Origin of the sequence: Arthrobacter ulcerisalmonis, assembly GCF_900609065.1 — a bacterium.
In the GTDB taxonomy this organism is placed as follows: domain Bacteria; phylum Actinomycetota; class Actinomycetes; order Actinomycetales; family Micrococcaceae; genus Arthrobacter; species Arthrobacter ulcerisalmonis.
On the sequence record NZ_UXAU01000019.1, the window covers coordinates 112,183 to 169,191 of the forward strand.

A 57,009-nucleotide genomic window follows, 5' to 3' on the forward strand; every position below is an offset into this window, starting at 1 on the left:
AGCTCGCCCGGTATCCGAAGCCGGCGGCGGCCGATGCCACCAACGATTGTGCGGGCACGGGACTTGGCTACCTCGGCGGAGTTGCCCTCCTGACACCGACAGCAGCCACGTACGGTGAGTGCAGGTCAGGTGTGACGCAGATGGAAGCCACCTACGGCCCCGGCGGTTCGAAGGCTGGCCCGCTGACCCAGTTGCCGGTTTTGGCTGAGGGCGCAAACCTTGAGCGGAACGGGCTGCGCTGCTCGGCCTACAACGGCGGGGTGGCATGCGGAAACGTCTCCGCCGGCGTCGGATTCTTCATTGCTGCCGATCGTTACGAACTGATCCAGGCACCTGCCCCAAGCCCGTCCGCAACGCCGTCGAAACCGTAGAAAATCCGCGTCATTCCGGGGTTTTTCTACACTGCATAGAATAGTGTCGTTTGTCACATAAGGGCTAGTCTGGGAAGGGCTGTCCGCTCAAAGGGCTAGAGTTCCCCATGGAGCATTACGCCGTGTGGCTTGTTTCGAGACAGGTCGCAGGTGGGTGCAGAACCGCAGCCAGGCAGTGTTAGAAGATGCTGCCCGGTTGGACAGAAACTACTTCGACGTAGAAGGACACTAAACCGTGGACCTGTTTGAATACCAGGCGCGCGACACGTTCGAGGCGCACGGAGTACCCGTGCTCGCCGGCATCGTGGCGTACACCCCAGAAGAAGCAAAGGCAGCTGCCGAGAAAATCGGCGGCGTAACTGTCGTTAAAGCACAGGTCAAGGTTGGCGGCCGTGGCAAGGCTGGCGGCGTCAAGGTCGCAAAAACTGCCGACGAGGCGTTTGAACACGCCACCAACATCCTGGGCATGGACATCAAGGGTCACACCGTCAACAAGGTGATGATTGCCCAGGGTGCCGATATCGCCGAGGAATTCTACTTCTCGGTCCTGCTGGACCGAGCCAACCGCAACTACCTGGCCATGTGCTCGGTGGAGGGCGGCATGGAGATCGAGCAGCTCGCCGTCGAACGCCCTGACGCGTTGGCCAAGGTTGCCATCGATCCCGCCGTGGGCATCGACCAGGCCAAGGCCGACGAGATCGTCGCGGCCGCTGGCTTCGCTGAGGAACTGCGCGGCAAAGTCGCCGCTGTAATCCTCAAGCTGTGGGACGTCTTCAAGAAGGAAGATGCCACCCTCGTTGAGGTCAACCCGCTGGTCCGCACCGGCGCAGGCGACATCGTGGCACTGGACGGCAAGGTCTCGCTGGACGAGAACGCCGACTTCCGGCACCCGAAGCACGCTGCCCTGGAAGACGCTGACGCAGCTGACCCGCTCGAGGCCAAGGCCAAGGCGCAGGACCTGAACTACGTCAAGCTGGACGGCGAAGTCGGCATCATCGGTAACGGTGCAGGCCTGGTCATGTCCACGCTGGACGTTGTTGCGTACGCCGGTGAAAACCACGGCAACGTCAAGCCCGCCAACTTCCTGGACATTGGCGGTGGAGCCTCTGCAGAGGTCATGGCCGCTGGTCTTGACGTCATTTTGGGTGACGAGCAGGTCAAGTCCGTGTTCGTGAACGTCTTCGGCGGCATCACTGCCTGTGACGCTGTTGCCAAGGGCATCGTTGGAGCACTCGCCGAACTCGGCTCCGCGGCCAACAAGCCGCTGGTCGTTCGCCTCGATGGCAACAACGTCGAAGAAGGCCGCCGCATCCTCAACGAGGCCAACCACCCGCTGGTGACCCTGGCCGCCACCATGGACGAGGGCGCCGACAAGGCCGCCGAGCTCGCCAACGCAGCGAAGTAAGGGACGCGACATGTCTATCTACCTCAACAAGGACTCCAAGGTCATCGTCCAGGGCATCACCGGCGGCGAAGGCACCAAGCACACCGCGCTGATGCTCAAGGCTGGCACCAACGTTGTGGGTGGCGTTAACGCCCGCAAGGCTGGCACCACCGTGGTCAACGGCGATAACGAAATCACCGTCTTTGGCACCGTCAAGGAAGCCATTGCTGAAACCGGCGCCGACGTCTCCATCGTGTTCGTCCCGCCGGCCTTCACCAAGGACGCTGTCGTGGAAGCCATCGAAGCCGGTATCGGCCTCGTCGTGGTCATCACCGAGGGCGTGCCGGTTCAGGACTCCGCTGAGTTCTGGGCTTTGGCCCAGTCCAAGGTCGACTCCGAAGGCAACCAGGTCACCCGCATTATCGGCCCGAACTGCCCCGGCATCATCACCCCCGGCGAGGCTCTGGTGGGCATCACGCCGGCCAACATCACCGGCAAGGGCCCCATCGGCTTGGTCTCCAAGTCCGGTACCTTGACCTACCAGATGATGTACGAGCTGCGCGACCTCGGCTTCTCCACCGCGATCGGCATTGGTGGCGACCCCGTCATCGGTACCACCCACATCGACGCCCTGGCTGCGTTCGAGGCGGACCCGGAAACCAAGGCAATCGTGATGATCGGTGAAATCGGTGGCGACGCTGAAGAGCGTGCCGCTGACTACATCAAGGCCCACGTCACCAAGCCGGTGGTCGGTTACGTTGCCGGCTTCACCGCACCTGAGGGCAAGACCATGGGCCACGCTGGCGCCATCGTCTCCGGCTCGGCTGGCACCGCCCAGGCGAAGCAGGAAGCCCTTGAAGCTGCAGGCGTCAAGGTCGGCAAAACGCCGTCCGAGACCGCCAAGCTGCTGCGCGAAGTGTACGCAGCGCTCTAAAGCTACGCACAAAGCGGGGCCCTTTTCCTGCACCTGCCGGTGCTGGAAAGGGCCCCGCTTTCGTTTAATCTCTGCTCTGGACACCCGAACCCAAGAGTTCCTCGAGCCGTTCGTAGCCCTCGGTTATGCCACCTTCCATCCCTGACTGCAGCATGCTGTCGCGGGCTTCCTGGCTGGGGTACACCGAGTGCCCCTTGAGTCGGGTTCGGCCATTGCCCAGGTCCTCGAACGTCATGAATTCGAGGCTGACCACATCGGGGTAGCCGCCGAATTCGAAGGTCTGAAGGGCGAACTCGTTCTCGCGGACGGTGTGGAAGACGCCGCTGAATTCGTAGGGAACACCGTCGGGGCCGGTGTGCAGGTAGCTGTAGCTGCCACCGCTGCGAAAGTCGTAGTGGCCCATCTGCATTGTCATCCCGCGGGGCCCCAACCACTGGACCACCAGGTCCGGGTCCTTGTGGGCGCGGAAGACGTCGGCTACCGGGAAATCGAACTCGCGCTCGGTGTCGATGAAAGGGATGCCCTCGGGCGCGGTGATCTTCAGTTCGTTGGACATGATCATTCCTCTTGCTGGGTGCCGGTCAGTCCGGCGTTGGCGGAAAGTACTGCCTCGAGGCTGCGGAACTGGCCCTCTCGGACCAACCGGTACTGGTCGATCCAGGCGGTGAGTGCCTCCAGCTGTACGGGGTTCAGGTGGACGGGCCTGCGTTGGGCGTCCCGGGTACGGGTCACCAGCTGTGCCTGCTCTAGGACCTGGATGTGTTTCGAAACGGCCTGCTTGGAGATGTCGAACGGCTCTGCGAGTTCGTTGACGGTCGCTGGGCCGCGGCTCAGCCGGGCGATGATGCTCCGTCGGATGGGATCGGCCAAGGCCATAAAGGCCAGGTCCAGCGCCCCGTCGTTGGAGGCCATCTCGAACCGCTTTCTAATCAACTACTTTATTTATCAACCTATTGGTTGATTACGAAGATACGCCTGTCCGTCTTGAATGACAAGGGAAATTATCGTCCGCGGTGTCTCCGCCCCGGCCCCGGGCCGTGGAGATGCTCCGGGACGGTGCCCAACTCACCGAGACCGAGTTGCGGAAGTATCTTGAAGGGAAGTTGGCGCGCTACAAGATCCCCAAGTCCGTGCTGTTCATGGACGAAATGCCGCGCAATGCCAGCGGCAAGATCAAGAAGGCGGATCTCCGGAAGCAGAGCACTACCCAGCTGTGACGGTCGCCGTCGGCTCTGGTGAGCGGACGACGGCGGCCATCGGACTTTCCGAGGCCCCGACCCGGGTGCGTGGTGGGGGCTGCCAGGTGCGCCGTCGTCAGCCGCCGTCGTTGCGGCAAGAACTCCGGGAGGGTTGGCGGCTCGGCCGTAAGAACTCCGGGAGGGTTGGCGGCTCGGCCGTAAGAACTCCGGGAGGGTTGCTAGCCCACCACCGTGCCGAAGACGAGGCCGAGCACGTAGGTGACTGCCGCCGCGCCCAGGCCGATTCCCAGCTGCCGCAGGCCGCGGGTCACCGGTGAGGTGCCAGACAGGAGCCCCACCACGCCGCCGGTACCCAACAGGGCCAGGCCCACCAGTCCGCCGGCAACCAGCAATGCGGGCAGGCCGGTCATGCCGAAGAGGAACGGCAGGATAGGAATGATGGCACCCGAGGCGAAGAAGCAGAAGCTGGACAGCGCTGCTCCCCATGCGGTGCCTACGGTTTCGTGCTGGTCTTCCTCGGCTGCTTCCTCCGGGTGGAGTGACAGGCTGGGATCGCAGTCGCAGGAGAGCAGCCCCAATCGCTCTGAGACTCGGTGCTGGGCAGCTTCTTGGGTCATGCCCCGGGCAAGGTACACCAGGAGCAGTTCGTTATGCTCCAGGTCGAGTTTTGGTGCTGCCGCCAGGGTGACCTGGGTGGGGCGGGTGGCGTCCAGGAGTTCACGCTGGGAGCGGACGGAGATGAATTCGCCGGCACCCATGGACATGGCGCCTGCCAGCAGGCCGGCAATGCCGCTGAGCAGCACCACGCTGCTGGCTACGCCTGACGCGGCCATGCCCATCACCAGCGAGAGGTTGCTGACCAGGCCATCGTTGGCGCCGAACACGGCTGCCCGGAACGTGCCGGCGAGACGGTTGCGGCCGCGCGTTGCCAGACCGCGGACCACCTCTTCGTGGATTTGTTCGTCAGCGGCCATCGCCTCAGTGGCGTTCGGGTCCTTGATGTAGGGGGAGCGGCTCTCGGCCCGCTGGGCGAGGGCCAGTACGAAGACGGAGCCAAAATGCCGCGCCAGGAAGTTCAGGAACTGGCTGCGGAGCGACGCCGATCGTGGCTTGCCGGCATGCTCGCCCAGGAGCGCCAGCCAGTGTGCCTCGTGCCGGCCTTCGGCCTCGGCTAAGGCGAGCAGGATCTCGCGTTCTTCACCGTCGCGGTTCTCAGCCAGGTCGCGGTAGACGGCGGCTTCGGCCCGCTCATCGGCAAGGTATTGCCGCCAACGCTTGATCTCAGCGGCTGACGGCGGTGCTGCCGCGGCCGCTGCGGGCGATCCCGGCGAGGTGGCGGAAGGATTGGGTTGAACGTGCGGTGACACAGGAACTCCTGGGTGGATGGGGCGAGGGTTTCGGCTCCATTGCCACGTCAGTTTACTGCGAATTTCCGCGGTTTTTCGGCTGGCAATCCTCCCTTCGAAGTTTCGGCGCACCTCACTTTTCGCTGCCCGGAAGCCGTCAAAGGTGCTGCCGGTATGAGTGCCTTTCGGCCACCGCCTGACCGACAAAAACGACGGCGGCACCCCGGTTCGCGAATCCGCGAAGGAGGTGCCGCCGTCGTCCGTTCCGGCAGTGCCGGACCTACTGCGGTGGTGAAGGCCGCGCTGGTGCTGCAGCAGCCGGAGCAGTGCCGGTGCGGTTGACCTAGGAGTTGGCTGCCGCGTCGGCGGTGGCGTCCAGGCTGTCCTGGCCGGCCACGCGGCGCTGCCAGTTCCGCATCACGTGCGGGTCGGTGGGCTTGGTCAGGAGTGAGACCACAATGAAGACTGCTGCGGATGCGAGCAGGCCATAATAGATCGGTTCGTTGGCGTAGACGCCGTCCAGCGGCGCCTTGGCGTTGATTTCGAGCACGATCATGGTCCCCAGGGTGACCACTGTGCCCACCCCCATCGAGGCCGCTGCGGCAATTCCGGAACCACGCCTCCAGACCAGTCCACCCAGGATGGCAACGAGGAGGCCGCCCACCAGGATGTCGTAGGCGATGGTGAGGGCTGCCACCACGTCCTTGGTGATGATGGCGATGACAATGGCAATGACCCCCAGGCTGAGCACCCAGATTCGGTTGGCCTTGACGTCATGCTCCGGGTTCTCCGAGTCGTCGGTGTTGATGGTCTTGCCGAACCAGCTGGCCACGAAGGGCAGGACGTCGGCGCGGGCAACGGTAGCTGCTGCGATCAGGGCGCCCGAAGCGGTGGACATCATGGCGGCCACTGCCGCGGCGAGGACCAAGCCGCCAATGCCGACGGGCAGCAGGTTTTGGGCCACCTCGGCGTAGACGTCATCCTTTGCAGCGATCTCGATGTTGCTCAATGCCACGCTGGCTGCCATGCCGATCAGGGCACCGGCCACGCCATACAGGATGCAGTAGATACCGGCGGTGGCGCCGCCCCACCGGGCCACGGTGGGGTTCTTGGCGGTGAAGACGCGCTGCCAGATGTCCTGGCCGATCAGGAGGCCCAGGGTGTAGACCACGAAGTAGGTGATGATGGTCTGCACGCCGATGCCGTCGATCTGGAAGAAGCTGGCGTCGACGCGGCTGCGGATGCCATCCAGGCCGCCGGCAGCGTTCAGGGTAAACGGCAGCATCAGGAAGAAAATGCCGATGGTTTTGATGACGAACTGGACCTGGTCTGCCAGCGTGATGGACCACATGCCGCCAATGGTGGAATAGATCAGAACGATCGCACCGCCAATGGCGATGGCCAAGGCGCGGTCCCAGCCGAACAGGACCACGAAGATGGTGGCGTAGGCGCCGGTGGACGTTGCACAGAGCATCAAGGTGTAGGCGAGCATGACAATGCCTGAAGCTTGCGTTGCCTTGCTCCCGTACCGCAGGGTCAGCATCTGCGAGACAGTGTAGATCTTCAACTTCTGAATGGTGGGAGCGAACAGCAGGCTCAGGAGCAGTACGCCGGCGCCAATGGCCACCACCAACCACATGCCGGAAATGCCGAACTTGTAGCCGAGGCCCACGCCGCCCACTGTCGAGGCGCCACCGAGGACCACCGCAGCCATGGTGCCGGTGTACAGGAACGGACCCAGGCGACGGCCGGCCACCAGGAAGTCGCTGTTGTTCTTGGTGCGGGATTTGCCCCACCAGCCGAAGGCCAGCATGGCGATGAGGTACACCACCACAATGGCGATGTTGACGAATGATGCGTCCATGTTGGCTCCTCAGAGCAGAGTATGGGCGGCTCGCGGAGGGAGAATCCGGCGGCCGCGTCTGTCGATGCGGATGAGAGCAAAGTCTCAAATATTGCCCTATAGGCAACAAGTGTTGTCAAAAGGTTAGGCTGTGATGCCCGTAACAGTCAAGGCTGGTTGGCCGCAATGGGGCGCGGTCGCCACGGACACGTCACACTCGATGCTGACTACTAGTATTGCTGCAGAGCGGGGCCGGGTGGCCGGTGATGAAAGGTTTCGTAGATGAAAGCACTGCCAGTTGAGCCGAGCAACGTGCCCGTGGCGATCGGTTCGCGCATTCGGGCGGCCAGGCAGTCGCAACGGTTGACCATCGAACAGGTAGCCGACGCCACCGGCCTGACCAAGGGATTCCTGAGCCGGGTGGAGCGCGACCTTACCTCTCCTTCCGTGGCCTCACTGGTGACGCTTTGCCAGGTGCTGTCCATTTCCATCGGCGAACTCTTTGCCGCGCCGGAGACGCACCTGACCAAGCGCAATGACGGCCCGCGCATTTCCCTGGGTGGGCAGGGGATCGTGGAGCGGCTCCTGACGGCCCGGTCGGAGCGGCGGCTGCAGATCATCCAGGCCGTCATCGAGCCGCGCGGCCGTGGCGAGTCCGAACTCTATGCAGTGGATTGCGACGTCGATGTGCTGCACGTCCTCAGTGGCAGCATCCGCCTCATCCTCACCAATGAGGAGTATGACCTGGACGAGGGGGACACCGTCACCTTCCCCGGCCGGGAGCCGCACACCTGGGTGAACCTCACGGATGAACCGGTAGAAGTGCTCTGGGTCCTGGTCCCGGCGGCAAGCCGCTGAGCTGCGCCGGGATTACGTCGCCGGCAAAGTAATGCGGTCCTGATTAAGCCTAAGGGTAGGCTACCCTTAGGTTGTGAATCCCGAGCCAAGCACCACGATCCCTCAGGCAGCCGCCACGTTGGCACTGGTCAGCCTGGTCATCGTGCTGACCGACCCCTTCAACGCCACTAAGGCACTGACGTGGTTGGCGGGTTCCACCTATGGCAGGACCTTTGTGGATGTTCTGCCGCTAGCCATCGGCCTGCTGCTGATCGCCCCCATGCTGGCGTTCCGGCACCGCGAACTGGATATCCTCAGCCTCGACGACGACACCCCACGCCTCCTCGGCGTTCCGCTCGCCCGGGCGCGGCTGACGTTCCTGGTGGTCAGCGTGATTCTTACGGCGCTGTCCATCGCCGCCGTGGGTGCGGTGGGCTTCGTGGGGCTGATCGCTCCGCATGCAGCCCGTGCACTGGTGGGGCGCCGGCATTCCCGGGTGCTGCCCACAGCCCTGCTGCTGGGTGCCATCTTGGTCGGTGCCGCAGACGTCCTGGGCCGGACCGTGATTGCTCCTGCCCAGCTGGGTGCCGGGTTGTTGACGGCCGTGCTGGGTACCCCATACTTCATCTGGCTTTTGTGGCGCTCAAGGGTGCAGCGGCCCGGATAGGCTCCGATTCTTGTAAACAGCTGATGCCCATAAGGAAACTTGTCTGTATGATGGCAATCACATCAGTCCCGTTTTGCAGAGGAGAGCCGTCCATGGAAGAGCTGCGCATCGAAGCCAATGGCAACCTTGGTCCCATCGATTCATCCCGAATTCCCCGCTACGCAGGCGCCGCCACCTATGCCCGCCTGCCACGGCTGGACCAAGTGGCCAAGGCCGACGTCACGGTGGTGGGCGTGCCCTTCGACTCCGGCGTTTCCTACCGGCCGGGCGCGCGGTTTGGCGCCAATCACGTGCGTGAGGCCAGCCGCCTATTGCGCCCGTACAACCCGGCGTGGGACGTCAGCCCGTTTGAGAACATCCAGGTGGCGGATGCTGGCGACATGGCCGTTAACCCTTTCAATATCAACGACGCCATCGAGACCATCCAGCACAACGCGCTCGATCTCACCGCTTCGGGCAGCAAACTCCTAACCCTGGGCGGGGACCACACCATCGCCCTGCCGCTGCTCCGCGCTGCTGCCGAACGCGCCGGTGGGCCCATTGCCATGCTGCACTTCGACGCGCATTTGGACACCTGGGACACCTACTTCGGCGCTGAATACACGCACGGCACCCCCTTCCGCCGGGCTGTGGAGGAAGGGATCCTGGATACCGAGGCGATCAGCCATATTGGTACCCGCGGCCCGCTCTATGGCAAAAAAGACCTGGACGACGATCACCGCTTCGGCTTCGGCATTGTCACTTCCGCAGACGTCTACTACCAGGGCGTGCTGGAGACCGTGGCAAAGGTCCGCGACCGGATCGGCAACCGTCCGCTCTACATCTCCGTGGACATCGACGTACTGGATCCCGCGCACGCTCCCGGCACCGGCACCCCCGAAGCCGGCGGCATCACCAGCCGCGAACTCCTTGAGATCATCCGCGGCTTCCGCGGCATGAACCTGGTGGGGGCCGACGTCGTGGAGGTGGCGCCCGCCTACGACCATGCCGAAATCACCGGTGTGGCCGCCAGCCATGTAGCCTTCGAATTGGTGACGCTCATGGCGGACAACGCCGTCCCGGGCGACCGGTTCGGCGCTGCTTCCGGGTACGCGCCGCAGGCCTTGGGCCAGACCAGCCACCAGCCCGCAGGCTTCGCTGCGGCAGAGAAGGAGTAGGCAATGTCCGACGCCGATCCCCGCCTGATTCCCGAAGCCGGCACGCACGTGGTTCCCGACGCCAGCCCCCGCAACGGTGGCGACCTGGTGGTGGAGACCCTCGAAGCCCTCGGCGCCAAGACGGTCTTCGGGATCCCGGGCCAGCACGCCTTGGGCCTCTTCGACGCCATGGGCCGCGGCAACCTGCACTTCGTCTCCTCACGGGTGGAAAACAACTCGGCCTTCGCCGCCGACGGATATTCCCGGGCCACCGGCGAAGTGGGTGTGCTGTTCCTGTCCACCGGTCCCGGAGCGCTGACTTCCTTGGCTGGGCTGCAGGAGGCCTATGCCACCGGCGTACCCATGGTGGTGGTGGCGAGCCAGATTCCCCTCGATGGGTTGGGCGCCCGGCGCAAGGGCATGCTGCACCAGCTCGATGACCAGAAGGCGTCTGCCGCGAACGTCACCAAGAGCCAACGCCTGATCCAGCACGCATCTGGCATCCCGTCGGCCATCCAGGACGCCTGGACCGAGGCCATCTCCTCCCCGCAAGGTCCGGTCTGGCTCGAGATTCCGCAGAACGTGCTGCTGGACCCCATCATGGTGCCGCCGGTGGAAGATGCCCTTGCCGAGGCCGCGGACAACCCGCCCCGGGTGGAGCTCATCCGCGAAGCCGTGAAATGGCTCGAGTCGGCTAAGCGGCCGGCCATCATCGCCGGTGGCGGCACCAGGCGCGGCCGGGCCGAGGCTAGTTTGCTCTCCCTCGCCGAGAAACTCCGCGCCCCCGTCATCTGCACCCCGGGTGGCAATGGCGCGTTCCCCTGGAATCACGAGTTGTCCCTGCAGTCCTGGATTGAGGACCGCTACATGACGGACGTCCTTGAGGACGCCGATGTCTTGGTGGTCATCGGTTCGTCCCTGGGCGAAGTCACCTCCAACTACTTCACCTTCGAACCGCGCGGCCGGATCATCCAGATCGACGCAGAGCCCCGGGTCCTCGAATCCAACCGGCCCGGGCTGGGAATCCGTGCCGACGCTGGCCAGGCGTTGGCGGCGCTGGATACTGCCATCACTGGCACTGGCACTGGCACTGGCACTGGCCCGTCCTGGCATGGCGCCGCTCCGGAGGATGTAGTCAAGGAGGCTTTGGCCAAGGTCACCGCCCGCGTGGAGGGCCAAGACCTCGCGAAGGAGTTGGCCTTCATGGCAGACATTCGCGAAGCGGTCCCCGCGAGCATGCAGACCTTCTGGGACATGACCATCTCCGCCTACTGGGGCTGGAGCTGCTGGGATTCCCGCGGCGGCCAGTTCCACTCGGCGCAGGGCGCCGGTGGCCTGGGCTACGGTTTTCCGGCCGCAATCGGTGGTGCTGTGGGCCTCGAGACGACAGGTCAGCCGAGTCGGGTGCTGGCAGTGTCCGGTGACGGCTCGGCGATGTACTCCATCGCTGAATTGGCCACTGCCAAGCAGCACAATGTGCCGGTCACGTGGTTGATCGTCGACGACGGCGGTTACGGGATCTTGCGCGAATACATGGTGGGTGCGTTTGGCCAGGCCACGGCCACCGAGCTTGCCCGGCCAGACTTCGTCAAGCTCGCCGAATCCTTCGGCGTGCCTGCCCGCCGGGTTTCCCCGGGCGACGTGGGGGAGGCGCTGTCGGCGTCCTTCGCCGCCGACGGGCCCAACGTCGTCGTGGTGGAAACACTGCTGAAGATGTTTGGTCCCACGCACCTGGCCGACTGAACGCGATTTCGGGCCTGCGCGGCAGCCCTTTCGTTTCCGCATCGGACCCTCGCCACATGGCGGGGGTCCGATGCGTTTAAGCCCGCTCACTAGGCCACGGGAACCGCCCAGCCTCGCGTGTTTCGCACCACGTCACTTTGATAGTTTCCCAAAGCAACCAATAATCGGTATAGTTGCTTGAGGCAAACAATTGAGGAGTGGGGCAGGCATGGCGGTAGCACCGGATACAGCAGCGAACCTGGTGTACCAGATCTTCGACCTTCAGCGCGCCGTACGCTGCATTTCAGCTGCCAATATTCGCGGCCAGGAAGCCGGCGTCGCGGTGCAGGGCGTTCTGCGATTTGTGGGGGAGGGCGAGTCGCGGGCTACCCGACTCGCTGAACGATTGGGCGTCAGCGCCCCGGTCCTCAGCCGGCACATTGCAGAGCTCGAAGAGCTGGGATATGTCGGCCGGAGGCCGGATCCCGACGACGGCCGCGCCCAACTGGTCGCCCTGACACCACGTGGCCAAGACTTCCTCCGACGCATGGAGGACCAACGCGCCGGAGTGCTTCAGGAACTCCTCAGCGAGTGGAGCGAAGCGGATGCCGACGCAACGGCCGCCACCCTGCGCAAGCTCACCGCTTCCTTGAAGCATTCGGCCGGCAAACCGGCCAGCACAGCACCCACCACTTTTTAGGAGCAGATTCATGGCAAGCCAAACGGCCGCCCCCAGGCATTCCACCGGAGAGCCGCCCTTGCGGGACAAGAACGTTCCCGCCGCAGCAACCGAGATGTCCCACCGGCAGATCATGGAAGCCCTGACCGGACTCCTTGCCGCGTTCTTCACCGCAATCCTCAGCAGCACCATTGTGGCCAACGCGCTACCCACCATCATGTCCGACCTGCACGGCACCCAGACGGACTTCGCCTGGGTCATCACTGCCGCGCTGCTGGCCAACGCCGCCACCACGCCCATCTGGGGCAAACTGGCCGACCTTTACAACAAAAAAGTCCTGGTCCAACTCAGCATCATCATCTTCGTGGCCGGTTCCGTCATGGCCGGGCTATCCCAAACCATCCCGCTGCTCTTGGGCGCCCGCGTCATCCAAGGTATCGCCATGGGTGGCCTCACCGCGCTGGCCCAGGCCATCATCGGCACCATGATCCCGCCGCGCAACCGCGGTAAGTACTCCGGCTACATGGGTGCCGTGATGGCAGTCGGCACCGCCGGCGGTCCGCTCCTGGGTGGATTTATCGTGGATAGCCCGTTGGGCTGGCGCTGGACCTTCTTCGTCTGTGTGCCGCTCGCCGTCGTCGCCCTGATCCTGCTGCAGGTCACTCTGAAGATCAGCCATATCCGCCGGCCGGCCAAGATCGACTGGCTCGGCTCCATTCTCCTGACCTCAGGCGTGAGCCTGCTCCTCATCTGGGTTTCCTTTGCCGGCAAGGCCGACTACTACGACTGGGTTTCATGGCAGTCAGCACTCATGGTGGGCGGCGGCGTCCTGCTCCTGGCACTGCTGGTCTTCGTTGAATCCAAGGTGGAGCAGCCCATCATCCCGCTGAAGATCATCTCCGAGCGCACCACCGCGCTGGCCATTGTGGCCTCCGTGGCCGTGGGCGTGGCCATGTTTGGTTCCTCCACCTTCCTGGGCCAGTACTTCCAGGTGGCCCGTGGCGCCACCCCCACCGAAGCTGGCCTGCTGACCTTGCCCATGATTGCCGGCAACCTCATCGGTTCCGTAGCATCAGGCCTCCTCATCAGCCGGTTCGGTAAGTGGAAGGGCTTCCTGATTGCTGGAACGGTGCTCCTGACGGGTGGCCTGGGGCTGGCCGGCACCATGGACCACACCACCGAACTCTGGCACGCTGGCGTGTTCACCGCGATCCTCGGCCTCGGCCTGGGCATGCTGATGCAGAACCTGGTGCTGGCAGTGCAGAACACCGTGCGGGCCTCTGACATTGGGACGGCCAGCGCCTCTGTGGCGTTCTTCCGTTCCGTAGGCGGCGCCATTGGCGTCTCAGTGCTCGGTGCTGTGCTGGCCAACCGGGTCAGTGAACTCGCCACCCAAGGCCTGGCCGCAGCAGGCATCCCGGTCACGGGCGGGGGAGCGGGCAGCAGCCTGGACCTCACCCACATGCCGGAGCCGGTCCGCGAGATCATGCGGGCAGCTTACGGTGACGCTACGGCCGAGGTCTTCCTGATTTCCGCAGTGGTCACGGTGGTGGCGTTCATCTCTGTGATGTTCATCAAGGAGAAGCCCCTGCGCCGCACCGTGGATATCCAGGCCGAACCAGCTGTGCCTGGTTCCGCTGAGGCTGCGACGGCAGGTCGCTGAACAGGCGGCATACTCCACACGGATGATCTTCCCCGGGGGCAGTTCCGCCCCGGGGAAGAGTCTCGTACAGTGAGAAGGCTTGGATTGTCGGACCTACCTGTTACTCCTTAAGCCTCCTGTTCTGCACATACATTCGAAGGATCTGTGGGCATGCTTCTCACCCTCATACGGCGCTTCTCCAAGCCGTATATGCCATACCTTGTGGCCGTTATCATCTTTCAGTTGGCCTCGACCATGGCGGCCCTCTATCTCCCCAGCCTGAACGCCCAGATCATCGATGAAGGCGTCTCCCGCGGGGACACCGACTTCATCTGGCGGACCGGCGCCGTCATGCTCGCCGTTGCCTTCGTGCAGGTAGGTACCGCCATAGCTGGCGTCTACTTCGGCTCCAAGGTGGCCATGGCGTTGGGACGCGACCTGCGCCGGGCGGTGTTCCGCAAGGTCACCAGCTTCTCGGCCAAGGACGTTGGCGTGTTCGGTGCGCCCACCCTGATCACCCGTGGCACCAACGATGTCCAGCAGGTCCAGATGCTCATGTTGATGGGCCTGAACTTCATGGTGGCAACGCCCATCATGTGCATCGGCGGCATCATCATGGCCCTGCGCGAGGACATCAACCTGTCCTGGCTGGTGTGGGTTTCGGTGCCCCTATTGACGGTGGTGGTGGGCTACCTGGTGGTCAGGCTCATGCCCCTGTTCCGCTCCATGCAGGTCAAGATCGACCGGATCAACGCCGTCCTGCGTGAGCAGATCATCGGCATCCGGGTGGTCCGCGCCTTTGTCCGCGAGCCCTACGAAACCGATCGCTTTGGGACGGCCAACAAGGAACTCACCGACGTTTCGCTAAAGATCGGCGCGTTGTTCGTCCTGATGTTCCCGGCGATCAGCATGATCCTGCACCTTTCCACGGCGGCGGTGCTGTGGTTCGGCGGGCAACGGGTGGACTCGGGGGACATGCAGGTGGGAGCCCTCACGGCCTTCCTGCAGTACCTGCTGCAGATCCTCGTGGCCGTCATGATGGGCACGTTCATGGCCATGATGATCCCGCGGGCCGCCGTCTGCGCGGACCGCATCGGTGAAGTGCTCGACGTCGAGCCCTCCATCCACGATCCAGAAGCCCCGGAGGCGCCATCGGCCCTGTCCGGTGTGGTGGAGTACCGCAATGTCACCTTCTCCTACCCCGGCGCCGAGTCTCCGGTCCTGAGTAACGTCAGCTTCACGGCCCGCCCCGGCCAGACCATCGCCATCATCGGCTCCACCGGTGCCGGCAAGACCTCATTGCTCTCACTCCTGCCCCGTCTCTATGACGCCGTGGACGGCGAAATCCTGCTCGACGGCGTCCCCGTCAACAAGCTGGACCGGTCCGAAATCACCCGGCGGGTGGCAATGGTTCCGCAGCGGCCCTACCTGTTCTCGGGATCGATCGAGCACAACCTTCGCTTCGGCAAATCGGACGCAACAGAGGAAGAGCTCTGGGACGCGCTGCGCGTGGCCCAAGGTGAATCATTTGTCCGGGATAAGAAGAACGGGCTGGACTCACGGATCGCCCAGGGTGGTACCAACGTCTCCGGCGGCCAGCGGCAACGGCTCTGCATTGCCCGAGCTCTCGTCACCAAACCCCGCGTCTACCTCTTTGACGATTCGTTCTCTGCCCTGGACGTGGCCACCGACGCGCGTTTGCGGGCGGCGCTGAAGCGCACCACCGCTGACGCAACGGTGATTATCGTGGCGCAACGAATCTCCACCATCACCGAAGCCGACCAGATCCTGGTGCTGGACAACGGCCGGATCGTTGATCGTGGAACCCACCAGGAACTCTTGGAAACCTCACCCACGTACCAGGAAATCGTTGAATCCCAACTGAGCGTGGAGGAGATGGCATGAGTCCCCGTAAGAAAGATTCCGCGGCAGCCGATCAGTCGCTCTCCGAACCGGTCATCACCGATCCCACCCAACTCGACGACGACGATTTCATTGAGGAGGATTACGTTCCTTCTGAGTCCGACGGCGACATGTTTGGTGGGGTGCCCGCCAAGAAGGCACAGCACTTCTGGCCCTCAGCGAAACGGCTGATCGGCCTGCTGAAGCCGGAAACCCTGGGCATCAACATTGTGGTGGCCCTGGTGGTGGTTGCCGTGGTGCTGAATGTGATTGCGCCCAAGATCCTGGGCCAGGCCATGGACGTCATCTTCGCCGGAGTGGTGGGCAAACAGCTGCCCGCTGGCGCCAGCAAGGATCAATTCGTTGAGGGCCTGCGCCAGCAAGGCCAAGACAACTTCGCGGACATGGTCTCGCGGATGGAGTTGGTGCCCGGATCGGGAATCAACTTTGACAAGCTGACTATGCTGATTGCCATCGTGCTCCTGATGTACTTTGTGTCCAACATTTTCCTGTGGTTGCAGGGCTACGTGCTGAACATCATCGTCATGAAGGTGATCCGGAAGCTTCGTGACGATACCGAGAAGAAGCTGAACCGGCTGCCGCTGAACTACTTCGACACCCGTCAGCGCGGCGACGTCCTCTCCCGGGTGACGAACGACGTCGACAACGTCCAGCAGGCCCTGCAGCAGGCCTTCGCGCAGCTCATCAACTCCCTGCTCACTGTGGTGGGCATCGTCATCATGATGTTCATCGTCTCCTGGCAGTTGGCGCTCATCGCCCTGATCGCGCTGCCGCTGTCAGGCGTTGCCGCAGGCATGATCGGCGTGCGCAGCCAGAAGCTGTTTGCAGCGCAGTGGAAGAACACCGGTCAGCTGAACGGGCAGATCGAGGAATCGTTCTCCGGCCACGACCTGGTCCGCGTTTTCGGCCGCGACGCCGACATGATGGCCCGGTTCGACGAACGCAACGATGCCCTGTACAAGGCCAGCTTCGGGGCCCAGTTCGTCTCCGGCATCATCTTCCCGGTCATGCAGTTCGTGTCCTACCTCAGCTACGTCGGCATCGCCGTGGTGGGTGGCCTGCGTGTTGCCTCCGGATCGATGTCGTTGGGCGACGCTACCGCCTTCATCCAGTACTCCCGCGAGTTCACCCAGCCGCTGGGCCAGATGGCGGGTATGGCCAACATGCTCCAGTCCGGTGTGGCCTCCGCCGAACGCGTCTTCGAGTTCCTGGACGCCGACGAGCAGGACTCCGAAACCGCCACCAAGCACCTGCCTGCCAAGACGGACGGGCACGTGGACTTCAAGGACGTCACCTTCAGCTACACCGAGGACAAGAAGCTCATTGAGGACTTGTCCTTTACGGCGGAACCCGGAAACACCGTAGCGATTGTTGGGCCAACGGGTGCCGGCAAGACCACCCTGGTGAATCTGGTGATGCGGTTCTACGAACTGAACTCCGGCACCATCACCCTGGATGGGGTGGACATCACCCAGCTCAGCCGCGCCGAGCTCCGGTCCAAGGTGGGGATGGTCCTCCAGGACGCGTGGCTGTTTGGCGGATCCATCTATGACAACATCCGGTACGGCAACCTTGAAGCCACGGAAGAGCAGGTCATGGCAGCCGCCAAGGCCACGTTCGTGGACCGGTTTGTCCGGGCCCTGCCTGACGGCTACGAAACCATCATCGACGAGGAAGGCAACAACGTCAGTGCCGGTGAGAAGCAGTTGATCACCATTGCGCGCGCGTTCGTGGCCAACCCCTCGTTGTTGATTCTGGACGAAGCGACCAGTTCCGTGGACACCCGCACCGAGTTGCTGGTCCAGAAGGCCATGGCAGCGTTGCGGACGGACCGGACCAGCTTCGTGATCGCCCACCGGCTCTCCACAATTCGGGATGCCGACACCATCCTGGTGATGGAAAACGGCCAGATCGTGGAGCAGGGCAACCACAAGGTGTTGCTCGCCGCCCAGGGCGCGTACTACCGGCTGTACCAGTCGCAGTTCGCGGGCTCGGACGCCGAGGACGTGCCGGTTGATGATTCGACGGCGGTGCACAGCTGAGTACCAACACCGCTGATCCCCAGCGCATCGAGGTTGCCGTGCCAATGCGCTGGGGCGACATGGACGCGTACGGCCACATCAACAATGTCCAGATCGTCAGGATCCTTGAGGAAGCCCGGATCGCTGCTTTCGGGCCGCCTCGCGGAGCCGGGCAGCCCGGCGTCGAACCCGTCGTATCTCTCTTCAACGATCTGCCGGAGGGCACCATGGCCTTGGTGGTGGATCACAAGATCCGCTACGTCCGGACGTTGGAATACCGCAACGTTCCGGCCAAGGTCCAGGTGTGGATTGGTGCGGTCAAGGGCGCCAGTTTCGACATCCACTACCGGATTAAAGATCCCGTCACCGGGGAGGACTGCGTGAAAGCGAGCAGCCACCTGGCGTTCGTGGACAACTCCACCGGGCAGGTGCGGCGGTTAACGCCGCTGCAGAAAGAACGGTTGGGGCCCTACGTCCAGTGATGCTTTGAGGGTTACACCGGCACCCGGAACGTGAACACGGTGCCCTCACCCAGGACGCTGTCCACCTCGATGGTGCCGCCGTGGGCCTCAACGATCGCCTTACTGATCGGTAGGCCCAGGCCGACCCCCGGGATGGCCGAGCGGCGGGCTGTGCTGGCCCGGAAAAACTTAGCGAAGACCTCGCTGGCGTCTTCAGGGGACATCCCCATGCCGGTGTCAGTCACGCGGCAGGCCAGGTGACCGTTGGAACGGGACAGCGTCACCTGGACCTCGCCGCCGTCGGGCGAATACTTGATGGCGTTGGAGACCAAGTTGTCCAACACCTGGGAGATTCTCGCGCCATCGACATGGGCCTCAAGTTGCGTCGGAACATCAGCCGTCAGGCTGATGCCTGCGACGGTTGCCTTAGGGAGGGCTGAGGAGACGCTGGCGCGGACCAGGTCCGCAACATCCACGGCGTTGGGAGTGACGATCAACTGGCCGTGCCGGCTTGCCAGCAGGTCTGAGACCAAGGTCAGCAGCCGCTCGGAGTTCCGCTGGATGATCTCCAACATTTCCAGCTGCGAGTCCTTCGGGTCGTCGAACTGAAGCAGTTCCACGTAACCCAGGATGGACGTCAGGGGTGTCCGGAATTCGTGCGAAACACTGGAGACAAACTCATCCTTGGCGGTCAGTGCGTTGACCAGTTCGGTCACGTCGCTGAAGGCAACCACCGAGCCGTTGAAATTGCCTCCTGCATCCTTCATGGCGCGGGCCGTGGTGACCATGGCACGCTGTTCGTTCCCTTCGCCGAGCCAGACTAAGTGGTCGGTGAACGTTTCACCCATGACCGCGCGGCGGACCGGCCGGTCTTCCACAGGCACCGGGGTCATGCGGTCAGGGCCGAAAACCAGCAGCTGGGACTCGTTGGGATCCGGATTGTTCTTGGGCGCGGCCAGGAGATGGTTGGCGCGTTGCTTGCGGTTCATCAGGATGTCGTGGCCATCCGCGTCAACGGCGAGAACGCCCAGGTGCACGGTGTCCAGGACGGTGTTGAGGAGTGCTTCCTGGCGTTGGCTGCTCTTGAGGCTGGCTTCGAGTTGTGCGTCCTTCTCTTCGAGTTCCCGCTGCTGACGCATGGCGCTGCTGGTCAGGACATTGACGGAGACTCCGATACCCAGGGAGATGACCGGCATGAGGAGTGCGCGGGTGAGGCTTTGGGCCGAGACGGCGTCCCGAACAAATAGCGGCACCCAAATGATGGCCAAAGGTGCCAGGAAGGACAATACGACGGCGGTTTTGGGGTAGAAGCTAGACGCGCAGAGCCAGATTACAGGGAAGATAGCCAACAGGCTGATGCCTGTGAGGCTGTCCTGGCTGCCTTCCCGCCCCATCGAGATCGAGATGAAATCCAACAGCGGGATGATCAAGAAACTCGTGTACGGCAGCCTGTCCCACGGCATCAAATAGCACAGCGCCATCAGCGCCACTTGAGAGAGCACGAAGACCTGGAAAAGGACGTTCTCGATAGTCCCGGGAAAATAAGCCCACACTAGGAAGACCACCAAGAGCGTGGTGATGAACAACGGCAGCTGACTCATGGCCACGCGATCGGTCAGGCGTAACTCGTGAAACGAGCGTCGGAAGAGCCGAAAATGCCCGAAGTGCCCCAGTGGCCGCGATTTGGGCTCAGTCATGGGAAGCAGACATGCGGGGCGCGAAGTGGGAGACCATACCAGCAGGATATCCGCAGCCAGCTATACTTCAGACGTGGCTGTGGAGGGGACAATATGAGTGACGCACGAGTTGGCCTCGTCATCGAGGATGATCACGACATCCGGGAACTGGTCCGCACCGTGCTGACCCAAGCCGGTTTCGACGTGACGGTAGCAAGCACCGGAGCCGAGGGTGTGCTCATCGCCAAGACACTGAGCCCCGATGTCATCACCTTGGACCTCGGTCTACCGGATATTGACGGTTTCGAAGTGTCCCGCCAGATCCGCGAGTTCTCCAACGCCTACATTGTGATGCTCACGGCCCGGACTGAAGAACTCGATACCTTGATCGGACTCGAGTCCGGCGCGGATGACTACCTCACCAAACCGTTCCGACCCCGGGAACTGCGCGCCCGCGTTGCCGCCATGATGCGGAGACCTCGAACGGCAGCAGAAGCTACGGAGACCGCAGCGCCAGCCGCATCGGCCAACGGCAACGGTAAGCACGAACGCGGCAACTTCAGCCACAATGGACTGGACCTCAGCTACTCGTCCAGGACCGTCACCGTGGACGGTGAGGAAATGAACCTCACCCGTACTGAATTTGAACTGTTGCACGCGCTGCTCGAGGCGGGCAGGACTGTCCGGACCAAATCCGATCTGGTGCGCCGACTACGCGACGAGGATTACGACGTCGGAAGTTACATCAGCGAGTCTGACGAGCGGTCCGTCGAGGTCCACATGGGCAACCTCCGCAAGAAGCTCGGTGACTCACCGCAGAGCCCGCGGTGGCTGCAGACCGTTCGCGGCGTGGGCTACCGTTTGGCGCCAGGCGGCCACTGAGCTTCCAGCCGGTGAACCGTCTGCTGGCCGCAATGGTCGATGGCGCGCAGGTACGTGGCAGCGAGTTGCGGGAGGACGACGGCGACGTCTGCCTTCCGGACCCCATTGCGGATTTCGCATTCCAGGTCGAGTGACATCTCGGCCAGCCGCTCAGCACCGACCATCTGACTGGACGTTTTCAGGCTGAGGATTGCGTCGACGGCGCCCTCCAGATCGCCGGTGGTCAGGGCCAGGCGGAGCCGATTCATCCGGTGCGGCAGGTAGCCGATGAAGTTGCCGACAAAGACCCGCGTGTAGCCGCCGTCCTCCGCAAGTTCTTCCCGCAAGCGATCCAACACCGACTGGTCGACCAAGGGCCGCGGCGTGTCGTCTGGGGTGCTCACTGCGGTCCTTCCGGGGATCAGTTTCGGTGGGGGGAACAAGGTGATTGTCCGTGGCATTCGTTCCTCTTCAGGTTAGGTGCGTCGCCGCGGCGGATCGGTCGTTTTGGCCCAAGATTGTGGTTTTCCGGAGAAGACTGCGGGTTTTTTCAGGTTGGTGGATGAGGGGCTCGCGGTGCTTCGACGTGGCAGCTGCCGAGGGCGGGATGACGGTCCAGGGCGCCCGATGGCTGCCATTCGCTGACGGTGCCGGTGGCTCATCACACTGCTCCGGACTTTTGAGAGCGACCCTCATCAGGGCCACATCTCAGTCTCGCCGGGATGACTCAAGAACCGTGTTCGGGTGGACCCAAGATTGGCTCAAGATGGCCAGGTCTGCGGCTTTTGGGCCGTGAATGTGGGTGCCGTCCCTCGGATTCTTTTACGCGGTGGAAACAGGACCGTGACCGACTCGTCGCCAGCGGTCGATAGCGTCGCAGCAGACCCATTCGGAGACGAAAGCGACGCTCACCATGACCAACGACAGTCCCAACACGCAACTACTGGAACCGGCCTCCGCGCCTGGACCAGCCGGCGTCGTACCCTTACCGCCCTCCGCCGGAGACGCTGGCAACTCGGCAGCTTTGAACGCCACCAAGGAAAGCCTGGAGGACTATACGCTGCGATTCGCTCCACGGTCGTACCGCAAATGGGGTGCGGGGGTGGTGGCTACCAGTGCCCTGGGCGGGATCGCGTACTTGGCCGACTTCTCGATCGGCGCCAACATTGGGATTGCGTACGGCACCACCAATGCAATCATCGGGATCGTGTTGGCTGCGCTGGTCATTTTCGCTACGGGATTCCCGTTGGCCTACTACGCGGCGCGGTACAACATCGACCTGGACCTGATCACCCGCGGCTCCGGCTTTGGCTACTACGGTTCGGTAGTCACCAACGTTATCTTTGCGACGTTCACCTTCATCTTCTTCGCTCTGGAGGGGTCCATCATGGCGCAGGGCCTCGAACTGGGCCTTGGGATTCCGCAGTGGCTTGGCTATGCGGCGTCGACCATTATTGTGATTCCGCTGGTGATTTATGGGATGAACGTGTTGGCGAAGCTGCAGGTGTGGACCACCCCGTTGTGGCTGCTGTTGATGGTGATTCCTGTGGGTTATCTGGTCATTTCACATCCCAGCAGCATTGACACGTTTTTCGCCTACACCGGTGAATCGGGCGACGGCGGACCGAACCTTGCGTCGGTGATGCTGGCGGCGGGCGTATGTCTCTCGCTGATGGCGCAGATTGCCGAGCAGATCGACTATCTCCGCTTCATGCCACCTAAGACTGCCGAGAACAAGGGCGCCTGGTGGCGTGCGGTGATCCTGGCCGGTCCGGGCTGGGTGATTTTCGGGGCGATCAAGCAGATCGTGGGTATGTTCATCGCCGTCTACCTGATCGCATCGCTGGATCCCGCAGCGTCCGCCACTGCCAACGAACCGGTGCACCAATTCCTTGGCGTCTACCAAGAGATGATGCCTGCCTGGCTGGCCATGACGTTAGCCGTGATCCTGGTGGTCATTTCGCAGATCAAGATCAACGTGACCAACGCCTACTCCGGCTCGCTGGCGTGGACCAACAGCTTTACTCGGGTGACCAAGACGTACCCCGGCCGCATGGTGTTCGTGATGGTCAACCTGCTGATCGCGCTGGTGCTGATGGAAGCCAACATGTTCGACTTCCTCAATACCATTCTTGGCTTTTACGCCAACTGCGCCATGGCCTGGGTAGTCACCGTGGCGTCCGATATCGCCATCAACAAGTATCTGCTGAAGATCTCGCCGAAGGTACCGGAGTTCCGCCGCGGCATGCTGTACGCGGTTAACCCGGTGGGGTTCGTCTCGATGCTAGTCTCGGCTGCCGTGTCGATTGCGGTCTTCTTTGGGGCGTTTGGGTCAGCGATCCAGCCGTACTCGCCGATCTTCGCCGTAGGTCTTGCCTTGGTGCTGCCGCCCGTGTTGGCTGTGGCCACCCGCGGGCGCTACTACCTGCGCCGCACCGACGACGGGATCGACCTGCCCATGTTCGACGCCGACGGGAATCCCAGCGACGCCAAGCTGCTGTGCCACGTCACCGGTATCGAGTTTGAACGGCCGGACATGGTCCGGTCCGCCCAAGACGCGCCCGATGGCAGCCCGCAGTACATCTCCTCGCTGGCACTCTCGACGGACAAGACGGGGAAGTTGGTGCTCCCGGCGCAGAAATAGTGGGGCGCTCGCCGCGTATTGCCCGTGGTAATCGATGACGGGCTCAAGTTAGCTCGGGAGGCGGGCGGCCAGCAGGCCGCCCGCCTCCCGTTGCCAGGTGAGGCTATTCTCAGCGGCAGCCAATTCGCGCAGATTTTGTACGGATGCGAATGGCGGGCGCCCCGATCTGTCCGGCTCAATGCGAGCTGAGCGTGAATGAAGCCGCGGGCGATCACGTAACCTGTGGATAACTTCTGCGGCTCAATGTGATGTGCGTTACCCTTAGTGCACCGTCCGGGGGGATGAGACCTTTCACGATTCGGGGTACTGGCTTCCATGAGTTCACGTAGTAGGTTCCGCTCTCGGCACGAGCGCGCTGCAACGCTAGCCTTGGTCGTCTCTGCAGCTTTTCTGTTTGCGGGATGTGAATCTGGCGCCGATCCCGGTGCCAGTCCGTCGCCGACCGCTTCTGCAACGTCTTCTCCCATCACCACCACCAGTTCCAGCGCTACGCCGACGATTTCCGCCGCCTACAAACCTGCGGACGCATCCGGCCCGGCCCAGAACGTCCCTGTTCCGGTGCTGCCCGACGTTGCGAAGACCGAGACCAAAGAGGGGCTAGAGGCGTTCACTAGGTATTGGTTCGAGCTCTTGAGCTACGGGTACGAGACAGGAGAGACTACTCAATTGGCGGCCGTGACGAGCGCGGGGTGCACTATGTGTGAGCAAGCCAAGCAAGTGCAGACTGGGTGGCATGAATCTGGTCGCTGGCTGGTGGGAGGGAAAATATCAACGCCTGCAGTTAGCACGAACTTCAGGCTAGTGAACGGCCAATACCAAGTCGCGGCCCAAGTTTCACAGGAGGGGATCAGCTACTACAACGCCGATGGATCCTTGGATACTTCGGAGCCAAAGGCCCCAGATTCCGGGAACCTTGTACTGGCGCGCTTTCAAGACGGAGCGTGGTTCGTCGACTCAGTCGATCCGATCGTGGGATGAAAAATCTCAAGCGACTGCTCTTTTCTGGTGGCGTAGTCCTTCTATTGATGCTTGTTCTCAGCCTGGTTCGAGCATCGGGAGACAGCGGAGCAGGTAGTTCTCCGCCCAAGGGTCACTGGGGCGCGGCAGGAGCCGAGGTTGTCGGGTGGGTACTCAATCCGGACACTGGCCAGTTCGTGTCGGCGGAGACCAGTGGTGCCATCGCTTCTGCGGATCCGAATGAGTATAAGTACGAGTTGCAGTGTCACCTCGGTGGTGGTGATTTTGATACCCGGTGTCTGGGATATCAATTGAAGTGTGAGGATCGGCCGGGTGGTGTGGTGGGTATTCCGGTGGTGTGGTTGTCGCGTCCGCGGGGTGTTCCGGGTGCTGTGTGGTCAAATTTCTCGGGTCCTACATGCCTCTATGATGCGAAGCCAGCGGATGTGCTGCCCTTGATTGCGGCGGGAATCCAGCGGGAGTTTGAGAGCTTGCCCGTAAGCGCCGGTGCTGTTGTGGCTCAGCCGAGTCCGAACACTTTGCGTGGTGCTGCGACGAATTTCTACGCGGAGGCGGGGGTGCAGGAGTTTGACGTAGTGATGTTCGGGCAGCAGGTGCATGTGGTCGCGACGCCGGTTTTGTACACGTGGAATTATGGTGATGGCTCGGTGTTTGGGCCGCAGGCTTCAATGGGTGGCCCGCTTCCTCAGGCACGGTGGGGTGAAGAGACTAGGACGAGTCATGTGTTTGGTGCGACGGGGGATTTCCAGGTGGTGATGACGACGTCATTCTCGGGGACGTACTCGGTGAATTCGGGCCCTCCGCTGCCGATTCCTGGCCAGGGGAGATTTAGTGCTCCGCCGCAGACGATCAGTGTGTGGCGGTCGTTGACCAGGAACTATGCCGACGATTGTCTGGCGAATCCGCAAGGCCAGGGCTGCCCGGGGGCGGCGCCTCAACGCTGACCGCAGTCCCGGAAGCAGCCGGGGAGTCGCTGTGATTCCTGCCATTCCCGGAATACCGTCACGCGTTTGTTCGTTGCCACAAGCAGAACCTCCCCTGGTCTTCGAAAGGAACTGCGCATGCTGTTTTCCCCACTCACCCTTGGCGAAATGGAACTTTCCAACCGTCTCGTCATGGCGCCGCTGACCCGTGTTCGCTCGGGCAAGGAGGGCGTTCCTGGCGCCCTCGTCGCAGAGTACTACCGGCAGCGCGCTTCACTGGGGCTGATCGTGAGCGAAGGCATTTGGCCTGCTGCGGCGGGTCGGTCATATCCAGGTCAGCCTGGCCTCGTCACTGACGAGCAGATTGCCGGGTGGAAAGTCGTGACGGACGCGGTCCACGCGGAAGGCGGCCGGATGTTCGCCCAGATTATGCATGGTGGTCGGGTCTCGCACGAGTCAATCACAGGTGGCCTGGAATTGGTAGCGCCAAGTGCCGTGGCCATCGACGGTGATGTCCGCACGCCCGCAGGGCCGCTGCCGTATCCAGTACCGCATGCGCTGACCACTGACGAACTCCAGGTCGTGATTCAGGAATTCGTCGCCGCCGCACTGAATGCCATCGAAGCTGGCTTCGACGGCGTAGAACTGCACTCGGCCAACGGATACTTGCTGCACGAGTTCCTTGCTCCCAACTCCAACGTCCGCACGGACAGCTACGGCGGGTCTCCAGAGAACAGGGCGCGGTTCGTCATTGAGACGGTCAACGCCGTAGTAGCTGCCGTGGGTGCCAACCGGGTTGGTATCCGTATCTCGCCTGCCAACAGTGCTCAAGGCACGCTTGAAAGTGATCCAGCCGATGTGCGGGCAACCTACGAAGTCCTCCTCAATAGCATCGCTCCGCTCAATCTTGCGTACCTGAGCGTCCTCCACCAAGATCCGGCAGGAGAGTTGGTGCAGGGCCTGCGGAGCCGATTCAAGGGAACATTCCTGGTGAACTCCGGTTTCGGCGAGGTCACGTCACAGGAGGAGGCGGTCCGTTTGATCGCGGACGGCTACGCGGACGCCGTGGTGGTGGGCAGGCCGGCCATTGCAAATCCCGATTTGGCCAGGCGGTGGCGGGAAGGCCTGCCCCTGAATGAGCCCAACCCGGCAACGTTCTACACGGATGGCGCCGAAGGCTACACAGATTACCCGGCCTACTCGGCCTAGAACCCTCCGCACGGCGACGGCGGCACCCAGGCTGGGTGCCGCCGTCGTGCGCTCCCGGTGTGCTGGCGCCGGCAACCGGTTCTAAGGCCATCCGACGACCTTGAAACCCCTGTTTCGAAGAACCGCCAGGACCCCTCAGTAGTGGCGGTGATGTAAGGCTACTACCCAGGAGCAGGTTAATCCAGCGATTTTATAAATGATGCTGGACTACTACATAACCGCCTCGCGACCGGTGCCCTCCGACATGACCAAGCGGTCACCGTCAATGGAAACGAGGACACTTTTGGGCCGCCCACTGACCTTGGTGATTGCCTTCAGCCCGCGGTTGGTGACTTCCACGCCGACCTGGGCGCCCTTGGCCGGCAGCTCGATGGATACCTCTGCCGCAATACCCAGAATCGGGTTGGTGGAAACGCCCAAATCCCGATGCACTTCTTTCCCGTTCACCATCACGGTGACGTTGGCCTCCTCGAACCCATCCTTGAAGACGATGAGCAGTTCGCGCATGGTGGCCTCTTCCTCGAGCAGTGACTGCCGGTGACGGCATCTCCCCACTACAGCACTTCGCGGCCGGGAGCGGAATACCCCGCAGTGCCGGCGGCGTCGCGCCGGCCAGGTGCGGTGGAGTGCGCGGACGAGGTAAGGCAAGATGTTCAGGGTGAATCAACAGCCGCGCCCGTCAACTGCCTCCCAGCCCAACGCGACCTCGCCGGATGCCGCTATCCATGGCCAGATCGCCGCCGAGCTGAACGTGAAGACCTGGCAGGTTGCTGCCGCGGTAGCACTCCTCGACGGCGGCGCAACGGTGCCGTTCGTCGCCCGGTACCGCAAGGAAGCGACCGGCACCCTGGACGACACCCAGCTCCGGGAGCTCGACGAAAGGCTCCGCTACCTGCGGGAGCTGGCAGACCGCCGTCGGACGATTCTTGACGCGGTCGAGGCCCAAGGCCAGCTGACTCCCGAGTTGACCCACGCAATTGCGGCGGCGGACACCAAGTCCCGGCTCGAAGACATTTACCTACCCTTCAAGTCCAAACGGCGCACCAAGGCGCAAATTGCGCGCGAAGCGGGGCTGGAACCACTGGCGGACCGGCTCCTGGCCCGTCCTGACCTGAATCCAGAGCGTGAGGCCACGCGGTTCCTGAGCGCTGAGCACGCCATTGATGACGCCGCGGCCGCCTTGGCGGGTGCTAGGGCAATCCTGGTGGAGCGGGTTGCTCAAGACCCGGACCTGGCGGCGACGCTGCGGGAGCGGTTGTGGACGCAGGGGCGGATGGTGTCGCGCGTGCGTAAGGGTAAGGAAGCTGACGGCCAGAAGTTTGCCGACTACTTCGAGTTTGCCCAGGCGCCGTCTGGTATGCCTTCGCACCGGGTTCTCGCGTTGTTGCGTGGCGAAAAGGATGGCGTCCTCGATCTGGATCTCGCCGAAGCGGATCCCACGGACGACGACGGCCTCGCCGCCGCGCGCGCACGCTACGAGTCAGCGGTGGCCAGGTTCCTCGGGGTCGCCGATCGGGGCCGGCCAGCCGATGCCTGGCTCCTCCAGACCGCCCAAATCGCGTGGAAGTCAAGAGTCCTTGCGCGGCTGACAGCTGACCTTCGAAGCCGCATGTTTGCTGCCGCCGAGGACGAAGCGGTGAGGGTATTTGCTGCCAATCTCCGCGACGTGCTGCTGGCTGCGCCTGCCGGAAACCGTGCAACCCTGGGCCTGGACCCGGGCCTCCGCACCGGCGTCAAGGTGGCAGTGGTGGACGGGACAGGCAAGGTTGTTGCCACCGACACCGTGTATCCGCATGCACCCGCGCGGAAGTGGGATGCGGCGATCACGGCCTTGACCAAGCTTGCCCGCGAGCACGCCGTCGAACTCATCGCCATCGGCAACGGAACCGCCTCGCGCGAAACCGACAAACTAGCAGCCGAGCTGATCAAGCAGTTGCCGTCTGTGGAACGAAAGACGCAAAAATTGGTGGTATCGGAGGCTGGGGCATCGGTTTACTCAGCATCGGCGCTGGCCGCAGCGGAATTACCCGGCATGGACGTCTCGCTGCGCGGCGCTGTCTCCATTGCCCGCCGCCTGCAGGACCCGTTGGCGGAACTAGTCAAAATCGACCCCAAATCAATTGGCGTGGGCCAATACCAGCACGATGTCACGGCTTCGAAGTTGGACCGCAGCCTGGATGCCGTAGTGGAGGACTGCGTCAACGCGGTGGGGGTGGACGTCAATACCGCGTCACCAGCTCTGCTGAGCAGAGTCGCCGGAGTTGGTCCGCTGCTGAGTGAGAACATCGTGGCCTATCGAAATGAGTTCGGCCCCTTCGCCAAGCGTTCCGACCTGAAGAAAGTGCCCCGGCTTGGCGCTAAAGCGTTTGAGCAATGCGCCGGATTCCTGCGGATCGTTGGCGGCAAGGAACCCTTGGATGCCTCCAGCGTGCACCCGGAAGCGTACTCGGTTGCCCGTCGCATGGTGGCCGCAGCGGGAACTGGCCCCGCCTCTGCCTTGGATCCGAGCTCGTATGTAGATGAGACTTTTGGCCTCCCCACGGTCCAAGACATTCTGGCCGAAATCGACAAGCCCGGCCGTGACCCTCGTCCTGCCTTCGCGGCGGCAACCTTTTCCGAAGGTGTTGAGAAGATCTCGGACCTCAAGCCCGGAATGATTCTTGAAGGAACCGTGACCAATGTGGCCGCTTTCGGTGCGTTCGTGGACGTTGGCGTGCATCAGGATGGATTGGTGCACGTGTCCGCCCTTGCCAACAGGTTCGTCGCCGATCCACGCGAGGTGGTCAAATCCGGACAGGTGGTCCGGGTCAAAGTTTTGGAGGCGGATCCGGACCGCAAGCGGATATCGCTCACCCTGAGGCTCGACGACGAACCTACTGCCGGCGGTCAGCGGCAGGGCCGCGCTGCTGGTTCGGCCCCCTCCGACAAAAGTCGCGCTGTCCCGGCGGGCGCCGATCGTGGGCGAGGTGGCCAGAACCGTGGCGACCGTCAGCGTAGCTTGGCCAAGGAGGGTGCCCAGAATGCTGGGAACGCTCCTGTCGGAAATCCGACCGGCCAACCCCGGGCTGGTTCAAAACCTCCCCCGGCCAGCCCCGCGAATACTGCCATGGCGGAAGCCCTTCGCGAAGCTGGACTGGCCAAGTAACACCGACCCGGTATAGGCCTTTCGCAAAGCCGGACTGGGCAACTAAATCCACCCATGGCGGAAGACAACGGGACCTTCGAGCTTAGGCCTGCGGCTCCTTGCCGGGCTGAAGGGTGATCCGCCGCGGCCGCCCGAACTGGGTCCGCACGCCGGGGGAGTAAAGCACCGATTCGGGTGGTCCAGTCACGGTGAGGCCGGCCGCGGAGACTAAACCGTCACTGAGTGAACCGGCGGTGGCGTGATACAAGGGCCAGGGAGCATGGGTGTTCGGAACGTAGATGGGCCGCCCCAAGAAGGTGCTATGCATACCGAATCGAGCGGTGAGGTGAATGGATAGCGGGTCGTCGGCAAGCTCCTCCCGGCGCGGGATGACGTCGAACGAGCTGGACGCGCTGCCTGCGCCGAACCGTCGCACGGTGTAGCCCGTTGTTCCGGTTTTATCGTCACCGCCCCTGAACCCGATCCTTGACCAGACATAGGGCACCCCCGCTGATCTGGCAGCCACAACCACGGCCAGCCGGTCGGCGTCGAGGCTGAGGAAGACAACGCCCCGGGTGCCGTCCGGCTCGCGGGAGTAGAGCCGCACATTCACTTCGTTGAAGCTTCCGAAATAGGGAATCCCGGGACCGCGGCCGATTCCCGCATTTCGCATTCTGAAGCCGATCAGGCCTAGCCATGCGCTCCCATCGAACATGTCCGGCTGCACCCCAACCGGCATATGCCGTGCAGCCTCCGCCTCAGTTATGCGCCAGTGCAGGAAGACAGCCTCTTCCCACCTTTGGTCCATGATGACGGGACGGGGCAACGGAGGAGGGACAGGCCACCCAGGCTCAGGATTTGGATTCATACTCACGCGTGGTCCGGAACGTGTTTGTGCCGGACTAGTTCAAGGGCCGGGTGCCAGCCGGCAACTGTCCATTGGCAAGCAGGTCCGCCGCGGCGTCCGCCAGCGCGGTCAAGGCGACCCGCTGAGTCCACGGGCCGTACGAGATCCGGGAAACTCCCAGTTCTTGCAGCTTGGCAGGAGCCAGGGACCCGGGCACGTTGATCACGGAGATCTTGTTCCAGCCAATGCCTTCAACGAGCGCTGCCACCGTTGATTCGTCGAGGAGGCCGGGGACAAAGACGTTGACGGCACCCGCCTCCAGGTACGCCTTGCCACGGGCGATGGCGTCGGCCAAGACGTCAGCCGGTTCACGATCGGCGGCCTTGAGGAAGGCATCAGTGCGGGCGTTGAGCACGAAGCCGATGCCCTCAGCCTCACCCGCGTCGACAACGGCCTTCATTTGCCGAACTGCGTCGGCCAGCGGTCGCATTTGGTCCTCGATATTGGCGCCGACGATGCCGACTCCGATGGCCTTCCGCGCGGTCTCGCCGGGGTTGCCGTAGCCGGATTCGAGGTCCGCAGAAACAGGCAACCGGGTGGATGCAGCGATCCGCCCGACGGCCGAGATCATTTCGTCAACAGGGATTTTCTCGCCGTCCTCGTATCCCAAGGATGCAGCAATAGAGTGGCTGGCAGTTGCCAACGCCAAGGTGCCAGGGACATCCGCAATGACTTTGGCGCTGATGACATCCCAGACGTTGATCACCTGGAGGATTTCAGCCGACTGGTGGAGTCGAAGGAGTTCTGAGGCCTTTGCGGCGGTTGAAGCAGTCATGGGGGAAGCCTAATAGATCCGTCTGGACTCCAGTTGAAGTGCGGCCATTCGATCTCAGGTGGCCGGTTGTCAGAAAGCGGGCACCACGAAGTCAGAGCGGGGGAGATGGTGGCTTGAAGTAGCGGTTTTGCCGTGGACGCTGGGCGGGATCGATGTGTCGGGGTGGGATAAAGGTGGGGATGCCGTCCGAGACAGCGATCTTCCAAAGTTCTTTGTGGATGATGTGGTGATGATAGGAGCAAAGCAAAACCCCGTTTGTGGTTGCCGTGGATCCGCCCTGCGACCAGTACGTGATGTGGTGAGCTTCGCACCACGGCGCCGGAATGGTGCAGTCGGGGAACGCGCATCCTTTATCGCGGGCAGTAAGTGCGAGCCGCTGGGCTTGGGTGAACAATCGAGCCTTACGGCCGATATCGATGATCTCGCCCTTGCTGCCCAGGACCACGGGGATGATGTCCGCATCGCAGGCGATCTTTCGCAGGGTGGCCGCTGCAACGGGGCCGGTGAACACCAACGCGCCAGCCCCCGCCCCGGCGCCGGCCTTGGCGCCAGCCCCAGCCCATGCGCTGCTGCCGTGGGCGTGCGCGTGCGCGTGGGTGTCAAAAAGATCGCGGTGGTCGATGGTGGCGATGATTTGCGGTCGGTTCCCGCCTGTGGTGGGCAGCAGACTGGTGGCCAGACCCGCTTTGAGGCCGCTGATGATCCCATCCAACTGTTGTTGGGGACGGGTGCGCCGTTCCAGATTCACGCCGTCCTGTACCTCGGGGTTGACCTCGGTCTTCCCCTGTGAGCCTGCAGTCGGATCAGCGTCGGCGTCCACGCTCGGCGTTGTGCTTCGCGGATTGGTGGCAACGTTCATCACGGTAAGGAAGTGCTCGTATTGATCGGAGGTGGCGAAAATCTCAAGATGGTGGAGCCCATTGCGAGGCTTTCGGATGAAGGCGCCCTGGGTGTGGCGCAGGGCTTCTTCCGTGGGTTCGGCGCCGTCTGCGTCGATGGTCTCGGCCCAGCGCTGGGCAACGCGGACCAGGATATCCGGATCGGACGTTGTGGCGATGGCTGACAACTGCTGCTCCATGGTGCAGAGGTTCTCTGCGCTGGTACTGTGCCGGAGCCGGTCCACTGTGGATGAAATAACGGTCGCGGCGTACGAGGACACCAACGGCGATACAGCTAGCCCAGCCGAGTCGTCCACAGGGCCATCTCCCGAGTCGGGAAGTAGGGCCGGGGTGCTGACAGCCGCGAGGTGACCTAGCGGTGCCGGCAGCGATCGCCCGGTCATGGTCGTTCCAGGCAAGATCTGTTCCGCGAGGGTGAGCCGGCGGCGGGCTTCCCGAATGGGAATGCGAAGCTTGAGTCGAAGGAACTCTGCAGTATTGCGGGTGCCGTCATCGGCAGGGTTTTGCCGTAAGTCCGATGGATTGCCCGGGCCATCGTGACATCCGGCATCCGGTTCGTTCACGGCCTCGACAACCTGGCCATTCGCGCCATTGAGCCAGGTTGTCTTGCCTGACTTGGCTGGTCGGTCCCTGGCATCAGCTATGGCAGAGGTACGCGTCCGGTCCACAGTGGCGGCCGCAAGGAGTTGGAGGTACTCAACAGTCCGGGAGAAGCCTTCGATGAGCGCAGCGGCTTCCGCCGATGCAACAAAATCAGAGGACCCAAAGTCTTCTAGCGCCGCAGCCGCAAGCCGGTCGCCAACCGCAGCCAGCGTTTGGAGCAGGTTTGGAGTACCACGATCTGTAGTGACAGCACCGGAATCAGGGCCCACGGAACCCCTGGCCCCGGGCCTAAAGCCCACAGTCTCCGTGAGGCCGGAGTCCATACTGCGGGCGTCATGGTGGAGGGGGCGGGAATCCTCGCTACGGGGCGCACCAGGGAGAGACTCAGCGGTACCGCCTGTCTCTGCTGGCCATTCGCCCGGGACTTCCATGGCTCAATTTTCCCAAAGATGGCCCCACGATTCCGCTGGGAAAGTTGCTATGTGGACAACGTCGGCCGCGAGTAGCCAGCTGGCATTTCGGGGCCAGCACAGGGCATGGTTGCGCCCGGAGTTGGCAGCGGAACGATTACGGGTGCCGGACGCCAGTTCCGGACAGAACGGCTCTGTACCCTTCACGGAATGACGGAAACTCGAGCGCAAGCCCGCTGGCACGGAGGAGACGATTGCTGCAGCGCTTATTACCCCCACGTGCGGTGCCGGCGTCGCCCACTGCAGGTTCCGGCAAGTCCAGCTCGGCAGCCAGGAACCGCAGAACGGCACCAAGGTCGGCAGGGTCATCATCCACGCCCACGTAAACCGGCGCAGGGGAGTCGGCCAAGGACGCCAGGTGGACGATCGCGGCCGCGGCGTCATCTCGGTGGATGCGGTTCGTGTACCGGACATCGGCAGGCACAACGGCCGCACCAGTCCTGACCTGTTCAATCAAACGGTTTCGTCCCGGCCCGTATATACCGCCCAGCCGCAGTGAAATGGCCTTGGACTCGGTCCCGGCAAGGCGGGTTCGCAGGATGTCCTCGGCCTCCAGGAGGATCGTCCCGGAAAATCCGCCGGGCTCGGGCGGCGTGGCTTCGTCCACCCAACCACCGTCGGCGTCACCGTACACCGCTGTGGAGGAGACGAAAATTACCCGACCCGGCCGGACGCCGTCGCGCTCCAACGCATCCAGGACGTGCGTCACCCCACCCACGTACGCGGCGCGGTAGGCCGCCTCCGTGGGCGCGTCGGCAGCCACAGCAATCACGACGGCGGTAGTCCGGGCAGGCACAGGTGGCAGGTCGGAACTGGCCAGGTCAGCCGCTACGCCTTCAATACTGGCTGGCAGTTTGCCCGGAGTCCGGCGCCAACCCACCACGCGGTGGCCCAGTGCGGCAAAGCGCAGCCCAGCTTCGGTACCAAGATCGCCGCAACCGGCCAGCAGAACGGTCACAGCCTACGGAGCCTCAACGGGGAAGAAGACCCGGGGATCCTGCAGGATGGCAGGGTTGGCGAACGCGGACCGCTCGATGATCTCGGTGACCACAAAGTTCCGACCGTAGCGACCATCAGGCAGTGTGATGGGACGGCCCTCAACATGGCCCACCGCGAACTTTTCGCCGTTCTCGAAGGCAACTGCCACCGCCGTCTTCCCGGGCAGCGTCGAAAAGGCCTGTTCCTGCTCGGCGCGTTTGCGGGTGGGCTTCTTAGGCTTGAGTTTGGGGGTAGCCTTGCGCGGCTGCATGGACGGACGGCGCGACCCGTCCTCCACAAACACCGGCGCATAGTCATCGCCTGCGACAGCAGCAGCGGCGGCCGCGGCAGCAGCGCTTCCCCGGACCAGCGGCAGGGCCACGGTGGTCAGTGTCTTCGGATCGACGTCGTCGTGCGGGTCACGGAGGATCCAGAGAATTTCGCCTTCCGGTTCCTGCGGCAGGAACTCGTGCCGCGGCTCCGGCCAGAGGTAGTCCATCTCGGGGTGCGCGTCCGGGAACACGTTTTCGTAGAACTTCGGATCCTTGCGCACCAGTTTGGAGCGGTGGCTGAGGTGCAAAGCCTCGTCGCCGAGCCAGTGCGGCATGGCGATTTTTGCCGTGTAATCAGGGTGCGCGGCCTGCGGGGCGAACTCCATGATGCTGGCGCGAGTGTTGTCCGGGTGCCCGCGCTTGGTCCACTCGTCCACCATGGCCAGGCCGTAGAGGGTGAGAGCGGGGACGTGCCCCATCCACATGCGGACCGCCGGGTGAGTCTGCCAGCCGTACCCCGGAACTACCAGGGCGCGGAGGATCTGGAGCGCTTCCACCCGCTGTTTTCCAAGCCGGGCGGTGTCCAGCGCGGCAGCGCTCTGTTGAAAATCGGGGTACGGGAGGAAGGTTTGCATCTATTCAGTCTGACGGCAGCGGGCGGATGTGCCAATTGCAGTGCCGGGCGACACACCAGCGGGTCAGTCGCGTCCGGCATGTGGACGCATGAATACCGGGGCACCCTAAAACCACTAAGATACCCGAAACCAACGACCTCCCCGGAAGCCTCACCATGACTCTATCGCTCGTTGTCCCCGTCGCGTCACAGCCGACCATCCAGCCGCGCTATGGCCAGATGCTGCCGCCCGAGGCGAACGGAATCCTGGTCCTGGATGAGTTCACCCTTGATCCCGCCGCGGCACGCAGCGAGCAACACGGTTTCCTGGCGGGGATGGCGGCGGTTGCGCGGATGGTTCGCCGAATCGCTGCGCTCCGCGTGGTCATCGCCGTGGTGGCCATCGCCAACCTCCCGCTCTTCCTGCTCTCCAGCGGTTGGTGGATCTATGCCGTTTCGCTCGCGCTGGTGGTGGCTGTGCACGCTGCCGTCACGCTGTTGAACCGCCACGAGCCCCGGCTTCGGCGCCAGGCTGCACTCGGCTTGGATCAGCACCGTGAGCGGAGCGCCAATTATCGCAAGGTGCGCGAGGCCGTGAAGTACATGATTGACACGCCCGCCCGCATGAATGAACAGCTCTACCTCGATCTCCTTGCCGCCAAACGCGTGGGGTTGCACCTAGCCCACGGCACCGTGGCCCTCCTGGACACCACCGACGACACCGCCTGGAAGGTGCGGATCGTCCGCGAGCTTCCGGTCGCCTAGCCGCGCTCATTTACTGTCGCTTTAACGTACGACGCCGGCGCGCCCCTGGTGGGGGTGCGCCGGCGTCGTTCGTGGTCAACGGAATTTGTCTATCGCCGACCTGCTGAGGGAGCCTATTCAGGCTGGTGCGCTGCTGATTGCTGCGCGGGGTGCAACTATGCGGGCAGCTGCAGGACCTGGCCCGCGAACACCATGTTCGGATCGTTGATCACGTCTGCGTTCGCATCAGCCAGCTGCTGCCAGCCGCCCTGGATGCCGAGCTTGTCGGCCACCAAGCTCAGGGTGTCGCCCGGAACGAGGGTGTACGTTTCGCCACTGAGTGCAACGGGAGCCGCATGCGTGGGAGCCTCTGCCGCGGCCGACGGTACCTCTGCGGGCGCCAGCTGCTGCGGGAGGTTTTCGACCGGAGCTGCCTGAGGCTGGACCTGGGCTGGCGCGGCCTGCTCCTGCACGGGGGCAGGTTGTGCGGGAACAGCCTGGGCGGGTGCCGCCTGAGCCGGCGCACTGCCGCTGATTCCCAGCTGGGCGGAGCAGGACGGCCAAGCATTCCAGCCCTGGGCGGCCTGGACGCGCTCGGCCACGGCGATTTGCTGCTCCCTGCTGGCATCGGCAGCGTTACCCGAGCCGCCATATGCTGCCCAGGTGCTTGAGCTGAATTGCAATCCGCCGGTGTAGCCGTTGCCGGTGTTGGTTGCCCAGTTGCCGCCGCTTTCGCATTGCGCCAAGGAATCCCAGGTGGATTCAGGTACGGCAGCGTTGGCCGCAGTGGTGGACAGTGCCAGGCCGGCAATGGAGATGGCGGCAACGGTGAGCCCGCGGCGCGCAGAAGTACGGAAAGTGGTGTTGGTCATGGTGATGATGCTCCTGAAGGCCACCAGCGCTGACTCCGTCCCCGGAGATTTTCGCGCCACTGCCCGCCCTTGACGAATAGAGGTCAATTGTTGGCTGCTGCCGCTGGGCAGTTCGGGTGTTGGCAGCGCCGGGCATGTTGTGTGTCCGCCGTGCGGGCACTCATTTCACGCTAAGACATCACCTGGGGCTTATCAAATCGACGCGGGCACTGGGGGGCTGCTGGTGAGCTCCAGATCAGGGCGCCACGGCGCAGGCCAGTGCAATATCCTGTCAAGATGGAATCACTTGCCGCAGGCATCCCCGAACATGATGAAACCGCACCCGACCACGGTGAGGACCTTCCGCTTGATTCGGACGGGATGGCCGGGGTCCTCTTCGAGCTCCTGCCGATTGCCGAATTGCACCTGCATATTGAGGGAACCCTCCAGCCCGAACTGATTTTCGCCTTGGCTGCCCGGAACGGCATGGACCTGCCGTATACGGACCTGGACGAGCTGCGCGCGCTGTACCAGTTCACTGACCTCCAGTCCTTCCTCGACCTGTACTACGCCAACATGGCGGTGCTGCAAACCGAGGAAGACTTTGCCGACATGACCCGCGCGTATCTGGAACGTGCGGCGGCCGCTGGCGTGCGACACGCAGAAATCATGTTTGATCCGCAGGCGCATCTGTCCCGGGGGGTGGCCCTGGAAACGTGCGTCAACGGTGTGGCGTCTGTCTTGGCCACGTCAATGGAGGACTTCGGGGTATCCACCATGCTTATCGCGGCTTTCCTCCGGGATCTTTCCGAAGAGTCTGCGCTGGAGGTCTTCGACAACCTGATGGCGATGAACGCTCCCCTTGGTGCCATCGGCCTCGATTCGGCAGAGGTGGGAAACCCGCCCGCGAAGTTTGAACGACTCTTTGCCAAAGCCCGCGACGCCGGACTGCGATTGACCGCCCACGCCGGCGAGGAAGGCCCCGCTGCCTACATCATTGAGGCGCTGGATATTTTGGGCGTCGAGCGGATTGATCACGGCATCCGCTGCATGGACGATCCCGACCTGGTGGAACGCCTCGTTGACGAACGGATCCCGCTGACGGTCTGCCCGCTCTCCAATGTCCGGCTCCGCGCTGTGGACACCCTCGCGGATCACCCGCTGCCAGCCATGCTTGCGGCTGGACTGAACGTTTCCGTCCACTCGGATGACCCGGCATACTTCGGCGGCTACGTCGACGATAATTTCGCCCACCTGAGGGCCGCCGTCGGGCTTTCCGAATTTGATGCTGCGCGCCTGGCAGCGAATTCCATCCACTCGTCGTTCGCGTCAGAAGAACGCAAAGCCGAGCTGCTTGCCGAACTCAACGGCCGCGAAATCCAGCACCAGTAGCGAGCCACCAACGGTCATAATTCGTGCTTGGCGGGAAAGAAGTACAGCGCTGGGGCTGATGTGACAGGCAACTCTGGAGACGGACGTCCTCCCGGTAAACTGGTGCGCAGGCGTGTCTGGGAGTGCGAGGCGGCACCATGCCGGCGCTCCTTGGGAAGTCCGTACGGTCCTCACCCGATAGCGCCGCCTCATTTTGGGGCTGGATGTCACTTAAAACTCGGTCACGACACGCAGAGTTAACCAATTCGAGTCGCAACACGTAACGGGCTGTTGGCAAGATGCCAAAGACCGATCGCTTTTATACAAGGGGAATCATGGCCAAGTCCACCGCAGAGAACATCAATCTTCGACTTAAAACCGTCCTGACAGTGCTGACCGAAGGCGTATGGTCTGGGGATTCGCTGAACGCTGGCGAAGTCTTGGCCGAAGCTACGGCTCGCGTCCCCTTCAACGAGCACGAAAGTGAACTGCTGAGCGGTGGCATTCCCCGCGGGCACAAGACCCTCACATCGGCCACGGCCAAGCTGGTCAAGGCCGGTTGGCTGGTCAAGGGCCGCTCCGGGTGGACCATCACCGACGACGGCATGCGCGCCACGGTCGCCTTCGCTGACGACGCTGCCTTTGGTGCAGCTGTCGACGCCGGTACTCCGGTTCCTGCCTCGACGGAGGTTCCTGCCGCGCCGGCCGGTTTCGTGCGTCAGACTACTGCCGCCGTCGAGACCGCAGCCGCCGTCAAGGCTGCCGCTGCTGTAGAAACCGCCGCGCCCGCCAAGAAGGCTCCTGCGAAGAAGACAGCGGCCAAGAAGGACGCTGCCGCTCCAGCCGCCAAGGCTCCCCGGGCCCGCAAGGCAGCAGTCGAGGAAGCCCCGGCCGTCGATGCCGTTACATCAGCAACGGCAGTCGCCCCGGCTCCCGAGCCCCTCGAAGGCCCGGACGTTGAGACGCACCCCCAGCCCGAAGCCGTTGCCTTGGCTGGCGACTTCAACATCGTTTTCGGTGCGCCGGAGAACTGGGCGCCGCAGTACGACGAAGCGCAGATGGAGTTCGATTTCCTGAGCCAGCAGTGGTCCAAGACCGCCGAGCTGCCCGCCGGGTTTTACACCTACAAGGTGGCGCTGAACCGGTCGTGGGATGAGAACTACGGCGCTTATGGCATCTTTGACGGCGCCAACCACGAACTGCATCACGCTGGTGGCACTGTGACGTTCCGCTACAACCACAGCACCCGCGACATCACCGTCAGCTGATCTTCGCTCCTTCAGCTACGTAGCGCCGCTTACAGTTTTGACCCCTCAAAACTGTAAGTGGCGCTACCCAGTTGGGGGAGGGAGCCGATCTGGACCGAGGTACCCACCATGAGCCACGCAGAAAAATCGTCGGACGGCGTCCGGTTGAACGCCGTAGTGACGGGGGTGGTCCAGGGTGTTGGATTCCGCTACCGGACCATGCTCAAGGCGCAGGACCTGCAGCTACTCGGCGAAGCCCGGAACCTCGACGACGGCTCGGTATCCGTGATTACCGAAGGGCCTGCCCGGCGGGTCCGCGCACTGCTTGAGTGGCTCCGTTCCAGCGAAGCCCCCGGCAGGGTGGAGGGCGTCGAGGAATCCATCTCCGCGGCCCAAGGAAGTTTCAGCAGCTTCCGTACGCATTAGTTTTGATCAATCGGGCCCTCCGCGAAACCGACTCGAGCTCAATCCAGGCGGGGACTCAGCCCCAGGAACGCGCCCAGCTCCTCCAGCCCCACCGGCCGATGCGGCATGTAGCTGGTGAGTTCGGGCGAACGAATAATCACTGCCCGCCACTGCCCTCTTGAGACAGCCACGTTGATTCGATTCCGGTTCAGCAGGAACTCGGCACCGCGAGGTGCTTCCGCCACCGCCGAGCAGGCCATGGACATCAAGACCACTGGCGCCTCCTGGCCTTGGAACTTGTCCACGGTGCCCACCCGCACCCCGGCTAGACCGGCGACGTCGAGGTACGCCCGGACCAGCTGAACCTGGGCGTTGTAGGCCGCCACGACCAGAACATCCTCCGGCTCCAAGGCCCGAGCGGCCTCGCAGGGGCCTGATGTCCACGTCAGGCCCAGGTGGCGCTGCACCTGCCGAACGACTTCAGCGGCTTCTTCGATTGAACTGACGGTATTGCCCGCGTGGTCCACAAAGACGGTTTCAACTCCCGGCGGAAGATCCGCAAGGTCGCGCTCGGATGCGGCAGGGGCCGACTGCAACTTGCCGTCATAGCTCAGTACGGAAATAGCGCTGCATAGCGCGGGGTGCAGGCGCCACGTATCGGCCAGGAAATACCCAAGGTTAGCCGGAAGAGTCGCGTGACCGGCAGCCAGCCAACCCAGTGCTGATTCGTCCACGGGCTCGGGGTGGGCGCCCTGGCTTACCTGCGGGAGCTGTTGCGGGTCACCCAGCAGCAGGAGCCGTCTGGCGGCAACGGACACCGCCAACGTGTTAGCCAGGGAGAATTGCCCGGCCTCGTCGATGACCAGCAGATCAAGGGCGCCGGCAGGCACTTCCTTCCCCGTCATGGTCCACGCGGTCCCGCCCACCAGGCAGCCGCCGCTGCCGGACAAGAGCTTGGCCACATCGCCGTCAGCCGTTCGACTCCACGGCGCGTCAGGAGTGCCCACGATTTTCTTGGCCACCACTGCTGGATCAACACCACCGGTATCGATGGCCCGGGACAGCAAGTTTTCCACCACACTGTGTGACTGGCCCACCACCCCGACCTTCCAGCCGGCCGTAACCAAGCGCCCGATCACATGGGCGCCAACGTACGTCTTCCCCGTGCCCGGCGGGCCTTGGACAGCGAGGTAGGACTGGTCAAGGTCCCGCAGCGATGCGGTGATGGCTGCCGCGTAATCTGCGGCGCCGTCAGGGGTGTGTGTGACGGGCACGGGGCCTGGGAGGTTCCTGAAGCGTGGTGGTCGTTTCCGCAGCACATCAAGGCCGGGCTGCGCAGGAAGTTCAGGCAGGCTGGCGGCAACCTTTTCGGCAATAGTGCCCAGTGCCGCCTCAATGCTGGCAGTCATGATGGGTTGGTCTTCCGTCAGGGCGACGGGGAAGTCTTGATAGGCCGAGACTTTGCCCGTCTCGCGTTCGGCGATGGTCAGGGCAGCGTGTCCCGGCTGGTCAGGCAGTGCTTCCACCGCGCCGATCTGGGTGCCAAAAGTGTACGGTTTGGCTCCCGGCAGCGAGTCCTCGCCAGCCATTCCGTGCGGGCCGGGCGCATCGTAAAGCCTGCACCATTTTGACCCGGGCCGGAAGTCGGAGCCCTCGGTCATGGTCCCAACAAGCCTCAGGACGCGCGTTCTCATCCGTTCGCGGGGTTTAGCCAACGCCCAGTCCGAGACCACCTGCGCTGCAGCCACCACGAACACGTTGCGCTGATCTGGCCAGCTATCGATAGGGGACTCCGCCCGGTCAAAATGCTGCCACCAGAATTGCTTCCGTTCCCGGCGGTGGTAGCCCGTTGCTGCTGCCACCAAGGCAACGGCGCGCTGGTCGCCGGTCAATGGCGGGCCGTCAGGTAGCCCTGAGAGGTAGTCGTGAAGCGTGGTTTCCGCAGGGTTTTGGGCGGGCCCGACGGCGGCACTTGCGGCCGCGGCAGCCACGGCCGCGTCGCTGCCGCGGCCCGAAGCTTCGCCGGCCGAAGCACCAACGGCCGACGCACCCAGACTGGTGCCGCCGTCGTCCGCGTCGGAGCGGCCCGTTGCCTCCACGCCCGGGTGACCCGCCGGCCCCACGCCCGGGTGACCCGAAGCATCCGCGCGAGGGTGGACCAACGAGCGCAGCCAGTCGCGGAGGCGCAGGGTCGAGAGGCAGTCGTACAGGTTGTAGTCGGCGATGGATTCGAGGACGCGGGCGGCTGCGGCGGCGTGGCCAGCGTCGCGTTCGGCGCAATAGGCGGCGTAGGCCACTACCGAAGCGCCGGCGTCCTTGACCTCGCCGGACCTGAGGTGCTCGCCCATGTACAACGGCTCGAGCTTTTTGATGGAGTACGACGCCTCCGAGATCCGCAGCGAGTGCCTAACCGTGGCATAGAGGTCCACGAGCAGCCCTGCCCGCAGCCACTGATCCACTGTGTCCTCGCCGGCTTGATGGGCCAGCGAGAGGTTGCGGAGCGCGGACTTTTCGTACGCGGCATAGTGGTAGACGTGCATGTCCGGGAACCGTGCGCGGCGCTCCTCGACATAGGCCAGAAAGTCTAGGAAGGCCTGGCGCTCGCCGCTCCGGGAATGCGCCCAGAAGGGTCGAAAGACGGGCTCGCCCGCATCACCCGGAACGGGCGCCTCGATGACGCCGAACAGGTACTCGATGCCCCAGACGCCCGCCGGATCCTGCCACAGCGGATCGCCCTCGAAGTCGAAGAAGATGTCGCCGGGGCTCGGCGGCGGCAGCTCGGAGATACTGTTACCAGCCAGCACGGCATAGGACACGGTGTGCGGTTGACCGTCTTTCAGGAGCGTCCGCGAGCCATGGGGCGGGTCCAGTTGCAGCTGCATGCGGGCCTGCGCGCGGAGCCTTGCAACGGAGCCGTGGGCGTCCGCCTCCGGCATCGCGGCAAGATCATCGATGGTGCTGATGCCATCTCCGTGCAGCTTCCTGCGCCGCACAGTGGACATGCCGGCCACCATCAAAAGGTCGCGGTGCAGCTGCACCTGCTCGGCACAGTAGTTGCAGCGGCCGCAATGCACGACGCCGGCCTGTTGCCACTGCGCCGCAACGTCACCAGCGCGGTGGGCGGCTATGAGGTGGCGGAAGCGGCGGCGTCGCTCACGGAAGGCGGGCAGCAGGTCCGGCAGCGCATGAGGGCTCCGAAGCCAATCGTCGCCAACCCTGGTTCCCAAAACCAGCGTGACGGTGGGGGAGGGGGACAGGCCCATGCCCAGCAGCTGATCCCCGTAGGCAGCCAACTGGAGAAGTGCGCCCACCTTCGCGTGCCGCGCGAGCTTGGTATCCCACACTTCGTACCGGCCGGGATTGCCCAGGCCAGCATTTTCATTGACCAGGAAGTCTGCGTAGCCCAGGAATTCACCGTCGAAGAACGTGGCCTGGAAGACCACGTCGGCGCCAGCGCGCAGGGCTTGCTCCGTTTCCGCGTGCCGTGCCCTGAGCTCCACCCGGGTGTTTGGACCGCGCTCCACGCTGTAGACTCCGGCGGCTCGGTCCTCGTTCCACAACCCATATTTGTTGGTCAGGCTGGCCAGGACCGTGAGCTCATGCTGGTCACCGAGGGTGCCGGCTCGGATTTGCATCTCGTCGCTGGCAAACACGGCTTTGGGAGCGCGGCCCAGCTTTTCGTCCAGGATACGGAGCGTGCGGTACTCGCATTCGCTGGCTGCCACCAGATCGCTGGCAGAAAACACCAGGTCAGGCGGCGACCCAGCGGTAGCGGAGTCAAGCAGGAACACGGCGCCTCCCAAGTCAGGCAGGCTCGTGGAGAGTTCCATTGGCCCTGCATCCAACCTAGCAACGCGCACTGACATTTTTGGCGGCTTGCGGCTGCGCAGGAAGCTTGTTGCTCCTACAATGAATAAAGACAGTTTGGCAATCGGTTGCCAAGCGCGCTGATTCAGTAAGCATCACCGAGGACCACACCATGACACCCGCCGTACCAACCCCGACTGCATCAGATTCTTCCTTCGACGTGGTGGTGATGGGCGAAGTCCTGGTCGAGGTGGCTACGGATCGAGCCTTAGGCCACGGCGTTCCCGCCCAGCTGGGAGTATCGGGAGATGCGCTGAACGTCGCGGCTGCGGCAGCCGCAGCTGGCGCGCGCGTAGGGCTCGTGGCGGTTCTGACCGACGATGACCTGGGCCGATCCATTGCAGCCCGAATCGCGGAACTGGGTATCTCAACGGATCTTTTGGCGTTTCGGCCCGGACAACAAGGGGTCTACCTGGTCCATTGCGACCCAGACGGCCAGCGCGAGTTCTCCTATGCACGGAACGGCAGCGTCGGGTCCTCCCTCAGCCCAGCTGACCTTCCGCAGGACATTATCGCCGCGGCGGGGGCCCTGGTGACCAGCGGAATCGCCTGCGCCATTTCGGCTTCGTTCCATGCCGCCGTCGTCCGAGCCGCAGCGCTGGCACAGCGCTTCGTGTTCGATCCCAACTACCGCCCGCGCCTCACCACGGTGGAACGGGCGACGGCGGCACTCGCCGAACTTGCGCCGGGCGCGTTCTTGCTGACGCCGTCGTACCCGGGGGAGACCTCCGCGCTCCTCGGCACCGAAACACCGCAACAGGCGGCCGCCTACCTGCGATCGAAAGGCGCCACACACGCGGCCGTGACCTGTGGCGCTGATGGCATCCACCTCGAAAGCGCTCATGATTCGCAGTGGTTGCCCGCGGTTCCCGCCCCTCACATGGTGGACCAGACGGGAGCGGGAGATGCGTTCGTGGGGACCACAACCGCCCGGATGGTGCTCGGCGACAGCTTCGCGACGGCGGCCCGATACGGTGCGGCGGCCGCGTCGCTGGTGGTGGGCGGCAAGGGTGGAACGGGATTCGTCCCCACTTTCGAACAAACCCGAGCCCATGCGGACGGCACGGAACCGACCAATCGACGGGCCGGGGAGCCCGGGAAATGAGTACCATCATGGCTGACGCTTCTGGCGTTCTGAAACTGTCCCCTGTCATTCCGGTGGTGACCATCGAGGACCCGGCTGATGCTGTGCCGCTGGCTCGCGCGTTGCTGGCGGGCGGGATTGGGGTCATCGAACTGACGCTCCGGACGCCTACGGCCTTGACATCGATGAGGCTGATCGCCGACGAAGTTCCGGACATCGTGGTGGGCGCCGGAACCATTCTCACCCCCGGACAGGCCGACGGCGCCGTGGCAGCTGGTGCCCAATTCCTCGTGAGTCCCGGGGCCACCCCTGCCCTGCTTACCGCGATGAATTCGTTGGAGGTCCCGGTGTTGCCCGGCGTGGCCACCGTGGGGGAGGTGTTGATGGTACTGGATCACGGCCTGACGGCGATGAAGTTCTTCCCTGCCGGACCTGCCGGTGGACCTGCGTACCTGGCAGCAATCAGCGCGCTCATTCCCCACGTCACGTTTTGCCCCACGGGTGGCATCAGCCTGGCCACCGCGCATGACTATCTGCGCCTGGTGAATGTGTCGTGCGTTGGCGGCAGTTGGCTCACACCGGCGGATGCGGTCGTGGCGAAGGACTGGACTCGGGTTGAGGAGTTGGCGGCAGGGGCAGCGGCGCTCGGATAGGTGCATCCTGGGCGAGGGCGTGGATTCGGTGGGCGCGGCGGCGTCTGGAAAGCTGGTGGCATGACGAAAACTGTGGACCAGCCGCCAGCTCCCCAACGGGCCCGACAAATCCGGGGTGCCATCTGGGTAGCGCTTGCCCTGGTCGTTGTCGCCTGCATTGTGGGCTTCCTGATGATTTCCGGGAACGGCAAGAATGATGAGGTTCCTGCCAGTTCCACGGCGCAGGTAATCCGGGATGACAGCCACCGGCTGACTGATCCGGCCGTCGAAAAGGCGCAGCTGGTGGAATTCCTGGATTTCGAGTGCGAAGCGTGCCGGGGTGCCATTCCGCTCGTGGATGACCTGAAAGCTGAATACGGGGATCGCATTACGTTCGCCCACAGGTACTACCCGTTGCCCGGGCACCGCAATTCCGGGACGTCGGCCTTGGCGGCTGAGGCCGCAGCCCAGCAGGGCAAGTACGAGGCAATGGTGGACAAGCTCTATGCAACCCAGCCCGAATGGGGCGAGAGCAGCGATTCCAAGGCCGCACTGTTCCGGACGTACGCGCAGGAGCTGGGCCTCGACATGGCGGCATTCGACGCTGCCGTCGGATCAACCCAGACCCTGGATCGGGTGAACCAGGACGTCGCGGATGGCAAGGCGTTGGGCGTGTCAGGGACCCCCACTTTCTTCCTTGACGGCAAGAAGCTGACGTTGAATACCGAGGCCCAGTTCAGGCAGTTGCTGGACGCCGCGGTCGCCGACTAACAGCACGCCGACCGACAGTACGACGCCGGCCTGCCGCCCTCCTGGGCAACCGACCGGCGTCGTGCTGTCGTTACACGCGAAGTCTACTGTTGCGCCGCCCGAGTCTGGGCTTGATCGTGCTCGGCGTGGGCTTTGCGGAGGAGGTCCAGGAACTCGGTTTCGTTGCGGACCAGGCGCTTGTACTTTTCGGGGAGCTTGCGGATCTGGTCCTCTTCGCGGCACATGGCAGCGAAGATTTTGTCGCGTTCGGCCATGTCCGTTTCGTAGTTCAGATCCAGGTATTCGATGGCATGCCGCTTGGCGCCGCTGACCGCATTTTTGGCTTTGCCCTTGGGGCTGAAGAGCGAGGCGAGGATGGTCAGGACCAAGACGCCGAGGATTACTGTCAGGGAGAGTTCCGTGCTGATTTCGATCACGTTGACGTGCTCGCCGTCGTTGATGAACGGCACGTTGTTTTCGTGCAACGCATGCAAGATCAGCTTCACGCCAATGAACCCAAGGATGGTGGCGAGGCCGTACGAGAGGTAGATGAGGCGGTCCAGCAGTCCGTCGATGAGGAAGAAGAGCTGGCGCAGGCCCATCAGTGAGAACGCCGTCGCGGTGAAGACGACGAAGACGTTCTGGGTGAGGCCGAAGATCGCGGGGATCGAGTCAAGGGCAAAGAGGATGTCCGTGGCGCCGATCGCGATCATCACGAGCAGCATCGGCGTAAGCACTTTCTTGCCGTTTTCCATGGTGAAGAGCTTGTCGCCGTCGTAATGCTCGGAGGCGGGCAGGAACTTCTTGGCCATACGGACAATGAAGGAGTCGGCGTCGTCGTCGTGGCTGCTGGGCTTGAGCAGGTTCCCAGCGGTGATCAGGAGGATCAGGCCGAAGAGGTAAAAGACCCAGGCGAAGCTGTTGATCAGGGCCGCGCCGAGGAAGATGAAGCCGGTCCGGGCGATCAGCGAGAACACGATGCCAAACAGCAAGACTTTCTGCTGGTCAGCGCGGGGCACCTTGAAGCTGGCCATGATGATGAGGAACACGAAGAGGTTGTCCACCGACAATGCCTTCTCCGTCACGTAGCCGGCGAAATACTCCGTGCCCATGGTTTGGCCGCCGAAGACCAGCACGCCGAGGCCAAAGAGGATGGCGAGGCCAACGTAGATCCCCGACCACTTCGCTGATTCTTTGAGCGTGGGCGTGTGCGCTTTGCGGACGTGGAAGAAGAAATCGAAGGCCAGCAAACCGATGATTCCCACAATTGTCAGGATCCAGACATATGGGGCTACTTCCATGCTGCGGGCCTTTCGTCGCCAGATGCTGGACAGCCTCGCCGGGTATGGTGTGCCGGGGCGCCAGTTGTTGTCTCAGCCTACCGTTCAGGCGGTGGTGGCCGGCGGCGGCTCACCCCTTATGTGCACAACCTGAAAGCCACGGACTGCCATAGAAACAGTCAGTGCGTCAGGAGGTACTTGAGCGCGGAGACGAGGGCAACGCCCACGGCCAGGCCGATGCCGGAAAAGATGAGCCGGAGGGAACTGCGTTCGCCGCGCCAGCGGGCAACTGCGATACCGAGCAGCGCCAACCGGACCAGGGTGACGATCTGCGCCGCGATCCATGCGATCTGCGGTTCAAGCCACCCGAGGGCCGCCATTCCCAAAAGCAACGCGGGGATGGTGGCCGACGACGCGATGGGTCGGGCATTCCGGAACTCTTGGACGGCGTCGTGCACGTCCACTCCTTCTCGGTGCCGGACGCGCCCGCCCACCAGTTCACCCAGCATGTGCGCAACGTACGTGGACGCGCCGGTGCCGAGAATGTAGAGGAGCCCTTCCAATGGTTCCGGATCCGGGCCGACTGCGATCAGGGCTGCGAGCGTGAGGATGTTCCCGTAAACGAACGCGGACGCCCGGCTGGCAGCGTCATCCACGGACTGCTCGCGTTGTGTCATGCACCAGTTGTACGACGCCGCAGCCGTTCTCGGCAACGCAGCGCTGCCTTGACGTGGCGGACCTGCCACCTACCCTTGAAACCATGGAGCCAGGGATGACCACTTTTTCAGTCCGTCATGTTGCGGAGCGCACGCGGTTCGAGATGGTCGACGGCGGCACGGCTGGCGGCGCCGTGATCGGCAAGGCGGTCTATTTGGAGTACGACGGCGGCGAATCGCCGCAGCGGATTTTCTACCACACCGTGATCAACCAGGAATTCGGTGGCCAAGGTCTGGCGGGCCGGCTCGCCGCCGTCGCGTTGGCGGAAACGGTTACGGCTGACCGCGGGATCGTTCCGGTGTGCCCCTTCATCAAAAAGTACCTCGACCAGCATCCGGAATACGCCGCACAGACGGTTGCTGTCCGGCCCGAGCACCTTGCTTTCCTCGAAGCTCAGTTGGCCCGGCCGAAGCAACGCTGAGGTCATGATGCCGTCCACCGAACCCAGGTGCGACAGACTGTTACCGTGAGCAACAATTCGCGGACTTCGTGGGCTTTGGCGGGACTGAGCCTCGGAACAGCACTCAATCCGCTGAACTCATCCATGATCGCTGTGGCTCTGGTGGTGCTGCGCGCCGACTTCGGCCTGGACATCGCCGCGGTGACCTGGGTGGTTACGTCGTTCTACCTTGCCTCTGCTGCGGGCCAGCCGGTGATGGGCAGGCTCGCCGATAGGTTTGGGCCGCGGCGGATGTTCATGCTGGGGATGGGACTGGTGGCCATCACCTGCGCGCTGGCTCCTTTTGCCCCGAACTTTGCCTTGCTCTGTGTGGCCCGTGCATTGATGGCGTTGGGCACCGCGACCGCCTATCCCAGCGCTGTGGTGATGGTGGGCGCCATTGCGAAGGAAGCGAACGTGGACTCGGCGCGCCCGCTCGGCCGGATCCAGATGGCCAACACCTCTGCAGCGGCCGTGGGCCCGGTGGCGGGTGGGCTCTTGGTCAGCCTGGTGGGCTGGGAGGCACTTTTCCTGGTCAATGTTCCGGTGGCGCTGGCTGCCTTGCTGGTGGTGCGCCAGGCATCGCCCGCCGATCAAGCTCGCGAACGCGGCTCGGTGTGGGGGATCGTCCGGGATTCGGATATCCCCGGTATCGCAGGCTTCATCGGCGCCATGGTGCTGGTGATGATGGCTGCCCTGGACGTGGCTCCGGGGTACCGCTGGTGGATGTTGGGCGGGGGAACCGTCTTGGCCGGTCTCTTTGTCTGGCGGGAATTGCGGTTCAAACTCCCTTTCCTGGACCTGCGCTTGCTGGGCAGGAACAGGCCGCTGCTGCTGGTCTACCTGGGGTTTGCCCTGTTTAGCTGCGCGTACTATTTCGTTTTCTTCGGGCTCCCCACGCTATTGCAGGAAGCGGGCGGCTACGATCCCGGCGTCGTGGGCCTGTTGATGCTGCCGTTGGCGGCGATGTCCGTGGTGGTGACCCCGTGGGCGGTGCGCGGCATCGAACGGTTCGGTGTGCGCACGGTGCTGCTCGCCGGCGTCGTCATGCTGACCGTGGTGGCCGCGCTGATGTGGCTGCTCACGGGGACGTTGGCGGTGCCGCTGGTGGTGGTGTTGGCCGGGCTCACTGGCATCCCGTACGGCGTTGTGGGCCTGGCCTACAACCAGGGCATGTACATCTCCACCCGGCCGCAGGAGCGTGGCGTTGCGGCCGGGATCTACCAGACGTGCCGTTACGTGGGAGCCATTTCCGCGACGGTAATGATTGGCGTTTTTGCCGGTGGTGGCGTGGATCAGGAGAGTTGGGGCCGGATGGTGCTGGCCATGCTGGTGTTGTGCCTGGTGACGCTGGGGGTGGGCGTGTTGTGGCGGCCGGGTAAGAGCCCCGCCTAGCCAAGACCTGAAAAATCCACGCTACGAATACATCAGCGAGCCAGGCGTGGTGAGCTTTTCGCCGGTTTCAAGCCACGTTTTGAGGCCCGAGAGGATCATGGGCCAGCCGCCGTAGATCTGGTCGTTGGCCCCTTCGCGGAGGTCGCTGTGAGTGAGCGTGAGGTGGCAGGAGTCGCCCACCGGTTCGATTTCCCACGTGATGGTGGAGAAGCCTTCCGCCTTGACGTCCTCGGCCCAGAGGGCGCGCATGGTCTGGACGAGGCGTCGCGGCGGGTCCAGCTCCACGATTTCGCCCTCGCCCAACGGCATGCCTTCATTGCCTGCGGTCATCAGGAATGATCCGCCGGGCGTCCAATCAGCCTCAATGGTGGTGCCGAAGTTGTAGATGCTGCGGATGTCGCTGGTGGTGATGGCGTTCCACAGCAGTTCCGGCGTGGTCTTGATGTAGATTTCGAAGATTTTTTCCATGGGACTTTCCAATCTGGATTTGAGGTCGCTGAGGGCAGCGGCCCATGGTGCGGCGAACTTGCTGACCCACCGATCGTGGACCAGCCGGATGGGGACGGGGTTGAGGAAGTGCAACTTTTCCCGCCCCCGACGGCGGGTCACCACGAGGTGCGCGTCTGCCAGGACGCGGAGGTGCTTGGCGATCCCAAACCGGGTCATGGTGAAGCGTGCTTCCAGGGCGCCGAGTGTCTGGCCGTCCTCGCGGAAGAGCTCGTCGAGGAGCTCCCTGCGGGTGGGGTCGGCGAGCGCTTTGAACACGTCATCCATGGCTTCATAATAGGTGACTATATGGTCACATAACAAGGCTTCGGCTCAACTGGATAACGACGTCAGCGCTACGTGGTTGGGGCGGGGAGACCTACTCCTGGCGCGGCTGCGGATCCTGCCACGCACGTTCCCGCGGGCCCGGCGGATAGGCGTACCGCTTGCCTGCAAACGCGATCGCCAACGCCACCACAACGGGTACTGCCGCGGCCACGGGAACCACCAACGGGCCGCCAATCACCAAGGCAGCCGATCCGTACAGGGCGCCGACGGTGATACCCAGTTGGATAGTCAGCACGGTCAAGCCATTGGCGGCTTCTTGGTATTCGCCGCCTGCGCGGAGGATCGCGGACTGGTTGTAGATGCCAATGGCACCAATGCCGGCACCCCAGATGGTCATCAGCATCATGGCGACCACGAGGTTCCCCACCGCCAGCGGCAGGAACGCCATGGACAAGGCGATGGCCGCCGTCGTGATCAGGAGCGAGCGGCGAGGCTGCGAATCAACCGTCAGCCCGGCGATCCAGATGCCCAACAACCCGGCCAGCCCCAACACGGTCAGCGACAGGCTAATGGCAAAGTCGGGGAAACCAGCCTCGCGAATAAACGGGGCGATATAGGTAAACAGGGCGAAGTGCGCCAGGACAAGTAGCGGCCACGCGATGGCCACGGCCTTGACGCCGGGCTGTCCGATGGCTTTGCGCAGCGACGGTCGAACGGCGTCGGAAATTTGGTGCACCTTCGGCAGCATGAGGAACGCCAGCACGGTCAGCAGCACACCAAACCCGGCCATGACCAGGAACGCCGACCGCCAGCCAAGGAACGTGCCAAGGGCCGTCCCCACCGGCGCACCGATCGCGAGGCCCAGGCTGTTCCCGCTGAATACGATCGCCAGCGCCTTGCCCACTTTGTCGGCCGGCACCACACGGGTCACAAACGGTGCCATGGTGGTCCACAGCAACCCGTGGGCCAGCCCGCCGATCAGCCGCGCAATCATCGCCGCCGTGAAGTCCGGCGCGAGCCCCACCATCGCATTGCTCAGTGCAAACGTCAGCACCAAGGCCACCAACAGGGTGTGCCGCGGGATGCGCACCAATAGCCGTGCGGCAGGAACAACTGTCACCACAATGACGGCGGCGTAGGCCGCGGCCAGGTACCCGGCAACGGGTTCGGTGACGTTCAACCCGGCGCTGATCTGCGGCAACAGGCCCGAGGGCAGGAGTTCAGTGGTGATGGCTGTGAAGGCGATGGTGGCCAACACCAGCAGCGGGGCGTACGGAAAACGGGCAGAATCCGGCGCGGACTTCGCGGAAGGCATGGGGAGGTGGATCCATTCAGGGAGGGGTGGAAAGCGGCTCGCTGGCCGAGAATTTCCTTCCTTGAATTTACAGGACACACCCTCCGGAACAACAGGTGTAATCAGATTTTTAGCATCAGGGGCCACGCACACGATCTGCTGGCAGCACGTCATCGACGGTACGTTGGTGAATGCACACCACCTGAGGAGCCCAGAATGAACGTGACACAGCAGATCAATCCCGGGTCCGCGGCGGTGGAAGCATGAGCGCGCCGCTGCGGGTAAGCCTCCCCAACGCCAAACTGCTGGCCGCGCTCGAGCCGAGTCCCGGCGTCGAACTCCTCCTCTGGGACTTCACCGGCACCCCGCCCACCGGCCGCCTGGATCTGGTGGTCCCGCCGTACATGGGCGGCGCCGCTGCGCTTTCCGCGCTGAAAGGCCTGGACGTGGGGCTCATCCAGAGCCAATCGATAGGCTACGACGGCGTGGCCGACGTTTTGCCCGCCGGTTCCCTTTTCGCGAACGCCGCCACCGTCCACGAGACGTCCACGGCGGAACTCGCCGTGGGCATGATGATCGCCAGCCAGCGCGGTTTCCTTGACTTCGCCCGCAACCAGTCGAGTGGCACCTGGGACGGGTCCATGCGGCCGAGCCTGGCGGACAGAAGAGTGTTGTTGGTGGGCTACGGTGGCGTTGGCAAGGCGATCGAGTCGCGGCTCACGCCGTTTGAAACCGAGGTCACCCGCATGGCCAGCCGTGCCCGCGAGGACCAAGGCGGGCCCATCCTGGGGGTCGAATCACTCAACGAGCAGTTGCCTCTGCACGACATTGTGGTGGTCAGCGTCCCGCTCAACACGCATACCGCGCAGTTGGTCAACGCAGACTTCCTCCGGAGAATGCCGGACGGTGCGCTCCTGGTCAATGTTGCTCGCGGCCCGGTGGCCGACACGGACGCAATGCTGGCCGAGGCGAAAGCGGGGAGGCTCCGGTTCGCCGTGGACGTGACAGACCCCGAGCCGCTTCCGGCCGAGCATCCGCTGTGGACAGCGCCGGGCGTCCTCATCACTCCGCACGTGGGCGGCGCCAGCACGGCGATGTTCCCCCGGATGGTCAAGTTGATCCGGCAGCAGCTCGACCTGATCGCCGAAGGTGCACCACCGGTGAATGTGGTGCTTGGCTGAGCCTTACGGGTACACGCCGGAAATCCACCTACCCAACAGCACTGCGGGACTCCTATGCTTGGCCTATGTCTACCTATGAGGTCCGCCGCAGCGCGGTTATCCCAGCCAGCGCCGAAGAGATCTTTCCGCTGGTCAACAGCTTCAAAGAGTGGACTGCCTGGTCACCTTGGGAGAGCGTCGACCCCACCATGGATCGCCGGTATTCGGGCCCCGACGTGGGCGTGGGCGCTGGCTACGAGTGGAGCGGAAACCGCAAGGCCGGCAGCGGCAGCATGGAAATCGTGGGTTCTTCGCCGAGCAGCAGCATCAACGTGAACCTCGTCTTCACGAAACCCTTCAAGGCCGTCAACCCGCTCACGTTTACCTTCACACCCGCTCCTGGCGGCACCGAAGTGACCTGGCTGATGACCGGCGAAAACAAGGGCGCCGCCAAAATCTTCGCGTTCTTCGTGAACATGGACAAAATGGTGGGCTCCGACTTTGAACGCGGGCTGACGTCCCTGGCCACCGCGGTAGCTGCCAAGAAGGCCTGAGCACGCAGGTGGGGTCGGTACTGGATGCGCTCGCAGCGGTGGCCGAGCCTGCCCGCGGCCCGCTGCAGCACGTCATTGACCTCGCGCTGGAGCTGGCGCCGGAGGCCACCGAAGGCCAAAGTTACGGGATGCCAGCGCTCAAGCTGGACGATAAGCCGCTGATCGCCGTGGTGGCCGCCGCCAAGCACCTCTCGCTGTACCCCTTCTCGGGCAGCGTCGTTGCCGCAGTTGCCGAACAGCTTGAGGGCTACTCGCTCTCGAAGGGGACCATCCGGTTCACTCCCGATCAGCCCGTCCCGGACGCCGTCATTCGCCAGATCGTGCAGCTGCGGATCGCAGAAATCCGGGGCTGACCGGGTCGAAGGGCCCTGCTTTCCGCGATCCGTTGCGCCCTGACCTGCGCGGGAGTACTGTATGCCCACGGCATCAGGACTTCAGCGAAGAAGGCGATCCACATGTGGTTCCGCAGCGCACGCCAGGATCGGTTCCCGGTGGCCGTCATCATCGCGATTCTCCTGTCCGGCGGAGTGGTGGCTGGCAGCCTCGCCAGCTGCGCACCTGATGAGCAGGCAGGCACTGCAGGAGAAGGATTCGTTTCTGCCCTGGCAACTCCACGATCCACCGGTACCACGCCAGGAGGCAGCGGAACCGCGGTCCACACGCCCGGGTCGAGCGCGGAAGCCGAAATATCGACGTCGGATGAGTTGGCTCCGCGCATCCTGCTGCCGGCGACAGCCACACCAGCCAGCAGCGGAGCCAAGGGCGCGGCGGGCGCTCCTGCAGCGACCATGGCTCCGGGCGCGTCCGGAGCGGCCGGCGCGCCGCGGCCGCAGGGCAGCTTCGTGCCAGGGACCCCTGATGCTGGCTGCGTGGCCAATTGGCCCACCCGGTTGCTGACAGCACCCCAAAGCGACGGCGAGCGGCAGTACCTGGCGCAGATTGTGGTCTGCGCCAGTCAAAGTTCTGTCCGGATCAGCAATCTGAGTGCAATGGTGTGGGACTTTTTCCACCCGGCGAAGGTCACGGTCAGCCGGGTGATGCCCGTTCCGGAGAACGTGGCCCTTTTCCACGACCTCGTGCTGGAACGGAAGCTCGTGGTGACGGCTTTCATGGCGCCCGGCGAAACCGTGACAGTCCCGCTGGCCGCCGCCGAGAAGTTGAGCTGGTTGGTGGATCCCGTCCTGTCCCTCTCCTGGAAGGGTGGGCTCCTGCTGGACAAGGGCGTAGGGCTTGCGGCGAAAGCCGGATCAAAGTATCTGCTGACGCGGGGCTCGCCCGGCCGGAAAGCAGGTTGGGACTGCACTGAGGCGATCTTCAAACTCGCCGCAACCGGTACAGCGCAGGAGGCCGCCTGGGATGCGGAGGCAAAACTCAAGGAGGCCCTTGGGGTCACCTACAGTGCCGGAAAATGCGCCACCTCGTGGCAGTCGGCCCGCCGATCAGCCCAGGAACTGCCCGCGCTCGCCGACGTCCACAGCGCGACAGGCCAACTGAAAGCCTTGACTGCCGACGCCGGCCTGGTGAAGCAGGTGACCAGGGCCTTCAAGGTGGTGCTCTGCGGCGTCAAACACACCTTCTGCTAACGGCGCTCACCAGGGGTCAAAGGTCCGCGCCAGTCAGCGCATGTCGCGCTGGCAGTGGCGTGACGCGGATGCCGATGATGCTTTCCCAGGCCAGCAAAATGGCAATGATGGCACCCAGTCCCGCAGCTCCCGGGCTGGCCAGGTAGTACAGGACAGGCAAGGTGCTGATCCACACGGCCGCGACGTAGCAAAACACCCACCGCCACGGATTGCCTGTCTCGGTCAGCGGCCCTTGGCGGGGGAGATCGCCCACTTTGCCGTTCTTGCGCAGCTCGTCCCGGCTCCGCCGCCGCCGACGTTCCACCCGGTGATGGAAGCCATTCCAGATCGGGCCGTTAAGCAGCGCGATATAGATCGTGGCCACCACGATGACCGCGATGGCGTGACCCAGCCAGCTGTTTGGGTTGGTCCAGCTGAAGCCCTGGTTGTAGCAGAACCACGCACTCCACCACGGGCTCGTGGAATCGGTCGAGGAGCTGCATTGCATCAGGAACCGGGCGGGCGCAAAGGACGTTACCGCGGCCAAGACAGACTCGGCTACACCGAATGCCACGGTGATCGCCAGGGCTCGGGTTGCCGTAAGGCTTTTCACCAGGACGCGATGCGGCCGCAACCGCCGATCGCCGGATGTGCCGAGAGGGATCGGGACTGAGCTCGGGAGGCCGCCGTCGGACACGGGAGCCGGCAGAATGAGCCGTGCGATCGGATCGATGACTTCGATGCGGTTCCGGGAATAGACAATGTGGTCGTAGATCAACGCGGACCGGTTGTAGACGGCGTGTTCCTCGGGACCTGGCCCGGGATCGTTGGGGTGGCTACGGTCGAAGAGTCTGCGGAACACCGGGCTGCAGCCGTTGGCGTCGGTACTGATGGGTCCGGCCGGTACAAAGTCGTACTTCCCCCACAGATTGACCCATCGAATGTCGGTGTTCTGGATCCAGTCCTTGACCGGGTCAGTCCCGCTGCCGCCCCACATCGCGTAGCCCAGAAGCCCGACGCCGCTGCCTACTGTCACGAAATTCTGGACCGAGGCGACGCTGTCTGGCCGGGTGTTCTGGAACAGGACCTGGCCAGCAACGGCCGCGCCTTGGCTGTGCGCCACCAGGGTGATGGGGATGCCCGAGTTCTGCCACGGTGCCAGGGTCCTGATGATGCGGGCGCGCATGGCGGCCGCCTGCAATGGCCGGCGCCGCCAGACCTGCGGATCGCCCAGGAACTCGGCAAAGAGCCCCACGAAAGCGCCCACGAACCTCCCCAGGCCGGGCACATTCGCGAGGATGATGACGACGCCGAGGATCACCATGGCGACGATCACCGCCAAAAATCCGGCCACCGCTGTCACCCCGCAGAAGGCGATCTGCTTGGCTTTTTCCACGATCCAGAACGGGTTCTTGAGGGCGAAGCGGCCGGGGTAGAGGTTCCAGCGCAGGAGGTACATGGACCGGCCAAACACTTTTCCCACCATGCTCCACGCCCAGGTGTAGGTGTCAGTGGCGGACGCGGGAACAAAGTCGGCGCCCCAGGAGGCTTCAGTCATCAGGATGGAGGCGTAGACGGGTTCGTGGTCGGGGAGGTGCTGGCGCAGGACTTTGGCCAGAAGCGCTGGCGTGTCGCCCACGGCGGAGGCTTGGCTGATGATCAGCGGTGCGCAGTCGTTGCAGTCGACGTCGTCGAGCGCGTAATCGCGAAGGCTCTGGGCCAGTGGCTGGGCCCATTCCTGCAGGGTTCCGCCTTTCAGGGCCTTGCCCATGCCGTGGACGAAAAC

The 57,009-nt window shown here is 63.6% G+C and carries 50 protein-coding genes and 1 pseudogene (2 of these 51 cut by a window edge); 32 read left to right on the top strand and 19 right to left on the bottom strand.

The window, feature by feature from the left end:
• From PSET11_RS06170 to sucD, 3 genes are all read left to right on the top strand, one after another.
• On the top strand, positions 1-371 hold the 3' portion of the coding sequence (locus PSET11_RS06170; protein WP_377947401.1) for a hypothetical protein. The gene continues 325 nt to the left of window position 1, outside the view; 371 of the gene's 696 nt are visible here — the last part of the coding sequence; its start codon lies off the left edge, out of view; it ends in the stop codon at positions 369-371.
• A gap of 235 nt (positions 372-606) precedes the next feature.
• A complete protein-coding gene (gene sucC / locus PSET11_RS06175) occupies positions 607-1,776 on the top strand; it encodes an ADP-forming succinate--CoA ligase subunit beta (protein WP_124091231.1) in 1,170 nt (389 codons plus the stop codon).
• Positions 1,777-1,786: 10 nt separating this feature from the next.
• Positions 1,787-2,689 carry a succinate--CoA ligase subunit alpha gene (sucD, locus tag PSET11_RS06180; RefSeq protein WP_124091232.1) on the top strand — a complete coding sequence of 301 codons (903 nt, stop codon included), beginning with the start codon at positions 1,787-1,789 and terminating at the stop codon, positions 2,687-2,689.
• A 64-nt stretch (positions 2,690-2,753) separates the two neighbouring features.
• Here sucD and PSET11_RS06185 read toward each other — a convergent pair whose 3' ends face one another.
• Together PSET11_RS06185 and PSET11_RS06190 are read right to left on the bottom strand one after the other, a co-directional pair.
• The gene (locus PSET11_RS06185) at positions 2,754-3,245 is read right to left on the bottom strand and encodes an SRPBCC family protein (RefSeq protein ID WP_124091233.1); all 492 of its coding nucleotides are present in this window, start codon (positions 3,243-3,245) and stop codon (positions 2,754-2,756) included.
• 2 nt (positions 3,246-3,247) lie between these two features.
• Positions 3,248-3,601, bottom strand: coding sequence for an ArsR/SmtB family transcription factor (locus PSET11_RS06190; protein WP_124091234.1), 354 nt, complete (start codon positions 3,599-3,601; stop codon positions 3,248-3,250).
• 116 nt (positions 3,602-3,717) lie between these two features.
• On the opposite strand from PSET11_RS06190, the pseudogene PSET11_RS06195 reads away from it, so the two are divergent.
• Positions 3,718-3,906, top strand: a pseudogene (locus tag PSET11_RS06195) (AMP-binding enzyme); the annotation flags it as partial.
• Between the two features lie 200 nt (positions 3,907-4,106).
• Here PSET11_RS06195 and PSET11_RS06200 read toward each other — a convergent pair.
• Together PSET11_RS06200 and PSET11_RS06205 are read right to left on the bottom strand one after the other, a co-directional pair.
• Entirely contained in the window at positions 4,107-5,255 is a 1,149-nt protein-coding gene (locus tag PSET11_RS06200) for a VIT1/CCC1 transporter family protein (protein ID WP_124091235.1), read from the bottom strand.
• A 322-nt stretch (positions 5,256-5,577) separates the two neighbouring features.
• Positions 5,578-7,098 carry a sodium:solute symporter family protein gene (locus PSET11_RS06205; protein WP_124091236.1) on the bottom strand — a complete coding sequence of 507 codons (1,521 nt, stop codon included), beginning with the start codon at positions 7,096-7,098 and terminating at the stop codon, positions 5,578-5,580.
• Positions 7,099-7,359: 261 nt separating this feature from the next.
• On the opposite strand from PSET11_RS06205, the gene PSET11_RS06210 reads away from it, so the two are divergent.
• The 9 genes from PSET11_RS06210 to PSET11_RS06250 all read left to right on the top strand — a co-directional run bounded on the left by PSET11_RS06210 (position 7,360) and on the right by PSET11_RS06250 (position 18,186).
• Complete coding sequence (locus tag PSET11_RS06210; RefSeq protein ID WP_124091237.1) at positions 7,360-7,935, top strand: helix-turn-helix domain-containing protein; 576 nt, start codon at positions 7,360-7,362, stop codon at positions 7,933-7,935.
• Between the two features lie 73 nt (positions 7,936-8,008).
• Complete coding sequence (locus PSET11_RS06215; RefSeq protein WP_124091238.1) at positions 8,009-8,581, top strand: iron chelate uptake ABC transporter family permease subunit; 573 nt, start codon at positions 8,009-8,011, stop codon at positions 8,579-8,581.
• 92 nt (positions 8,582-8,673) lie between these two features.
• Positions 8,674-9,738, top strand: a complete 1,065-nt coding sequence (gene speB, locus PSET11_RS06220; RefSeq protein ID WP_124091239.1) for an agmatinase — start codon at positions 8,674-8,676, stop codon at positions 9,736-9,738.
• 3 nt (positions 9,739-9,741) lie between these two features.
• Entirely contained in the window at positions 9,742-11,460 is a 1,719-nt protein-coding gene (locus PSET11_RS06225; RefSeq protein WP_238989054.1) for a thiamine pyrophosphate-binding protein, read from the top strand.
• Positions 11,461-11,668: 208 nt separating this feature from the next.
• Complete coding sequence (locus PSET11_RS06230) at positions 11,669-12,139, top strand: MarR family winged helix-turn-helix transcriptional regulator (protein WP_124091240.1); 471 nt, start codon at positions 11,669-11,671, stop codon at positions 12,137-12,139.
• Between the two features lie 10 nt (positions 12,140-12,149).
• A complete protein-coding gene (locus tag PSET11_RS06235) occupies positions 12,150-13,781 on the top strand; it encodes an MFS transporter (RefSeq protein ID WP_124091241.1) in 1,632 nt (543 codons plus the stop codon).
• Positions 13,782-13,931: 150 nt separating this feature from the next.
• Complete coding sequence (locus PSET11_RS06240; RefSeq protein ID WP_124091242.1) at positions 13,932-15,665, top strand: ABC transporter ATP-binding protein; 1,734 nt, start codon at positions 13,932-13,934, stop codon at positions 15,663-15,665.
• A complete protein-coding gene (locus PSET11_RS06245; protein WP_124091243.1) occupies positions 15,662-17,725 on the top strand; it encodes an ABC transporter ATP-binding protein in 2,064 nt (687 codons plus the stop codon). The genes PSET11_RS06240 and PSET11_RS06245 overlap by 4 nt, the downstream gene beginning before the upstream one ends.
• A gap of 44 nt (positions 17,726-17,769) precedes the next feature.
• A complete protein-coding gene (locus PSET11_RS06250) occupies positions 17,770-18,186 on the top strand; it encodes an acyl-CoA thioesterase (RefSeq protein WP_124091309.1) in 417 nt (138 codons plus the stop codon).
• Positions 18,187-18,197: 11 nt separating this feature from the next.
• Here PSET11_RS06250 and PSET11_RS06255 read toward each other — a convergent pair whose 3' ends face one another.
• Complete coding sequence (locus tag PSET11_RS06255; protein ID WP_124091244.1) at positions 18,198-19,862, bottom strand: ATP-binding protein; 1,665 nt, start codon at positions 19,860-19,862, stop codon at positions 18,198-18,200.
• Between the two features lie 93 nt (positions 19,863-19,955).
• On the opposite strand from PSET11_RS06255, the gene PSET11_RS06260 reads away from it, so the two are divergent.
• The gene (locus PSET11_RS06260) at positions 19,956-20,723 is read left to right on the top strand and encodes a response regulator transcription factor (RefSeq protein ID WP_124091245.1); all 768 of its coding nucleotides are present in this window, start codon (positions 19,956-19,958) and stop codon (positions 20,721-20,723) included.
• Here the strand turns inward: PSET11_RS06260 and PSET11_RS06265 are convergent.
• Positions 20,696-21,106 carry an Hpt domain-containing protein gene (locus PSET11_RS06265; RefSeq protein ID WP_124091246.1) on the bottom strand — a complete coding sequence of 137 codons (411 nt, stop codon included), beginning with the start codon at positions 21,104-21,106 and terminating at the stop codon, positions 20,696-20,698. The genes PSET11_RS06260 and PSET11_RS06265 overlap by 28 nt on opposite strands.
• Before the next feature lie 509 nt (positions 21,107-21,615).
• On the opposite strand from PSET11_RS06265, the gene PSET11_RS06270 reads away from it, so the two are divergent.
• The 4 genes from PSET11_RS06270 to PSET11_RS06280 all read left to right on the top strand — a co-directional run bounded on the left by PSET11_RS06270 (position 21,616) and on the right by PSET11_RS06280 (position 26,456).
• Positions 21,616-23,346: a purine-cytosine permease family protein gene (locus tag PSET11_RS06270; protein WP_124091247.1), complete on the top strand. Its 1,731-nt coding sequence runs from the start codon at positions 21,616-21,618 to the stop codon at positions 23,344-23,346.
• 315 nt (positions 23,347-23,661) lie between these two features.
• Positions 23,662-24,324 carry a DUF6318 family protein gene (locus PSET11_RS17160; RefSeq protein WP_377947408.1) on the top strand — a complete coding sequence of 221 codons (663 nt, stop codon included), beginning with the start codon at positions 23,662-23,664 and terminating at the stop codon, positions 24,322-24,324.
• Entirely contained in the window at positions 24,321-25,268 is a 948-nt protein-coding gene (locus PSET11_RS16865; RefSeq protein WP_238989055.1) for a hypothetical protein, read from the top strand. Before PSET11_RS17160 ends, PSET11_RS16865 begins: the two co-directional genes overlap by 4 nt.
• 117 nt (positions 25,269-25,385) lie before the next feature.
• The gene (locus tag PSET11_RS06280; RefSeq protein WP_124091248.1) at positions 25,386-26,456 is read left to right on the top strand and encodes an alkene reductase; all 1,071 of its coding nucleotides are present in this window, start codon (positions 25,386-25,388) and stop codon (positions 26,454-26,456) included.
• A 210-nt stretch (positions 26,457-26,666) separates the two neighbouring features.
• Here PSET11_RS06280 and PSET11_RS06285 read toward each other — a convergent pair whose 3' ends face one another.
• Positions 26,667-26,984, bottom strand: coding sequence for a hypothetical protein (locus tag PSET11_RS06285; RefSeq protein WP_124091311.1), 318 nt, complete (start codon positions 26,982-26,984; stop codon positions 26,667-26,669).
• Between the two features lie 121 nt (positions 26,985-27,105).
• Here PSET11_RS06285 and PSET11_RS06290 point away from each other — a divergent pair, with 121 nt between their 5' ends.
• Entirely contained in the window at positions 27,106-29,601 is a 2,496-nt protein-coding gene (locus tag PSET11_RS06290) for a Tex family protein (protein WP_124091249.1), read from the top strand.
• Positions 29,602-29,683: 82 nt separating this feature from the next.
• Here the strand turns inward: PSET11_RS06290 and PSET11_RS06295 are convergent, their stop codons facing one another.
• The 5 genes from PSET11_RS06295 to PSET11_RS06315 form a co-directional block, all read right to left on the bottom strand.
• The gene (locus tag PSET11_RS06295) at positions 29,684-30,388 is read right to left on the bottom strand and encodes a YqjF family protein (RefSeq protein ID WP_124091250.1); all 705 of its coding nucleotides are present in this window, start codon (positions 30,386-30,388) and stop codon (positions 29,684-29,686) included.
• 94 nt (positions 30,389-30,482) lie between these two features.
• Positions 30,483-31,262 carry an isocitrate lyase/PEP mutase family protein gene (locus tag PSET11_RS06300; RefSeq protein ID WP_124091251.1) on the bottom strand — a complete coding sequence of 260 codons (780 nt, stop codon included), beginning with the start codon at positions 31,260-31,262 and terminating at the stop codon, positions 30,483-30,485.
• Between the two features lie 91 nt (positions 31,263-31,353).
• Complete coding sequence (locus PSET11_RS06305; protein WP_238989056.1) at positions 31,354-33,033, bottom strand: HNH endonuclease signature motif containing protein; 1,680 nt, start codon at positions 33,031-33,033, stop codon at positions 31,354-31,356.
• A 298-nt stretch (positions 33,034-33,331) separates the two neighbouring features.
• Entirely contained in the window at positions 33,332-34,192 is an 861-nt protein-coding gene (locus tag PSET11_RS06310; RefSeq protein ID WP_124091253.1) for an NAD-dependent epimerase/dehydratase family protein, read from the bottom strand.
• Between the two features lie 3 nt (positions 34,193-34,195).
• Positions 34,196-35,119 carry an MSMEG_6728 family protein gene (locus PSET11_RS06315; protein WP_124091254.1) on the bottom strand — a complete coding sequence of 308 codons (924 nt, stop codon included), beginning with the start codon at positions 35,117-35,119 and terminating at the stop codon, positions 34,196-34,198.
• A 155-nt stretch (positions 35,120-35,274) separates the two neighbouring features.
• Between PSET11_RS06315 and PSET11_RS06320 the strand changes: the two genes are divergently transcribed.
• Positions 35,275-35,862, top strand: coding sequence for a hypothetical protein (locus PSET11_RS06320; RefSeq protein ID WP_124091255.1), 588 nt, complete (start codon positions 35,275-35,277; stop codon positions 35,860-35,862).
• Positions 35,863-36,017: 155 nt separating this feature from the next.
• Here the strand turns inward: PSET11_RS06320 and PSET11_RS06325 are convergent, their stop codons facing one another.
• Positions 36,018-36,713, bottom strand: coding sequence for a LysM peptidoglycan-binding domain-containing protein (locus PSET11_RS06325; RefSeq protein WP_124091256.1), 696 nt, complete (start codon positions 36,711-36,713; stop codon positions 36,018-36,020).
• 360 nt (positions 36,714-37,073) lie between these two features.
• Between PSET11_RS06325 and PSET11_RS06330 the strand changes: the two genes are divergently transcribed.
• The 3 genes from PSET11_RS06330 to PSET11_RS06340 all read left to right on the top strand — a co-directional run bounded on the left by PSET11_RS06330 (position 37,074) and on the right by PSET11_RS06340 (position 39,736).
• A complete protein-coding gene (locus tag PSET11_RS06330) occupies positions 37,074-38,084 on the top strand; it encodes an adenosine deaminase (protein WP_124091312.1) in 1,011 nt (336 codons plus the stop codon).
• A gap of 314 nt (positions 38,085-38,398) precedes the next feature.
• Positions 38,399-39,331 carry a pullulanase X25 domain-containing protein gene (locus tag PSET11_RS06335; RefSeq protein ID WP_124091257.1) on the top strand — a complete coding sequence of 311 codons (933 nt, stop codon included), beginning with the start codon at positions 38,399-38,401 and terminating at the stop codon, positions 39,329-39,331.
• Between the two features lie 108 nt (positions 39,332-39,439).
• Positions 39,440-39,736, top strand: a complete 297-nt coding sequence (locus PSET11_RS06340) for an acylphosphatase (RefSeq protein ID WP_124091258.1) — start codon at positions 39,440-39,442, stop codon at positions 39,734-39,736.
• A 38-nt stretch (positions 39,737-39,774) separates the two neighbouring features.
• On the opposite strand, the gene PSET11_RS06345 is transcribed toward PSET11_RS06340, so the two are convergent.
• A complete protein-coding gene (locus PSET11_RS06345; protein WP_124091313.1) occupies positions 39,775-43,506 on the bottom strand; it encodes a TM0106 family RecB-like putative nuclease in 3,732 nt (1,243 codons plus the stop codon).
• A 188-nt stretch (positions 43,507-43,694) separates the two neighbouring features.
• On the opposite strand from PSET11_RS06345, the gene PSET11_RS06350 reads away from it, so the two are divergent.
• Genes PSET11_RS06350 through PSET11_RS06360 form a run of 3 tightly spaced genes read left to right on the top strand, consistent with a single transcriptional unit; the run spans position 43,695 to position 46,069 of the window.
• Positions 43,695-44,687 carry a PfkB family carbohydrate kinase gene (locus PSET11_RS06350; protein WP_238989057.1) on the top strand — a complete coding sequence of 331 codons (993 nt, stop codon included), beginning with the start codon at positions 43,695-43,697 and terminating at the stop codon, positions 44,685-44,687.
• A gap of 8 nt (positions 44,688-44,695) precedes the next feature.
• Positions 44,696-45,319, top strand: a complete 624-nt coding sequence (gene eda, locus PSET11_RS06355; protein ID WP_124091259.1) for a bifunctional 4-hydroxy-2-oxoglutarate aldolase/2-dehydro-3-deoxy-phosphogluconate aldolase — start codon at positions 44,696-44,698, stop codon at positions 45,317-45,319.
• Between the two features lie 60 nt (positions 45,320-45,379).
• A complete protein-coding gene (locus PSET11_RS06360; protein ID WP_124091260.1) occupies positions 45,380-46,069 on the top strand; it encodes a DsbA family protein in 690 nt (229 codons plus the stop codon).
• An 83-nt stretch (positions 46,070-46,152) separates the two neighbouring features.
• Here PSET11_RS06360 and PSET11_RS06365 read toward each other — a convergent pair whose 3' ends face one another.
• Both PSET11_RS06365 and PSET11_RS06370 read right to left on the bottom strand, forming a co-directional pair.
• Positions 46,153-47,349 (bottom strand): TerC family protein, encoded by a 1,197-nt coding sequence (locus tag PSET11_RS06365; RefSeq protein ID WP_124091261.1) that lies wholly within the window; start codon positions 47,347-47,349, stop codon positions 46,153-46,155.
• 158 nt (positions 47,350-47,507) lie between these two features.
• On the bottom strand, positions 47,508-48,005 hold the full coding sequence (locus PSET11_RS06370) for a hypothetical protein (RefSeq protein ID WP_124091262.1): 498 nt from the start codon (positions 48,003-48,005) through the stop codon (positions 47,508-47,510).
• 95 nt (positions 48,006-48,100) lie between these two features.
• Between PSET11_RS06370 and PSET11_RS06375 the strand changes: the two genes are divergently transcribed.
• Positions 48,101-48,466 carry a GNAT family N-acetyltransferase gene (locus PSET11_RS06375; RefSeq protein ID WP_124091263.1) on the top strand — a complete coding sequence of 122 codons (366 nt, stop codon included), beginning with the start codon at positions 48,101-48,103 and terminating at the stop codon, positions 48,464-48,466.
• A 45-nt stretch (positions 48,467-48,511) separates the two neighbouring features.
• Positions 48,512-49,879 carry an MFS transporter gene (locus tag PSET11_RS06380; RefSeq protein WP_124091264.1) on the top strand — a complete coding sequence of 456 codons (1,368 nt, stop codon included), beginning with the start codon at positions 48,512-48,514 and terminating at the stop codon, positions 49,877-49,879.
• Between the two features lie 21 nt (positions 49,880-49,900).
• Here PSET11_RS06380 and PSET11_RS06385 read toward each other — a convergent pair whose 3' ends face one another.
• A complete protein-coding gene (locus PSET11_RS06385) occupies positions 49,901-50,653 on the bottom strand; it encodes an ArsR/SmtB family transcription factor (RefSeq protein WP_124091265.1) in 753 nt (250 codons plus the stop codon).
• A gap of 91 nt (positions 50,654-50,744) precedes the next feature.
• Complete coding sequence (locus PSET11_RS06390) at positions 50,745-51,968, bottom strand: MFS transporter (protein WP_124091266.1); 1,224 nt, start codon at positions 51,966-51,968, stop codon at positions 50,745-50,747.
• Between the two features lie 242 nt (positions 51,969-52,210).
• On the opposite strand from PSET11_RS06390, the gene PSET11_RS06395 reads away from it, so the two are divergent.
• The 4 genes from PSET11_RS06395 (at position 52,211) to PSET11_RS06410 (ending at position 55,244) form a co-directional block, all read left to right on the top strand.
• Positions 52,211-53,128, top strand: coding sequence for a 2-hydroxyacid dehydrogenase (locus PSET11_RS06395; RefSeq protein ID WP_124091267.1), 918 nt, complete (start codon positions 52,211-52,213; stop codon positions 53,126-53,128).
• Positions 53,129-53,193: 65 nt separating this feature from the next.
• Positions 53,194-53,661 (top strand): SRPBCC family protein, encoded by a 468-nt coding sequence (locus PSET11_RS06400; RefSeq protein ID WP_124091268.1) that lies wholly within the window; start codon positions 53,194-53,196, stop codon positions 53,659-53,661.
• An 8-nt stretch (positions 53,662-53,669) separates the two neighbouring features.
• On the top strand, positions 53,670-54,014 hold the full coding sequence (locus PSET11_RS06405; RefSeq protein WP_124091269.1) for an iron chaperone: 345 nt from the start codon (positions 53,670-53,672) through the stop codon (positions 54,012-54,014).
• Positions 54,015-54,116: 102 nt separating this feature from the next.
• On the top strand, positions 54,117-55,244 hold the full coding sequence (locus PSET11_RS06410; RefSeq protein ID WP_124091270.1) for a hypothetical protein: 1,128 nt from the start codon (positions 54,117-54,119) through the stop codon (positions 55,242-55,244).
• A gap of 16 nt (positions 55,245-55,260) precedes the next feature.
• On the opposite strand, the gene PSET11_RS06415 is transcribed toward PSET11_RS06410, so the two are convergent.
• Positions 55,261-57,009 carry the 3' portion of a hypothetical protein gene (locus tag PSET11_RS06415; RefSeq protein ID WP_124091271.1) on the bottom strand. The gene runs 99 nt beyond the window's last position, so 1,749 of the gene's 1,848 nt are visible here — the last part of the coding sequence; its start codon lies beyond the right edge, outside the window; it ends in the stop codon at positions 55,261-55,263.

What these genes read in the sequence shown, in the direction of transcription:
- PSET11_RS06400 (WP_124091268.1), top strand. Translation starts at nt 53,194, where the DNA reads ATGTCTACCTATGAGGTCCGCCGCAGCGCGGTTATCCCAGCCAGCGCC.
- PSET11_RS16865 (WP_238989055.1), top strand. Translation starts at nt 24,321, where the DNA reads ATGAAAAATCTCAAGCGACTGCTCTTTTCTGGTGGCGTAGTCCTTCTA.
- PSET11_RS06375 (WP_124091263.1), top strand. Translation starts at nt 48,101, where the DNA reads ATGACCACTTTTTCAGTCCGTCATGTTGCGGAGCGCACGCGGTTCGAG.
- PSET11_RS06270 (WP_124091247.1), top strand. Translation starts at nt 21,616, where the DNA reads ATGACCAACGACAGTCCCAACACGCAACTACTGGAACCGGCCTCCGCG.
- PSET11_RS06370 (WP_124091262.1), bottom strand. Translation starts at nt 48,005, where the DNA reads ATGACACAACGCGAGCAGTCCGTGGATGACGCTGCCAGCCGGGCGTCC.
- PSET11_RS06350 (WP_238989057.1), top strand. Translation starts at nt 43,695, where the DNA reads ATGACACCCGCCGTACCAACCCCGACTGCATCAGATTCTTCCTTCGAC.
- eda (WP_124091259.1), top strand. Translation starts at nt 44,696, where the DNA reads ATGGCTGACGCTTCTGGCGTTCTGAAACTGTCCCCTGTCATTCCGGTG.
- PSET11_RS06240 (WP_124091242.1), top strand. Translation starts at nt 13,932, where the DNA reads ATGCTTCTCACCCTCATACGGCGCTTCTCCAAGCCGTATATGCCATAC.
- PSET11_RS06290 (WP_124091249.1), top strand. Translation starts at nt 27,106, where the DNA reads ATGTTCAGGGTGAATCAACAGCCGCGCCCGTCAACTGCCTCCCAGCCC.
- PSET11_RS06185 (WP_124091233.1), bottom strand. Translation starts at nt 3,245, where the DNA reads ATGTCCAACGAACTGAAGATCACCGCGCCCGAGGGCATCCCTTTCATC.
- PSET11_RS06260 (WP_124091245.1), top strand. Translation starts at nt 19,956, where the DNA reads ATGAGTGACGCACGAGTTGGCCTCGTCATCGAGGATGATCACGACATC.
- PSET11_RS17160 (WP_377947408.1), top strand. Translation starts at nt 23,662, where the DNA reads ATGAGTTCACGTAGTAGGTTCCGCTCTCGGCACGAGCGCGCTGCAACG.
- PSET11_RS06295 (WP_124091250.1), bottom strand. Translation starts at nt 30,388, where the DNA reads ATGGACCAAAGGTGGGAAGAGGCTGTCTTCCTGCACTGGCGCATAACT.
- PSET11_RS06395 (WP_124091267.1), top strand. Translation starts at nt 52,211, where the DNA reads ATGAGCGCGCCGCTGCGGGTAAGCCTCCCCAACGCCAAACTGCTGGCC.
- speB (WP_124091239.1), top strand. Translation starts at nt 8,674, where the DNA reads ATGGAAGAGCTGCGCATCGAAGCCAATGGCAACCTTGGTCCCATCGAT.
- PSET11_RS06410 (WP_124091270.1), top strand. Translation starts at nt 54,117, where the DNA reads ATGTGGTTCCGCAGCGCACGCCAGGATCGGTTCCCGGTGGCCGTCATC.
- PSET11_RS06210 (WP_124091237.1), top strand. Translation starts at nt 7,360, where the DNA reads ATGAAAGCACTGCCAGTTGAGCCGAGCAACGTGCCCGTGGCGATCGGT.
- PSET11_RS06255 (WP_124091244.1), bottom strand. Translation starts at nt 19,862, where the DNA reads ATGACTGAGCCCAAATCGCGGCCACTGGGGCACTTCGGGCATTTTCGG.
- PSET11_RS06335 (WP_124091257.1), top strand. Translation starts at nt 38,399, where the DNA reads ATGGCCAAGTCCACCGCAGAGAACATCAATCTTCGACTTAAAACCGTC.
- PSET11_RS06390 (WP_124091266.1), bottom strand. Translation starts at nt 51,968, where the DNA reads ATGCCTTCCGCGAAGTCCGCGCCGGATTCTGCCCGTTTTCCGTACGCC.
- PSET11_RS06245 (WP_124091243.1), top strand. Translation starts at nt 15,662, where the DNA reads ATGAGTCCCCGTAAGAAAGATTCCGCGGCAGCCGATCAGTCGCTCTCC.
- PSET11_RS06205 (WP_124091236.1), bottom strand. Translation starts at nt 7,098, where the DNA reads ATGGACGCATCATTCGTCAACATCGCCATTGTGGTGGTGTACCTCATC.
- PSET11_RS06325 (WP_124091256.1), bottom strand. Translation starts at nt 36,713, where the DNA reads ATGACCAACACCACTTTCCGTACTTCTGCGCGCCGCGGGCTCACCGTT.
- PSET11_RS06300 (WP_124091251.1), bottom strand. Translation starts at nt 31,262, where the DNA reads ATGACTGCTTCAACCGCCGCAAAGGCCTCAGAACTCCTTCGACTCCAC.
- PSET11_RS06280 (WP_124091248.1), top strand. Translation starts at nt 25,386, where the DNA reads ATGCTGTTTTCCCCACTCACCCTTGGCGAAATGGAACTTTCCAACCGT.
- PSET11_RS06250 (WP_124091309.1), top strand. Translation starts at nt 17,770, where the DNA reads ATGCGCTGGGGCGACATGGACGCGTACGGCCACATCAACAATGTCCAG.
- PSET11_RS06360 (WP_124091260.1), top strand. Translation starts at nt 45,380, where the DNA reads ATGACGAAAACTGTGGACCAGCCGCCAGCTCCCCAACGGGCCCGACAA.
- PSET11_RS06330 (WP_124091312.1), top strand. Translation starts at nt 37,074, where the DNA reads ATGGCCGGGGTCCTCTTCGAGCTCCTGCCGATTGCCGAATTGCACCTG.
- PSET11_RS06320 (WP_124091255.1), top strand. Translation starts at nt 35,275, where the DNA reads ATGACTCTATCGCTCGTTGTCCCCGTCGCGTCACAGCCGACCATCCAG.
- PSET11_RS06315 (WP_124091254.1), bottom strand. Translation starts at nt 35,119, where the DNA reads ATGCAAACCTTCCTCCCGTACCCCGATTTTCAACAGAGCGCTGCCGCG.
- PSET11_RS06385 (WP_124091265.1), bottom strand. Translation starts at nt 50,653, where the DNA reads ATGGATGACGTGTTCAAAGCGCTCGCCGACCCCACCCGCAGGGAGCTC.
- PSET11_RS06190 (WP_124091234.1), bottom strand. Translation starts at nt 3,601, where the DNA reads ATGGCCTCCAACGACGGGGCGCTGGACCTGGCCTTTATGGCCTTGGCC.
- sucD (WP_124091232.1), top strand. Translation starts at nt 1,787, where the DNA reads ATGTCTATCTACCTCAACAAGGACTCCAAGGTCATCGTCCAGGGCATC.
- PSET11_RS06365 (WP_124091261.1), bottom strand. Translation starts at nt 47,349, where the DNA reads ATGGAAGTAGCCCCATATGTCTGGATCCTGACAATTGTGGGAATCATC.
- PSET11_RS06340 (WP_124091258.1), top strand. Translation starts at nt 39,440, where the DNA reads ATGAGCCACGCAGAAAAATCGTCGGACGGCGTCCGGTTGAACGCCGTA.
- PSET11_RS06230 (WP_124091240.1), top strand. Translation starts at nt 11,669, where the DNA reads ATGGCGGTAGCACCGGATACAGCAGCGAACCTGGTGTACCAGATCTTC.
- PSET11_RS06225 (WP_238989054.1), top strand. Translation starts at nt 9,742, where the DNA reads ATGTCCGACGCCGATCCCCGCCTGATTCCCGAAGCCGGCACGCACGTG.
- PSET11_RS06235 (WP_124091241.1), top strand. Translation starts at nt 12,150, where the DNA reads ATGGCAAGCCAAACGGCCGCCCCCAGGCATTCCACCGGAGAGCCGCCC.